The sequence below is a fragment of the Pseudomonas sp. genome, assembly GCF_049590575.1.
Classification (GTDB): Bacteria; Pseudomonadota; Gammaproteobacteria; order Pseudomonadales; family Pseudomonadaceae; genus Aquipseudomonas.
This window is the reverse complement of record NZ_JBAWDE010000212.1, coordinates 1-45,489: the sequence shown is the minus strand read 5'-3', so window position 1 is coordinate 45,489 and position 45,489 is coordinate 1. Positions and strand designations below refer to the sequence as shown.

Here is a 45,489-nt window from a genome sequence, read left to right as displayed (position 1 = left end):
CCTCAAGGCCGACCCGCGGGATGCGCCGGCGCACACCGCCGCGATCATTCGCGACCTGCCGGCGCTGGTGGAAGGCTCGCGCGGCACGCTGGTGCTGTTCTCGTCGCGCAAGCAGATGCAGGACGTGTTTGATGGCCTCGACCGCGATTGGCGCAAGCAAGTGTTTATCCAGGGCAACCTGTCCAAGCAGGAAACCCTCAACAAGCACAAGGCGCGGGTCGATGGGGGAGACTCCAGCGTGCTGTTCGGCCTGGCGAGTTTCGCCGAGGGCGTGGACTTGCCCGGCGCCTACTGCGAGCACGTGGTGATTGCCAAGATCCCGTTCTCGGTGCCGGATGACCCGGTCGAGGCGGCGCTGGCCGAATGGATTGAAGCGCGGGGCGGTAATCCGTTCATGGAAATCTCGGTACCGGATGCTTCCTTGAAGCTGGTCCAGGCCTGCGGGCGCTTGCTGCGCACCGAGCAAGACCGCGGCACCATCACCTTGCTCGACCGCCGTTTGGTCACGCAGCGCTACGGCAAAGCTATCCTGAATGCCTTGCCGCCTTTCAGGCGCGAAATTTCTTAAGCCACTGTGGGCGAATTCGCCCACTGCGTGGTCTATCTGACTGCCAACGCTCTATGTCATCAGGCCATTTACCGGCCGTTTGGGAGAACCTTGTTCGTATGATTCGCACGCTGCCCGCCGTTTTTGCCCTGTTGTTTGCTGCGCCGTTGATGGCCGCGCCTGCGGGGCAACAGACCCTGTTCAACTTCGTCCGGCCTGCCGATGTGGTCAAGGTGGCGACTCAGGATGCCAGCCTGCCGCAATACAACGCCGAACAGACCCCCGAAGGCGAGGTGCTGCGCCGCATCATCTTTAACCCCGCCGCGGCGCCGAGCCTGGTGCTCAGCCCGCAGACCGGCACCTGGGACTGGTCGCAGTCCGGCGCCATGAGCCTGCGCATCCAGAGCGCTATGGACTGGGCGCTGACCCTCTACGTCAAAGTGCAAAGCACTGATGGCAAGACCCTGGTCAGCCGCATCGACCTGCCGGCCGGGCCGGCCCAGACCCTGCTGGTACCGTTGCAAGCCAACTCGCCGTTGAGCCAAGGCATGAAGGCCGGCCCACCGATGCCGATCACCGTGGATGGCCAGCGCGTACTGCTGGCCAGCAGCGCCGGGGAGATCGACCGCAGCCAGGTGGCCTCGGTTACTGTGTCGATGATCAAACCCAACGCCGCCCAAAGCATCCTGCTCGAGCGCTTTGGCGTGCAGGACAGCGAGCCGGTGTTGAAGGCCGCCTACAGCGAACTGGTGGATGCCTACGGGCAGTCGACCCGCGCGCGCTGGCCGGAAAAAGTCAGCAGCGACGAGCAACTCAAGGCCGCCGCCGCCAAGGAGCAACTGCAGCTCAAGGGCTGGCTGGCCGAGCGCGAAAAGTCGGCCCTGGACCCATACGGCGGCTGGAACAAAGGCCCGGCGTTTGACGCCAGTGGCTTTTTCCGCACCGAAAAACGCGACGGTCGCTGGTACCTGGTGACGCCGGAAGGCCATCCGTTTTATTCCCTGGGCGTGAACACCGTTGCGCCGGACAACAACCAGACCTACGTGGCCGGGCGTGAGTGGATGTTTGCCGCCTTGCCCAAGTCCGGCGAACCGTTCGACAAATATTATGGCCGTGGCGATAACCGTGGCGGCAACGGCGCGGACCAGGGGCGTGGATTCAACGTGGGCCGTTGGTATGACTTCTATGGTGCCAACCTGCAACGTGCTTATGGCGGCGAAGGCTTCGACCAGAAGCGTTGGGTGAGCCATACCCTCGACCGCCTGCAGGCCTGGGGTTTCAACACGGTGGGCAACTGGAGCGACGAGGATCTGGCCCGGGCCGACCGCGTGCCTTACACCTTGCCGCTGTCGATTGTCGGCGACTACGCCAGCATCAGCACGGGCACCGACTGGTGGGGCGGCATGCCCGACCCGTTCGACCCGCGCTTTGCCATGGCCACCGAACGCGCCGTGGCCATTGCCGCCCGCGATCATCGCGATGACCCATGGCTGATCGGCTTCTTTGCCGACAATGAGCTGGCCTGGGCCGGCCCCGGTGATGACCCGAAATCGCGTTACGCGCTGGCCTACGGCACCTTGCGCATGACCACCGACGTACCGGCCAAGCGCGCGTTTCTCAAGCAATTGCGCGACAAGTACCGCAACGAAGCGGGTTTGTCGAAAGCCTGGGGCATTCAACTGGCGGGCTGGGAGCTGATGGAAGACCCGGGTTTCGAGCCGCCGATGCCGAGCCCTGAGCACCCGGAAATCGAAGCCGACTTCAAATACTTCCAGAAGACCTTCGCCGACGCCTACTTCAAGACCATCTCCGACTCGCTCAAATGGCACGCGCCCAACCAGCTGCTGCTGGGCGGCCGCTATGCCGTGAGCACGCCGGAAGCCGTGGCGTCCTGCGCGCAGTATTGCGACGTGCTGAGCTTCAACATGTACACCCTCAAACCCCAGGACTGCTACGACTTCGCCGCCCTGCGCGCCCTGGACAAGCCGGTACTGATCACCGAATTCAACTTCGGCTCGGCGGACCGTGGCCCGTTCTGGGGCGGCGTGACGCAATTGGCCAAGGAAGAAGACCGCGGCGTGGCGTACGGCAACTTCCTCAAACAGGCCATGGCCGAGCCGTCGATTGTCGGCGTGCATTGGTTCCAGTACCTGGACCAGCCAGTCACCGGCCGTTTGCTGGATGGCGAAAATGGCCACTTCGGCCTGGTCGGCATCACCGATGTGCCGTACCAGGGGTTTGTCGAGAGTGTGCGTAAAAGCAACCTGGCGGCGATCGACCAACTCGGCAAGGAAGCGCAGAAGGCCAAAGCCGCCAACGCCGGGCGTGAAAGCGAAGGTGGCCGGGCCGGGCAAGCAGGCAAAGGTCCGGGGCAGGGCGCCGGACATGCCGGTGGGCATTCCGGAAATGGTCATTGATTGAGTGCTGACGGGTTCACAAAAGCCCTGAGGGCTGGAACAATGCCGGCCACTTCTTACAGCGTTTTCCGAGGGCGTGCAGGTGCAGATTCAGGGTCATTACGAACTCCAGTTCGAAGCCGTACGCGAAGCATTCGCCGCATTGTTCGATGACCCGCAGGAGCGCGGCGCCGGGCTCTGCATCCAGATCGGCGGCGAAACCGTGGTCGACCTGTGGGCCGGCACCGCCGACAAGGATGGCGCCGAGGCGTGGCACAGCGACACCCTCGTCAACCTGTTTTCTTGCACCAAAACCTTCACCGCCGTCACGGCGTTGCAGCTGGTGGCCGAAGGCAAGCTGCAACTGGACGCGCCGGTCGCCAACTACTGGCCTGAGTTCGCCGCAGCCGGTAAAGAGGCGATTACCCTGCGCCAGTTGCTCTGCCACCAGGCCGGGTTGCCGGCGATCCGCGAAATGCTGCCCACCGAAGCGCTGTACGACTGGCAATTGATGGTCGACACCCTCGCGGCCGAAGCACCGTGGTGGACGCCGGGCCAGGGCCATGGCTACGAGGCCATCACGTATGGCTGGTTGGTCGGGGAACTGCTGCGCCGCGCCGACGGGCGTGGGCCGGGCGAGTCCATTGTGGCGCGGGTAGCGCGGCCACTGGGTCTGGACTTTCATGTGGGGCTGGCCGATGAAGAGTTTTATCGTGTCGCCCATATAGCCCGCAGTAAAGGCAATATGGGCGATGAAGCCGCACAACGTTTACTGCAAGTAATGATGCGTGAACCGGCGGCCATGACTACCCGTGCATTTGCCAATCCCCCGTCTATTCTGACCAGCACTAATAAACCGGAATGGCGGCGCATGCAGCAGCCGGCGGCAAATGGTCACGGTAATGCGCGCAGCCTGGCGGGTTTTTATAGCGGTTTGTTGGACGGTAGTTTGCTGGAAGCCGACATGCTCGAACAATTGACCCGCGAACACAGTATCGGGCCGGATAAAACATTATTGACGCAAACCCGTTTTGGCCTGGGCTGCATGTTGGATCAACCGCAACTGCCCAACGCCACCTTCGGCCTTGGCCCGCGTGCTTTCGGGCATCCCGGTGCCGGCGGCTCGGTAGGTTTTGCCGACCCTGAACATGATGTAGCGTTTGGTTTCGTGACTAATACACTCGGGCCTTACGTACTTATGGACCCACGGGCACAGAAGTTGGTCGGAATATTGGCCGGTTGTCTGTAAACCCCTTGCTGTTTCACGTTTTTTTGTTACAAAGGCAACTATAAGAAAGACGCTGTAGGAAAAGATGTAACTTTGCTCTTCTGTAAGCGTCTGTTTACCGGGTCATCCAGGCCCCCGTTTCTTTTCTCATTTTGTGGATATCTCATGTTATCGAACAAGTCCTTGGCACTGGCGCTTTGCCTCACTATTACCGGTTGCGCACAAACTCCACAAAATGATGCCGAGGGCGGGCATTGGTGGTCATTTGGATCGGATAAAGCCGCTACCAAGGACGCCGTCGCTCAAACCGATGCCAAGCCGGATGCCAAACCCGCTGCTGGCGCCAAGCCTGCCGCCCCCGTATCCGCTGCTGCTGCACCTGCCGCCTCTGCTGCACCCGCCCCGGTTGCCAAGGCTGACACCGGCTTCAACTGGTGGCCGTTCGCCTCCAAGGGCGCCGACGAAAAGGCTGCTGAAGCCAAGGCCGACTTGAAGGCCGACCTCAAGGCTGCGGAACCCGCGCCTTCGGTGGCCAAGACCGACACCGAAACCCACTGGTGGTGGCCATTCGAAAGCAAACCCAAGCCATTGGCCAAGGTCGATGTGACCAACGTGCCGATGCCTGACCCGAAAATCACCCAGGCCTGGCTGGACGACTATGAGCCGCGCCTGCGCGCCGCCATCAAGGACAGCAACCTGCAACTGGAGCGTCGCGATAACGTTCTGGTCGTGATTGCGCCGGTAGACGGTTCCTACAACCCGAAGCGTCCGTCGATGCTGTTGCCGGTCACCCTGGGCCCGTTCACCCGCGTTGCCAAGGCGGTTGAATCCGATCCCAAGACCGCCGTCCTGGTGCTGGGTCATGTGGATGCCACCGGTACCGCCCCGGCCAGTCAGGCGCTGACCAAGGAACGCGCGCAATCCATCGCGTCGATCTTCAGCCTCAGCGGCCTGAAGCAGGACCGCCTGATGCTGCGTGGCATGGGCGACCTTATGCCGCGCGCCGCCAACGACAGCACCCAGGGCCGTGCGCTGAACCGTCGCATGGAAATCATGTTCACTCAGCGTACAACTATGTTGGCCCTGCTCAGCAAATACCAGTCGGGCAAGACCCCGCCTGCGGCTGAGATGGTGGCGGTGCAGGATGTTCCAGCACCGGCACCTGCTGCCAAAGCCCCGGCGAAAAAGGCGCCTGTCGCCAAGAAAGCCGCTGCCAAGCCAGCCGCCAAGAAAGCCCCGGCCAAACCTGCTGCCAAGAAGCCGGTTCCAGCCAAAGCCAAGGCCGCTGCACCGGCTGCCAACGACCAGGCGAAAAACTGATCCGTTGAACCAGAAGGATAAAGCTGCATGACCCAGGCACTGGCCGATATGCGCCGTGACTACACGCGGGACGGTTTGAACGAGGCCCAGGCTCCGAGTGAACCGTTTGCGTTGTTCCACCAATGGTTCGGCGATGCGGTGAAGACCGAGCAGGCACCGGTGGAAGCCAATGCCATGACCTTGGCCACGGTCGACCAGGACGGTCGACCGCATTGCCGCATCCTGTTGCTCAAGGGCCTGGATGCACAGGGTTTTACCTTCTTCACCAACTATCAGAGCGCCAAGGGCGAACAGCTCGCGGCGCGACCATTTGCGGCCATGACATTTTTCTGGCCGACCCTGGAGCGCCAAGTGCGCATCGAAGGTCGGGTGGTCAAGGTCACGCCTGAGGAATCGGACGCTTACTACCAGGTCCGCCCGCTGGGCAGCCGCCTGGGGGCCTGGGCGTCACCGCAGAGCCAGGTCATCCGTGACCGCGAGGAATTGCAGGAACTGCTCAAGGCCACTGAACAGCGTTTCAGCGACACCCAGCCCGATTGCCCCGAGCATTGGGGCGGTTATCGCCTGCTGCCCGAGCGCATCGAGTTCTGGCAGGGCCGCGCCAGCCGCCTGCATGATCGCCTCAACTATCGCCTGCAGGCGGGCGAATGGACGCGCGAGCGTCTTGCGCCCTGAGCTGCACCTTTCGTCATCTCGCCTGAATCCTGTCGGCCACACTGAAGTCTCTATTCAAGAGGCTTCGAGCTTGGGCGCGGCTACACGCGTGGATGTCTCCAAGATATTTTTTGGAACAAGTTCAGTGCTACCGTTCGTCATGTTTTCTGATGCTGGCAGTCTGTACTCAGGCTGAATGAAAGCAATTTTCCTACGGTGCCTGTCGTGACAGACGCCACGTTGCAGCGTTTAATGAATACCTGTCCTTTGGAGTTGATGCTATGCGTAAGTCCGTTTTACTAGTTGCCTGCTTTACCACCCTGTCGTTGCTGCTGGGTGGCTGCGCCTCGAGTCTGACCGGCGACTCGTACTCTCGTGACGAGGCGCGTCGTGTACAGACTGTTCGCATGGGCACCATCGAATCCCTGCGTCCAGTGAAAATCGAAGGCACCAAGACCCCAATCGGCGGCGCTGCGGGCGCGGTCATCGGCGGCGTTGGCGGCAGCGCTATCGGCGGCGGCCGTGGCAGCATCGTGACCGCCGTGATCGGTGCAGTCGCTGGCGGCTTGCTGGGCTCGGCCACCGAAGAAGGCCTGACCCGCACCCAGGGCGTGGAAATCACCGTTCGCGAAGACGACGGCAGCATGCGCGCCTACGTGCAGGCCGTGCAGGAAAATGAAATCTTCCGCATCGGCGACCGCGTGCGCATCATGACCGTTGATGGCACCAGCCGCGTTACTCGCTAAGCGCTGAGCAGCCGGCCATAAAAACCCCCAACCGGGTTAACCGGTTGGGGGTTTTTCATGGGCGGCGTTTGGGTCAGCTCAGGCCTTTTTGCGACTTGCCATCGCCGTCACTGCATAGCCGATGCACGCGGCCAAAATCGACCCCGTCAGAATCCCCATCCGATCCTCCCCGGCAAACTCGCTGGCCCCCGGCACAAACGCCAGCGAGCCGACAAACAAGCTCATGGTAAAACCGATCCCACACAGAATCGCCACGCCAAACACCTGGCCCCAGTTGGCACCGCTGGGCAATGCGGCAAGCCCGGTCTTGATCGCCAGCCAGGTAAGGCCAAACACGCCAACGGTCTTGCCGATCAACAGGCCGGCGGCGATGCCCATCGGTACGTGGTGAGTGAAGCTTTCCAGGCTGACACCGGTCAGGGACACGCCCGCGTTGGCAAAGGCGAACAGCGGCAGGATGCCGTAGGCCACCCACGGATGCAGCGCATGCTCCAGTGTCATCAATGGCGACGGTTCGGCATTTTTGGTCCGCATCGGGATGCAGAACGCCAGGGTCACACCGGCCAGCGTGGCGTGGACCCCGCTCTTGAGCACGCACACCCATAGAATCAAGCCAATGATCAGGTATGGCCCGAGCTTGATCACCCCCAGGCGATTCATCGCGATCAAGGCAATCAGGCATGCGCCCGCACCCGCCAGCGCCGCGCCGGACAGGTCGGCGGAATAGAACACGGCGATGACAATGATCGCGCCCAAGTCATCAATGATCGCCAGGGTCATCAGGAACAGTTTCAGCGACACCGGCACCCGCTTGCCCAGCAACGCCAGGACGCCCAGCGCGAAGGCAATGTCGGTGGCCATCGGGATCGCCCAGCCTGACAGCGCGGCGGGGTAGTCCTTGTTGATCGCCCAGTAGATCAGCGCCGGCACGACCATGCCGCCGATGGCTGCTGCCCCCGGCAACACCACTTGCGATGGCTTGGACAGGTGGCCGTCGAGCAACTCGCGCTTGACCTCCAGCCCGATCAGCAGGAAGAACAGGGCCATCAGGCCATCGTTGATCCACAGCAAGGCCGGTTTGGCGATGTTCAGCGCGCCGATCTGCGCCACCACCGGCACGTCGAGAAACGCGTTGTACAGGTGCGACAAGGGTGAGTTGTTGATGATCAGCGCGAGGGCGGCGGCGGCGATCAATAGCAGACCGCTGGCGGCTTCCAGCTGGAAAAAACGGGTGAAAGTGCTACGCAGAGGCAAGGGATGCTCTCCAATCCAGGTTCAATAGGTGGGTACCCTAACCCGTACCGTTAGTTGTTAAAACAAAAGTTATATTCTTATTTGTTATAAGCAGGAGTCCGGGAAGGCGTTGCGCTTCAGCCTGGCAATTGTGTGTCCAATTGAGTCGTCACTGTATCTGTGTGACCTGTAGGAAACCCCCTAAAATCAAGGCTGAAACCCCTTAGAGAAGCCCTCCATGAGCGACCACCGTCCCTGGGCCCGCGAAGCCATTCGTATCATTGAAGCAGACTTCCAGCGCAGCGCCGACACGCACCTGATTCCCTTGCCGTTGCCGGGGTTGCCGGGTATCGAGTTGTACTTCAAGGACGAGTCCAGCCACCCCACCGGTAGCTTGAAACATCGGCTGGCCCGCTCCCTGTTCCTGTACGCACTGTGCAATGGCTGGCTCAAGCCCGGCGCACCGGTGATCGAAGCGTCCAGCGGCTCGACGGCGATTTCCGAAGCCTATTTTGCGCGCTTGCTTGGCTTGCCGTTTATCGCAGTGATGCCGGCCACCACCTCCCAGGAAAAGATCGCGCAGATTGCTTTCTATGGCGGCAAGAGCCATCTGGTGCAGGATCCGACGCAGATCTACGCTGAATCCAAGCGCCTGGCAAAGGAAAGCGGTGGGCACTTCATGGACCAGTTCACCTATGCCGAGCGTGCCACCGATTGGCGAGCCAACAACAATATCGCCGAGTCGATCTTCCAGCAAATGCGCTTCGAGCAGCATCCCGAGCCGAGCTGGTTGATTTCCAGCCCCGGCACCGGCGGCACCACGGCCACCCTCGGTCGTTACGTGCGCTACCGCCAGCACTGCACCCGCGTGCTGTGCGCGGATGCCGAGCGCTCGGTGTTTTTCGATTTTTACCAGAGCGGCGACGCCAGCCTGCGCCTGGACTGCGGCTCACGCATCGAAGGTATTGGCCGGCCGCGGGTCGAGGCGTCGTTTCTGCCCAAGGTCATTGACGCGATGGTCAAGGTGCCGGATGCGCTATCGCTGGCGGCCATGCATTACCTGGCGCAGCGGCTGGGGCGGCGGGTCGGGGGTTCCAGCGGGACTAACCTGGTTGGCGCACTGGTAGCAGCGCAGCAGATGAAAGCGGCGGGGGAGTCGGGGTCGATCGTGGCGATTTTGTGTGATGGCGGCGAGCGCTATGCCACGACCTATTACGATCAGGCGTGGCTGGCGGGGCAGGGCTTTGCGCTGGACCGCCTGATTGCGGCCGTGGCGGCCAGTGTCGAGCGCGGCGAGCCGGTGCCGGACAGCATCCTGCGCGCAAACATCTGACCCAACACACAACCCAATGTGGGATTTTCAGCGTTTGTATCAGGCCTCAAGGCCCAGCATATCCCGCGCCAACGCCTCGGCAATCCGAATCCCGTCAACCCCCGCAGACAGAATCCCGCCCGCGTAACCGGCGCCTTCACCGGCCGGGAACAGGCCTTTGACGTTCAGGCTTTGCATCGATTCGTCACGGGTAATCCGCAGCGGCGACGACGTACGTGTCTCGATGCCGGTCAACACCGCGTCGTGCAGCGAGTAGCCCTTGATCTGCTTCTCGAACGCCGGCAGTGCTTCACGGATCGCTTCGATGGCGAAGTCCGGCAAGGCCAGGGCCAGGTCACCCAGGGACACACCCGGTTTGTAGGACGGTTCCACGCTGCCAATGGCGGTGGACGGCTTGCCGGCGATAAAGTCGCCCACCAGTTGCGCCGGGGCCTCGTAGTTGCTGCCGCCGAGGATGTAGGCGTGGGACTCCAGGCGCTCCTGCAATTCGATACCGGCCAGCGGGCCACCCGGGTAATCGACCTCAGGGGTGATGCCGACCACAATGCCGGAGTTGGCATTGCGCTCGTTACGCGAGTATTGGCTCATGCCGTTGGTGACCACGCGGTTCGGCTCGGAGGTCGCCGCTACCACGGTGCCGCCTGGGCACATGCAGAAACTGTAGACCGAGCGGCCGTTCTTGGCGTGGTGCACCAGTTTGTAGTCGGCGGCGCCGAGCTTTGGGTGCCCGGCGTATTTGCCCAGGCGCGCGGCGTCGATCAGCGATTGCGGGTGTTCGATGCGGAAGCCCACCGAGAACGGCTTGGCTTCCATGTACACGCCACGGCCGTGGAGCATGCGGAAGGTGTCGCGGGCACTGTGGCCGAGGGCCATGATCACGTGCCTGGAGAGGATCTGCTCGCCGCCGTCGATGACCACGCCATTCAACTGGCCGTCTTCGATCAGCACGTCTGTGACCCGTTGCTCGAAACGCACTTCACCGCCGAGGGCGATGATCTGCTGGCGCATGTTTTCCACCACGCCGGTCAGGCGGAAGGTGCCGATGTGCGGTTTGCTGACGTAGAGGATTTCTTCCGGCGCGCCGGCCTTGACGAACTCGTGCAGGACTTTGCGGCCGTGGAATTTCGGGTCCTTGATCTGGCTGTACAGCTTGCCGTCGGAGAAGGTCCCGGCGCCGCCTTCGCCAAACTGCACGTTGGACTCGGGGTTGAGCACGCTTTTGCGCCACAGGCCCCAGGTGTCCTTGGTGCGCTGGCGCACTTCCTTGCCACGTTCGAGGATGATCGGCTTGAAGCCCATCTGCGCAAGCAGCAGCCCGGCGAAGATCCCGCAGGGGCCGAAGCCGACCACGATTGGCCGCTCGAGCAGCCCTTCGGGTGCCTGGCCGACTACCTTGTAGCTCACGTCAGGTGCCGGGTTGATGTTGCGATCATCGGCGAACTTGAGCAGCAAGGCGGCTTCGCCCCTCACGTTCAGGTCGACGGTGTAGATGAAGCACAGCTCCGAGGATTTCTTGCGGGCGTCGTAGCTGCGTTTGAACAGGGTGAAATCGAGCAAGTCATCACTGGCCACGCCCAGGCGCTGCACGATGGCGGGCCGCAGGTCTTCTTCGGGATGGTCGATGGGCAGCTTGAGTTCGGTGATTCGTAACATGACAGGATCCGGTAGGCGGCGGGCAAAGAAGCCGGCTGTTTTGCAAACCGGCGATTATAAGCCTCAAAGGCGGTTTTCCGTCAGGTTAAAACCAATCAATCGTCGCGCGAACCGCCGAACGACGCGCAACCGCGCTGTACCTGGCCGTTGACGCGCAGCTCGGCGGTCATGTGCTGCAGGCTGCCGCTGGCACTGTCGATGCAGCGCTGCGGGGCTACCCACAGTTCGATGTGCTGGTTGTTGGCTTCGGTCATCAGGTTGAAGCGGCCGTCGCCCATCTGTTCTTCCACATACGGCACCGCCAATGGCGGCTGGCCTTCGCGCTCCAGCACCATGCCTTTGGCGGTGACGTTCATGACCCAGGTCGGCTTGTGGCCATTGGCGCGCAGGATCATGCGCTTGAAGTCCGGGTCTTCGCAGGCCGCGGTCGCACGTTCGACGCGGTACAGCTGTTGCACCTCGACGCTGCCCTGGGTGCCGCTGGCGACGCCGGAAAACTTGCCACGCAGGTCGGCAAACAATGCACCTTGCTGGCCGGCCAGGGAGGCGGCTTCCTGCAGGATGCTGGTGCCAGCGGTGTCGTTGACCACGTAGTTGCGTTTATCGTTGCACGGTTGGAACAGCAGCTTGCCACCCACCGCCGTGAGTTCGCCTTGCATGCGGGTCAGGCCGGCAAGGGAAGGCTTGGCCGGCTCGCTTTCGAACATCTGGCAGGCGGCGAACAGGGGAAGCAAGGCAAACAGAGCAAGGGTACGGGCGGCACGCATTATCGGGTCTCCAGACAAGTGCCGACACGTTACGCAGGCTGGCGCGTCATCACAAGTGGGGGACACAGGTTGAACCGTCTGTTGGCAAAACTATAGGAAATGGGGCGTTGGTGATTTAGATGTTTCTTACAGCGACGGTAGAGAAAGCGTGAGAGTGTCGGCGTTTTTGGAGCGGGCATAGCGATGAGCGTCAAATGGGCTCTCTGCGTTCTTCTGCTTTGCGCAAGTGCAGCCTTTTCAGATGAACCGGCCCGGCTTGTCTTCTCGTCAGCCACCGATTTCGCCGAAATCTCGGTGACTCTGAAGAGCGCCGATAACCCCGGCCAGGATAGGGTTGAGGTGAATGTCAGGTTGAGTCCCGAAGCCCAAGCGAGGACCCAATCCACGACGCTGCTGGCTTACCAGAAGGACCTGACGCTCTATGTGGACGGCTATCGGTTGAATACCGCCCGTGTTCAGGGCCAGTTGGGCGGGCAATTCCAAATGTTTGCCCCCCGCGCGCTGGTGATTGAATGGATGTCTCAGTTCTCCCGTGAAGCGGTTGCCACTCAACCGACGATGTAGGTCTGGCCGGTCTGTAGGCCTTCCACGCTTTTAGCGTAGGCCAGCGCCACATCGGCCCCCGTAGCCGGCTTGAAGCCACGGAAGTACGGCGCATAGCTGTCCATGGCCTCCAGCAGTACGGTCGGGCTCACCGAGTTGACGCGCAGGCCACGCGGCAATTCGATCGCCGCCGCTTTGACGAACGCATCCAGCGCACCATTGACCAGTGCCGCCGAGGCGCCGGTACGGATCGGGTCGCGGTTCAGAATGCCGCTGGTAAAGGTGAACGAAGCGCCGTCGTTGGCGTATTCACGGCCAATCAGCAGCAGGTTGACCTGGCCCATCAGCTTGTCGCGTAAGCCCAACTCAAAATCACCTTCGCTCATGTCGCCCAGCGCCACGAAGTTCACGCTGCCCGCCGCGCAGACCAGGGCATCGAATTTGCCGGTTTGTTCGAACAGTTTACGGATCGAAGCGCTGTCGCTGATATCCACCTGGAAATCGCCGCTGCTGCGCCCGATGCTGATCACCTCGTGACGTTGCGCCAGTTCTGCCTTGACCGCAGAGCCGACGGTGCCGCTGGCGCCAATCAACAGGATTTTCATGGTGCTGTTCCTCCAGGGGTAAGTGAGAGGTCAGTCTAGTATGGCTTTTTGAATGGATAAACGCGCTAATAGGCAACCTTTGGTTTTCAATTGGAAACAGTCCATGAGCGAAATGGATGACCTGGCAGCCTTTGCCGTATTGATCGAAGCGGGCAGTTTTACCGTGGCCGCCGCGCAATTGGGCTGCAGCAAGGGCCAGTTGTCCAAGCGCATCAGCCAGTTGGAGGCACAGTATTCGGTGGTGCTGCTGCACCGCACCACCCGCAAGCTCAGCCTGACCGCCGCCGGTGCAGCGTTGTTGCCGCAGGCCCAGGCGTTGGTGGTACAGGTGGATCGCGCCCGTCAGGCATTGGCCCGGCTCAAGGATGACCTGGCCGGGCCGGTGCGTATGACGGTTCCGGTTTCCTTGGGCGAAACCTTCTTTGACGGGCTGTTGCTGGAGTTCTCCAAGCAGTACCCGCACGTACAGATCGAGTTGGAGCTGAACAACAGCTACCGCGACCTGGCGCGCGATGGCTTTGACCTGGGGGTGCGTTCGGGGTCGATTGAACAGGAGCGCCTGGTGGCCAAGCCCTTGTTGGCCTGGCACGAAATGACCTGCGCAAGCCCGGCCTACCTGGAGCAATACGGCGAGCCGCAGACCCCGGCAGAGCTGGCCGCACACCGTTGCCTGCTCAACAGTCACTACAGCGGTCGTGAAGAATGGCTCTACCACCAGCAGCACGAACTGCTGCGGGTGCGGGTCAGCGGCACCTTTGCCTCCAACCATTACAACTTGCTGAAAAAGGCGGCCCTGGTCGGCGCCGGCATTGCCCGTCTGCCGTCCTACATTTTATCCACGGAACTGGCGGACGGCCGGTTGCGCTGGCTCCTGCGTGATTATCAGACGCGGAGCATGCCGATGTACCTGGTGCACCCTTACCAGGGTGGGCTGCCACGGCGTACGCAAGTATTGGCCGACTATCTGGTGGACTGGTTCAAGCGCAGCGGTGAAGCGCTGGATCGTCTTTAACGGTAACGGCGTGCGATCAGCTCATCGATGGACAGGCATCCCGGGCCTCTGGCGACTAATAGCAGCAACAAGGCCACCCAAGTGCCGTGGGTCGGGTAGGCGTCGGGGTACACAAACAGTTGAATCACCAGGGTCATGCCGATCAGGGCCAAGGCCGAGAAGCGCGTGGCGAACCCCACCAGGATCAGCACCGGGAAAAAGTGCTCGGCAAACGCCGCCAGGTGCGCCGCCACTTCCGGTGACAACAACGGCACGTGATACTCGCTACGAAACAGTGGCAGCGTCGACGCGGCCAGTCTCGGCTCGCCGAGCTGGAAGGTCCCGCTGATCAGGTCAATGGCAAAACCTTCGACCTTGGTTTGCCCGGACTTCCAGAACACCGCCGCTATGGAGAAGCGTGCGAGCAAGGCGATCAGGCTGTAGGGGATTTTCTCGAAACGCGCGATGACGCGTTTAACCAGGCACGACGGGGAGGTGTTCATGGCGAGGCCTTCGGTTGTGTGGGCAAATGAGTGATGGCGTCGTGGCTGATCAACACGCTCAAGCAGTGATTGAGGTCGAATTCGGCCGATGCTTCCAATGCGCGAGTGACCGCTACTTCCAGTGCCATGCCTTGGTTCAGGCTGTGGACGAACGCGACTGAGCCACTGTCGATGGCAAACACCTTGACCGCCAGGCCATGGCGCAGCACCAGCGCGCATTGGGCGGGCCAGGGATTGAATGGGGGCAATTCGCCGCCCGCCTGGTGCGCGGCCCACACATCCACCACTGCATAAGCACTATTCAACGTGGCCAGCGAGGGATGCAACGGCAGGCGCAGTCGCCCTGCGTTTGTTGGGTTTTGCAGCGCATCGATCAGCGCTTGCCGGGCCTGCGGCGCGGTGTCCGCAGCGTGGTAGGCGCACACGCGCAGGCGCTCCAGCCGGGCGACATCGGCCAGGTACGGCACGCCGGCCGCGGGTTCGAAAGCCTGGATGAAGTCGGCAAAGGTGCTGCCGTATTCACTGATCAGCGGGCTGGTAGGCGGGGACGCTTGCACATACAGGCCTGCCATCGCGCGAAAGAATTCGTCGCCCACCAGGCGCAGCGTCACCGGGTAAGCCGCTGCCAAGGCGCTGATCAGCGAACTGTGCACATTGTTGCGGTACACCGCAAAACGGCTGGCCGGGTCGGCACCGTTGCTGCTGAACACCCCCTCGGGGCAGGCCTGGTCGGGCGCCAGCAGGGCAGTGGCGAATGCGCGTTGATCGTTCATCGGCGCACCTGCGACAGCTGCCGTTCGGCATGCTCGGCTTCGGCCAGCAGCACACTGAAGGCCGGCACCTGGTTATCCCGCTCGATCAGCGTCGGCATTGGGCCGACGCGCGCCAGTAATTGTTCGTACAGTTGCCACACGGCGTTATCGATGGGCGCGCCGTGATCATCGATCAGCAGGCGGTCACCCAGGCTGTCAGTGTCTTCGGCAAAACCCGCCAGATGAATCTCACCCACGGCGTGCAGCGGCAGGGCGTCGATGTAGGCCTGCGGGTCGCGCTGGTGGTTGATGCACGTCACGTAGACGTTGTTCACGTCCAGCAGCAAGCCGCAGCCGGTACGCCGGATGACCTCGCTGATAAAGTCGGTTTCGCCCAGGGTCGAGCGCTGGAACTGCAGGTAAGTCGACGGGTTCTCCAGCAGCATCGGCCGCTTGAGGGTGCTCTGTACCTGGTCGACGTGTTCGCACACCCGCTCCAGGGTGGCGGCATCGTACGCCAGGGGCAGCAGTTCATTGAGAAACACCGGGCCGTGGCTGGACCAGGCCAGGTGTTCGGAAAAGGATTGAGGTTGATAGCGCTCGATCAGCCCTGCCAGGCGCGCCAGATGCTCACGGTTCAGCGGGCTCTCGCCGCCGATGGACAGGCCCACGCCATGCAACGACAGCGGGTATTGCGCGCGGATCAGCCCCAAATAGTGATGAAACGGGCCGCCGGCGACCATGTAGTTTTCGGCGTGTACTTCAAAAAAACCGATGGCGGGGGAAGTCTCGAGCACTTCGATGAAGTGCTCGTGCTTCAGCCCCAGCCCGGCCCGAAGGGGAAGGGCCTGAGCCGGTGAAGGCGTTTGCAGGGATGAAAGCGTCATCATCGGGACTCAGGCCGGGCCGCGCTTCAGGACTTGGCGGTGAAGGCCGCTTCCTGGCCGAAACCGGTCGGCGAGGTGGAGCTTGGGGTTTTGGCGCAAGTACCGGCCGGCACCAGTTTCCAGGCGTTGGCCTGGTCTTTGACTTTCGAGGTGCCGGCGCAGGAAGTGCCGGCGCCAGCGGCGCAATCGTTCTTGCCGGCTTCAGCCACGCCGAAGCATTTCTGCATGTCGTCGGCAGCGTGGGCGGTGGTGCTCAGGGCGGATAGGCTCAAGGCTGAACCAAAGGCGAGGATAAGGGCGGCGGCGGACAGTTTGGTGGTCATGGTGTAACTCCTGCAGTGGGTTGAGGCGGCGGGCCTGATTGCCCGCTTACACCACTAGAGGCAGTAGGACGAATGACGTTACACACCCGTCGAAAAATAATCACAAACAACCCAAAACAAATGTGGGAGGGGACTTGCCCCCGATGGCGGTGCGTCAGTCAGCTCATACGCAACTGATACACCGCGATCGGGGGCAAGCCTCCTCCCACATTTTTATCCGGTTCATCCAGCAACCGTGTTTAACCGCCCAGGTAGGCCTCGCGCACTTTAGGATCGGTCAGCAATTGCTCGCCGGTGCCTTGCATCACCACTCGGCCGTTCTCCAGCACGTAGGCGCGGTCGGCGATCTTCAGCGCCTGGTTGGCGTTCTGTTCCACCAGGAACACCGTCACACCGTCCTTGCGCAGCTGTTCGATGATGTCGAAGATCTGCTGGATGATGATCGGTGCCAGGCCCAATGAAGGTTCGTCCAGCAGCAACAGCTTGGGCTTGCTCATCAGCGCCCGGCCGATGGCGAGCATCTGCTGCTCGCCGCCGGACATGGTGCCGCCGCGCTGGCTGAAGCGCTCCTTGAGCCGCGGGAACAGGGCCAGCACCTTGTCCATCTGCTCCTGGTAGTCGCCCTTGTCGGTGAAGAATCCGCCCATGGCCAGGTTCTCTTCCACGGTCAGGCGTGAGAACACGCGACGGCCTTCAGGCACCACCGCAATGCTCTTGCGCATGATCTGCGACGACTGCTGGCCCACCAGCTCTTCACCCATGTAGCGGATGCTGCCGCTATGGGCCTGCGGCGAACCGCACAGAGTCATCAGCAAGGTCGACTTGCCGGCGCCGTTGGCACCGATCAGCGTGACGATTTCACCTTGGCGCACTTCCACGTTGACGCTGTGCAGCGCCTGGATCTTGCCGTAGAAAGTGGAAACGTTTTCGAATTGCAGCATTTTACGCTTCCCCCAAATAGGCTTTGATCACTTCAGGATTGTCGCGGATCTGCTCCGGGGTCCCGTCGGCCAGCGGCGTGCCCTGGTTGATCACCACGATGTGGTCGGAAATGCTCATGACCAGTTTCATGTCGTGTTCGATCAACAGCACCGTGGCGTTGTTTTCTTCACGCAACACGCTGATCAGCGCCTTGAGGTCTTCGGTTTCCTTGGGATTCAGGCCGGCGGCCGGTTCGTCGAGCATCAGGATCCGCGGGCGGGTCATCATGCAACGGGCGATTTCCAGGCGACGTTGCTGACCATAGGCCAGGGTGCCGGCCGGGCGGTTGGCGAACTCGGTCAGGTTGACCTTGTCCAGCCAATACTCCGCGTATTCCATGGCCTCGCGCTCGCTCTTGCGGAACGCCGGGGTCTTGAACAGGCCTGCAAAGAAGTTGGTGTTCAGGTGGCGGTGCTGGGCAATCAGCAGGTTCTCGACCGCCGTCATGTCCTTGAACAAGCGCACGTTCTGGAAGGTCCGCACCACGCCCTTGCGGGCGATTTCGTGGCCGGCCAGGCCCTGGATCGGCTGGCCGTCCAGCAGGATGCTGCCGCCACTCGGCTTGTAGAAACCGGTGAGGCAGTTGAACACCGTGGTCTTGCCGGCGCCGTTCGGGCCGATCAGTGCCACAACCTGTTTCTCTTTCACGGTCAGGGCCACGCCGTTGACCGCGAGCAAGCCGCCGAAGCGCATGCTCAAGTTTTCGACTTTCAGGATCTCGCGGCTCATTTGCGCAGCTCCATGTGTGGACGTTGCATGGGCAGCAGGCCTTGAGGGCGCCAGATCATCATCAGCACCATCATGGCGCCGAACATCAACATGCGGTATTCGCTGAATTCACGCATCATTTCCGGCAGCAGGATCATCACGATGGCCGCCAGGATCACGCCCAGCTGCGAGCCCATGCCGCCCAATACGACGATGGCGAGGATGATCGCCGACTCGATAAAGGTGAAGGACTCCGGGGTCACCAGGCCTTGGCGCGCGGCGAAGAAGCTGCCGGCAAAACCGGCGAACGCGGCGCCCAGGGTGAACGCGGAAAGTTTGATGATGGTCGGGTTCAGGCCCAGGGCACGGCAGGCGATTTCATCTTCGCGCAGCGCTTCCCAGGCGCGGCCGATCGGCATGCGCAGCAGGCGGTTGATCACGAACAGTGCCGCCAGCGCCAGCAGCAGCGCCACCAGGTACAGGAACACCACTTTGCTCACCGGGTTGTAGTCGATCCCGAAGTATTCGTGGAACGTCTGCATGCCTTCGGCAGCGGAGCGGTCGAACGACAACCCGAAGAACGTCGGCTTGGGGATGCTGCTGATGCCGTTGGGGCCGCCGGTGATATCGGTGAGGTTACGCAGGAACAGACGGATGATTTCACCGAAGCCCAGGGTCACGATCGCCAAATAGTCACCGCGCAGGCGCAGCACCGGGAAGCCCAGCAGGAAGCCGAACGTCGCCGCCGCCATACCGGCCAGCGGCAGGCAGATCCAGAAACCCCAGCCCAGGTAATGCGAGAGCAACGCGTAGGTGTAGGCACCCACGGCGTAGAAGCCCACATAACCCAGGTCGAGCAGGCCGGCGAGGCCCACCACGATGTTCAGGCCCAGGCCCAGTAACACGTAGATCAGGATCAACGTAGCGATGTCGACTGCACCGCGCGAGCCGAAAAACGGCCAGATCAGCGCGGCCACGATCAGGCCGATGATGATGTAGCGCTGGGTGCGCGGCAGGGTCAGGAATTGGCTGACCTTGGGCGACACCAATGGCGCACGGTTACCTTTGAACAAGGCACCGACCTGTTGGGTGAACAGCACGCGCAGGAACATCAGCACCGAGCACAGGGCGATGATGGTCAGGGTCACGGGACCGGTGCCATGCACTTCCAGGTTGATGCCGACAATGCTCAGCTTGAGACCCAGCACCGGAAAGGCCACGGCCCACACCAGCAAGGCGCTGAAAAACGCCGATTTAAGATATCTGCTCATACTTTCTCAACCTCCGGACGGCCCAGGATGCCGGTCGGACGGAACAACAGCACCAGAACCAACAGGCCGAACGCGACGACGTCCTTGTATTGGTCGCCAAAAATATCGGCACCAAAGGCCTCGGCCACACCCAGCACCAGCCCGCCAAGCATGGCGCCCGGGATGCTGCCGATGCCGCCCAATACCGCCGCGGTAAAGGCCTTGAGGCCTACCAGGAAACCGGCGTTGGGGTTGATCACGCCGTACTGCATGCTCAGCAGCACCGCCGCAACGGCTGCCAGCGCGGCACCGATTACGAAGGTCAGGGCAATGATGTTGTTGGTGTTGATGCCCAGCAGGTTGGCCATCTTGATGTCTTCGGCGCAGGCCCGGCAGGCGCGCCCCAGACGGGAGCGGGAGATGAACAGGGTCAGGCCCAGCATCGCCACCAGGGTGACGACGAAGACCAGGATCTGCATGTAGGAAATCAGCACTTCTTGTGCGCCGCCTGGGCCGAAGGAGATGCTCCCCGGGATCAGGTTGGGAATGGATTTGTCCTTGGAATCCTGGGACAGCAATACGGTGTTTTGCAGGAAAATCGACATGCCGATAGCGGAAATCAGCGGGATCAGACGGTTGCTGCCACGCAAAGGGCGGTAGGCAACGCGCTCGATACTGTAGCCATAGGCACTGGTCACGACGATCGATGCAAGGAACGCAGCGGTCATCAACAGCGGCAGGGAGTGGATACCCATCATGGCCAGCCCGGCAAGGGCGATAAAGGCCACGTAGGAACCAATCATGTATACCTCGCCATGGGCGAAGTTGATCATTCCAATGATGCCGTAAACCATTGTGTAGCCAATGGCTATCAAGGCATAGGTGCTGCCAATGGTCAGGCCATTAACCAGCTGTTGGAAAAAATGATAGATCTCAGGCATTACAGCGCTCCTAAAAACCCGATACGCATTTCACTGGTGGAGTCATATTCCGGCCCTGCGCTGTGTTCTGTGAGCACATTTGCACAAAGCGTTTGCCAGCGAACCGCTGGTGACGGTTTTAAGATTTTCAGGTGAGCCAGCGCCCGGATCGCGGGTGACAGGCCCATAAACCTCGTAAAACAAAGCCCACTGCTCTCACAGTGGGCTTGTTGACCAGTAACGCCTGGCTTACTGAGGGGAAACTTCGGTTTTTGGTTTGCCGAAGTGCCATTCGTAGACCACGAATTTGAAGTCCTTCAGGTCGCCCTTGGCGTCGAAGCTCAGCTCGCCGGTAGGGGTCTTGAAAGTGCCCGCGTGGATGGCGGCTGCCACTTTAGCGGTGTCTTCGCTCTTCGCGGCAGCGATACCGCCAGCGATCACTTCAACTGCCGAGTAGGCCGGGAACACGAACGGGCCGGTTGGGTCCTGCTTGTTCTTGGCGAACTCTTCAACGATGGCTTTGTTGGCCGGGTCAGTGTCGAAGGATTTTGGCAGGGTGACCAGCAGTCCTTCGGAAGCACCTTGGGCGATCTGCGAGATGGAGTCGTTACCGACGCCTTCAGGGCCCATGAACTTGGCATTCAGACCTTTTTCCTGGGCTTGACGCAGGATCAGGCCCAGCTCTGGGTGGTAGCCACCGTAGTAAACGAAGTCGACGTTGGCTTGCTTGAGCTTCTGGATGATCGAGGAGAAGTCCTTGTCGCCAGCGTTCAGGCCTTCGAAGACGGCTACTTTCACGCCTTTCTTCTCAAGAGTCTGTTTAACGGCAGTGGCGATGCCTTCACCGTATTGCTGCTTGTCGTGCAGTACGGCAACGACTTTAGGCTTGACGTGGTCGGCGATGTAGTTGCCGGCCGCTGGGCCTTGAGCGCTGTCCAGGCCGATGGTGCGGAACACCAGCTTGTAACCACGCGCGGTGATTTCCGGGCTGGTGGCCGCTGGGGTGATCATGATCACGCCTTCGTCTTCGTAGATATCGGTTGCTGGCTGAGTGGAGCTGGAGCAGAGGTGACCGACCACGAACTTGACGCCGTCGTTGACCACTTTGTTGGCAACGGCAACGGCTTGTTTTGGATCGCAAGCGTCGTCGTATTCCTTGGCTTCAAGCATTTTGCCGTCTACGCCGCCCTTGGCGTTGATGTCGGCGATAGCTTGCTTGGCACCCATGAATTGCATGTCGCCGTATTGCGTCACCGGGCCGGTTTTAGGGCCAGCGATGCCGATCTTGATGGTGTCGGCTGCGAACGAATGGCCGGCAACCCCAGCCAGAACCATAGCGGCAAACAGTTTGGAAATCTGCTTAGTAGCCTTATTCATAGTGCTCCACTCTTACTGTTGTATTTTTTATAGTTCTAGCGGCCTTGTGAGCTGCAGAACCGGATCAGATATCGTGGATATCCCCCCGGCAGTGCTCTGGCAACTGTACCGGTACAGTGTAGAGCGCCAGTTGATCGCTTGAAAAGCTGGCTGCCGGGGGCAAAACCCGTGTATGTCGCTTAAATGAAAGAAAAAGACAGAATTGCGGCGGGGTGATGCCAGAGTTTCGGGCAATCCTTGGCTTTTCTGACACGTTCTTTCGGTAACTCATTTGCAACTGGGTTTTTCTGCCTGACGCGTGACGCTATGATTGCGCCGATTTTTTCTTCAGGTGAACTCCCATGACGCAAGAACCTAGCACCCTCTATGCCAAGCTGCTCGGTGAAACCGCCGAAATTTCCTGGAAGGAGCTTGAGCCGTTCTTCGCCAAGGGTGCCCTATTGTGGGTCGACGCCGGCTTGGATCTGATCGAGGCTGCCGAAGCAATGGCCGAGGATAACCGCGATAAAGTCGCTGCCTGGCTGGCCTCGGGGAGTCTTGGCGAGGTGTCTGCGACGCGGGCATTGGACCTGGTTGAGCGTGATCCGGGTTTGTGGGCGGTGGTGGTTTCGCCGTGGATTCTGATCCAGGAAAGGGCAGCGTAAGAAGGGCTCGCACTGAAAAAGTGCGCGTTTACAGCTGTCGCAAGTGTGTAGCGGAGTAACCGCTGCCGCCGTGATGGCATCTTGCCGTAGAGAAAGGTCACAGCCGAGGGTGACGTAAACGTCACGGGAACAGTTTTATGCGGGGCTACAGGCCTGGGGAATTGTTTCAGCGTGTGGCGAACTTGTAGAGGTGCGTTGACTGATAGATCGCTTTCGCGAGCAAGCCCGCGCCCACAGGTTGACCGCGTTCTTACAGAAAATACGCGGTACAAATGTGGGAGCGGGCTTGCTGGCGAAGGGGCCACCTCGGTCTACGCGGTCTTCCCGGTATGGTTATTCAACGAAATAACCTTGGTCTTGCCAATCCGATGACGGTAAATCTCACGCAGATACTTGATCGCTTTCTTCACACAGTCCCGTGACAAGCGAATGTCATTGATCGATACGAACTTCTCTTTGTCGTTGATCAACTCGCGATACTTCTTCTCGTACATCGGCTTGATCGCATACCAATTGGTATCGAGGATCTTCGCCGGGTTCTCGAACTCGTTGAGCAACTCATCAATCCGCTCTTCGTCAAACTCTTCATGGATGATGAAGTCCAGGATCGAGTTGTCCAGCGTGTCGTCAAACCGGTACGGGTTACGCGCAAAGCAGCGTTTGATAAAGGCCACGATCAGCGTGAGGAAGTCATCCGACAGGCACGGACTTTTCGCGATCAGGGTGGTCAGCGACAAGTTGGCCGAAGCGCCGATCACCAGTGCGTAACGCTTGAGCGTGGTGTTGGGGAACAGGCTGTTGAGGTGGGTCTTGAGCCGGTTAAGGTCCATGTAGGACAGCTTGTAGTCCTTGGGCAAGGAGACAATCGACACCACCGACGAGCAATTCTTGAAGAAGTGCAGGTCATGCAGCGCCGCCGCGTCGTAGCCGGAGTTCTTGTACTGCTCCAGCGACGCCTTGTAGCGCTTGGATTCGATCGGCAGCAGGCTGATGCCCTCGATGGCCTGGGTGACCTTGTTGAAATGTGGCAGGTCGATGGAGCGGAAGAACAGGTCATCAATGTTCAAGCGCTGCGGCTCTTTCTCGAATACCTTGAATTTATCGTGGGTCGGCGCCGGGGTTTCCGGCACCACGGATTCCGCGTAGGCAATCGCCACCGGGCCGGCCAGGCTCATGAACAGGTCGTTGGCGTCGAGGCGGATGGTTTCGCCGATGTCGATACCAGCGCGACGGAAGTAGTTCTGGTCGTAGTCGGTCGTAACCGCCTGGGCCGTCAGAATGTTGAAGATCTGCTGGGAGATGTACTGGTTGGCGTGCTTTTCCATGGCATTGACGTCGATGTTCTGGATATTGCCGTCATCGCTCTCTTCGGCATACCGCATGATGTCGTTGGAGATCAGCATCATCGCGTTCCATGGTCGGATACGGCCTTTCACGCTGGCTTCGCTGCTGTCTTCATTGTCGAAGTTGTACGAGAAATCCCATTCTTCCGACAGGTACTTGCACAGCAGCCGTCCGGCGTTGATGTGCAGCGCCTCGGACATTTCGCTGCGGTGATCGGAAATATTCGGCAGTACGCAGATACCGCTGGTGAAGATCGGCTCGAACACAAACGCATGGCCGCTCTTGCTGTCGTGCTCGTCGGCCGGCTTGGTGTCGAACGTCTTGTTCATGTACGAGTGCTGCTGGGCCAGGCCGAATTCCGAGGCCATGCCCGAACCGGTGCCGCCGCCGGCGCTGAAGATCGAGAAGTACAGGCGCGACTGGTTGGCTTTGATACCGCAGGAGTCGATCAGGTACGAGTGGATCATCTTCCAGTCGGGGCTGGAAAAACGCTGGGTGTCTTTGTTGAGGATGATCTTGGCCAGGTACTGGCCGAGGATCGGCGCGTTACCGGCGCCGCCGGCATGGACTTCCGACAGGTCCATGATTTTCATCTTGCTGTAGTCGCGCAGGAAGCCGCTTTTTTCGCCCTTGCGCGAGAAACGGATACGCCCGGCGATGTCCTTGTCCAGGTCGCCCAGCATCACCAGTGGTTCCACCAGGAACACCGGTTTGCTGGCCTTGCCGCTGCCCAGGCGCAGGTTGTTGCGGATCCACTGGGCCGGGCTGTAGCCCTTGTCCGATGCCTTGTCTTGCGTGCTGAATTCGTTCAGGTAGAACTTGCGCGCGTTGTAGACCAGCTCCGCCACGTCCAGCGCGATGTTCGAGCCGCAGCGGCCCAGGCCGATCAGGCACACCGAGGGAAATTCCTGCTCGCCGCGCTGTTCGCCGTCGCCTTCCAGGTGCGGTGGGCGCGGGAACACCATGTCGCGCAGGCCGTCGAGGTTGTCGAGGATGCGGTCGGTATTGGTTTCGGTGAAGTACAGGTATTGCTGGGTGGCCAGCGGGCGCGGGGTGCTCAATGACTTTGAACCTGAGGGCTTGTCCGCAGGAGCTGGGAGCAACACGTCGGATACCACGGTGGCAGAGTTATTTTTAGAAGTCATGGTGCGCCATGTGCCTGGGCGGATGGCTGAAAAGTACAAAGGGCCATCACGGAATGGGAGTTCGCGACTTTACAGTGCGTCCTTGTCCGGGATGATCGGGTTTGAACCTGGTGTGCTCAGGCAAAACCTGGCCGGACTCTGATGAATCGGCCGTTCGTCGGGGTTCTTTAGGTAAATGATGGCAAAATGCCAAATATTCGGCGTCAGCGAATTGGCCTGACCACGGAAGTCGCACCGGGGAGTTTGGGAGAGGGTTCTTTGTTCGGGGTTTTTTCCTGGGCGCCGGCCACGCTGAACGGGTAAAGCGGGTTGCGCGACTCGATGCCCTGCATCACGCCGATGATGGCGCTGGCCGGCACCGCCGGGCTCAACAGGTAACCCTGCACGAAATCACAACCGTGCTTGAGCAGCAGTTCGAATTGGGCCTGGGTCTCCACGCCTTCAGTCACCACCTGCAGGTGCAGGGTATGGGCCATGCCGATAATCGCCTGGACGATTTCGATATCGGCAGTGGACTTCGGAATGTCCTGGATAAACGAGCGATCGATCTTCAACGTATTGAGCGGCAGGCGCTTGAGGTAGGCGAGGGAGGAATAGCCGGTGCCAAAGTCGTCGATGGCCAGCGATACACCCAGCGCACGGATTTGCCGCAGCAGCGCCAGGGTGCTGCTGATATTGCCCATCAGGGCATTTTCGGTGACTTCGAGTTCCAGGCGGTTGGCGGCGATACCGCTGAAGCGCAGCGCGTCTTCGATCTCGTCCGCCAACTCATCACGGGCCAGGTTCAAGGCCGAGCAGTTCACCGACATGGTCAGTTCGGTGTAGCCGCTGTCGGACAACAGGCTCAGGTCATGACAGGCTTGGCGCAGAACCCAGTGGTCCAATTCGGCGATCAACCCGTTGCTTTCTGCAATACCAATAAAGCGATCAGGGGTCAGCAGTCCATGCTGCGGGTGTTGCCAGCGCACCAGGGCTTCCAGGCGGGTGACCTTGCCGAGCGTCATGTCAAAGATCGGTTGGTAGAACAGCACCAGTTGGTTACCGACGCGCAGTGCACCGCGCAGTTCTTCTTCCAATTGGAGCTCGAGAAAGGCACGGGTTTTCAGGTTGGAACTGAAGAAATTGAGGCTGTTACGCCCTGTGTCCTTGGACTGGTACAGCGCCAGGTCGGCGGTTTTAAGCAGCTCTTCGCAGGTCAGGCCGTCTTCGGGAAACAGGCTGATGCCGATGCTGGTGGTCATCACCATGCGCCGGCCGGCGAGTTCGATGGGTTCTTTCATCTTTTGCATGATGCGCTGGGCCAGGTGCCGCGCCTCGTCGCGATGGTGGATGCTGATGAGGATGCAGAATTCGTCGCCGCCGAAGCGTGCTACCACATCGGCATGGCTGCGCACCGAGCCTTTGATATGCCCGGCCAGCACGCTGAGCAACTGGTCGCCGGCGTCATGCCCAAGGCTGTCATTGATGCGTTTAAAATGGTCGATATCGAGGAAAATCACCGCCATCATGCCGTGGGCTGCGGTTTTTTCGACGATTTTCTCTGCGAAAATCTGGTTGAAGCCGCGGCGATTGAGCAGGCTGGTCAAGGCATCGTAATGCGCGACCTGTTGCAAGGAGGCGCGCGCCTGGTCGAGTTCGCTGAGCAGTGCGTTGACGCGGCGCAAATCGCGCTCCTTGTGTTGCAGCTTCTTGTCCGCGAGGGCGGCGCTGATGCTGCTGCCAATCACCAGCAGGGTGATGACGGCGACGGACAGGCCGAGTTGGATGGGGTTGTTGTCCAGAGGCAGCGACAGGTCCGCGCCGTTGGGCACGATCAGGCGCATGGCCGCCATGCCGGTGAAGTGCATGCTGATGATCCCGGCGCCCAACACCAGGCTGGCGGCATACTTGAGCAACTGATGGAACACGCCGGTGCCGTTGCGCAGGTAACTCGACAGCAGCAACGCCGCCAGGCTGGCGCCGATGGCAATCGCGATCGACGCCGTGAACAGCCCCGATTCGAAATACGCCTGGGCCTGGGAGCGCATGGCTGACATGCCGACGTAGTGCATCAAGGCAATACCCAGCCCCATCCACACCGATGCCAGCAGGTATTGATGAAAGCGCAGGTGGGCGTGGCTGAGGGTCTGCATGGCGAACAACGAGGCAATCAGCGCGATCAGCAACGACGCGAAGGTCATGATCAGTTCGTAATGAATGGCAATCGGGGCCTGGAAGGCCAGCATGCTGATGAAGTGGGTCGACCAGATGCCACCCGCCAGGCACCCCACGCCGAGCCAGCGCCAGTGGCGCCTGGCCCTTGGATCTTCGACGTGGCCAACGCGCTCGGCCATGTCCAGCGTGCCGAATCCCGCCGCGCAGGCGACCAGGTAGGCCAGCAAGACCAGGAACGGGTTATGACTGCAATTGAGTAATAAGTGCCCGCTCTCTGGAAGGTCGGTAAAAAAATACATACCCAGCCATTCCATAGCTTTTTCCCGTCATAGCGTCATTGTCACTGCCTACGGCAATAACCTATGCAGTCCAGTATAGAAGCCTCGCGGGATCTGCCAGCGGTAATGGCATTTTGCTCGCAACCATTTTGGTATGCCGTACATAGCGTTTGATGCTAAGCGCTGATGGGCAATTCCAGTTCGAACGGCGCTTGCAGGGGCGGCAAGCCAAAGGCGGCGCGGGCGGCATCGCAGTCGACGTTTTGCTCACCCTGGCTCCAGGAGGAATCGAACTCGCGGCACACACTGGAGCGCTGTGCATAAATATTGCAGCTGGTGCCCTTGCCGACTTCACCCTCAAGGCTGCAGCAACGCGCGGGTTTCTGGTCGGTACCGATCATCGCCACACGGGTGTGGTTGATCTGCACCACCAGGTCATCAGGCACCGTGCCCCCCGATGAGGCGCACTCACCCCAGAAGAAAGACACACGAAAGTGTGAACAGCAGGCACCGCAACTCAGACACGGACTGGCTTCGGACATGGGCGTCATCGATAAGAAAAGTAGGATGGGGTGTGACGGGAAGGCTCGCCATTCTATCCGCGCCATGGCCGTTGGGAAGAGGGGCCAGCACTTATATTTTGCGTAGGCAAAGTCCCATTGTGACGGGTGAAATCATGCCCTATCAGCTTTACGAATCATTACAGACAACCGGCCCCCGCCTGACTATGTTGCAGGGACCTGAGCAGGATGCATCGGGCATCGCAGCTCGCATAACAATAAAAGAGACGGACCCATGCAGAACTCGACCCAAGCGGCGAATGCCTGGCGCATTCTGTTCCTGCTGTTCCTCGCCAACCTGTTCAACTTCTTCGATCGCACTATCCCCGCGATCATCATCGAGCCCATTCGCATGGAATGGCACCTGAGCGACTTCCAGCTCGGGATCATCGGCACGGCCTTTACCATCGTCTACGCCATTGCCGGCCTGCCGCTCGGGCGCCTGGCCGACACCGGTTCACGCAGCAAACTGATGGGCTGGGGCCTGTTCGCCTGGAGTGGGCTGACGGCGGTCAACGGCCTGGTCGGCAGTTTCTGGACCTTCCTGCTGGTGCGCATGGGCATCGGCATTGGTGAGGCCAGCTATGCGCCGGCCGCCAATTCGCTGATTGGCGACCTGTTCCCGGCACACCGTCGTGCACGGGCCATGGGGATTTTCATGCTGGGCCTGCCACTGGGGCTGCTGCTGGCGTTCTTTACCATTGGCTGGATGGTCAAGGCGTTCGACAGCTGGCGCGCACCGTTCTTTATCGCCGCCGTACCGGGCATGATCCTGGCGGTGTTCATGTTCTACATCAAGGAGCCCAAGCGCGGTGCGGCCGAGACCGTGCAGGTGTCCCAGGAGCGCGTCGATCGCCCGCTCCGTCGCGTGCTGGCAGTGCCGACCTTCTTGTGGCTGGTGCTGGCCGGGCTGTGCTTCAACTTCGCCACCTATGCGTGCAACTCGTTCCTGGTGCCGATGCTGCAGCGTTACTTCCTGCTGCCATTGCAGGACGCGGCGGTGGCTACCGGGGTGATTGTCGGCCTCACCGGCCTGGTGGGCCTGACCCTGGGCGGCTGGGTTGCCGACAAGATCCATCAACGAGTCGCCAATGGTCGGCTGCTGTTTGCCGCTGGCAGCCTGATCATCTCCACCGTCACCACCGCCTGGGCGTTGCATGCCGGGCGCATTGAGATTGGCGTGTTTGTGGCGCTGTTCAGTGTCGGTTGGTTGTTTGCCTATAACTTCTACACCTGCGTGTACACGGCGATCCAGGATGTGGTAGAGCCGCGCCTGCGGGCCACGGCGATGGCGCTGTTCTTTGCCGGCTTGTATCTGCTCGGGGGCGGCATGGGGCCAATTGTGGTGGGTGGGCTGTCTGATTACTTCGCCCATTCGGCGATGTATGCCGCCGGCGCGGAGCAAATGACCGAGGCGTACAAGGCGGTCGGCTTGCACGACGCCATGTACCTGATCCCGGTGGCGCTGTTTTTGACCATGCTGTTTCTGTTCCAGGCCTCGCGCAGCTTTGTGCGGGATGCCAAGCGGATGAAGGATGGGTTGGGGGCGGTGGAGGTGCCGGCTCAGGCGGTTACTGCTTGAGACTGAGGTGACTCCATCGGGGGCTTGGCCACCGATGAGGCCCCGAAGACCAATAAAAAAGGCCCGCATTGCGCGGGCCTTTTTTTGCCTCAACTGCTGATCAACCCGCCACCAACACCCGGATCGCTTCCAGTCGCAGCGCCGCCTTGTCGAGCATGGCCAGGCCTTGCTCGCGTTGGGTGCGCAGGGCAACCAGTTCGCTGTCGCGTACGGTCGGGTTCACCGCTTGCAACGCGGTCAGGCGTGCCAGCTCTTCGTCGGTGTCCGCTGCCAGGCGGCGCTTGGCCTCGGCTACACGCTCGGCGTGGCGCGGAGTGATCTTCTCTTCGCCGGCATTGATGCGTGGCGTGAGCTGATCGCGCTGGGCCTGGATGAACTTGTTGGCGCTGGCGCGTGGCACGCTTTCGAGCTGATCGTTCAGGGTTTCGAACGACACACGGCCGGACAGGTCATTGCCATTCGCATCCAGCAGGCAGCGCAATGCGGCCGGTGGCAGGTAGCGGCCCAGTTGCAGCGAGCGCGGGGCGACCACTTCACTGACGTAGAGCAGTTCAAGCAACACGGTGCCCGGCTTGAGCGCCTTGTTCTTGATCAGCGCCACGGCGGTGTTGCCCATGGAGCCGGACAGCACCAGGTCCATGCCGCCCTGCACCATCGGATGTTCCCAGGTGATGAACTGCATGTCTTCGCGCGACAGCGCCTGGTTACGGTCGTAGGTGATGGTCACACCTTCGTCGTCGCCGAGGGGGAAGCTGGCGTCGAGCATTTTTTCGCTGGGCTTGAGGATCAGCGCGTTTTCCGAATGGTCTTCGCTGTCGATGCCAAACGCGTCGAACAGGGTTTCCATGTAGATCGGCAGCGCGAACTGGTCGTCTTGCTCCAGGATGTCTTCCACCAGCGCATCGCCTTCGCCGGCGCCGCCGGAGTTGAGCTCCAGCAGGCGGTCACGGCCGGTGTGCAGTTCCTGCTCCAGGCGCTCGCGCTCGGCGCGGGCTTCGTCGATCAGCTCCTGCCATTCGCCGTCGTCGGCGTTTTCCAACAGCGGCAGCAGGCGTGGGCCGAACTGATGCTGCAAGGCGTTGCCGGTCGGGCAGGTATTGAGGAAGGCGTTGAGCGCTTCGTGGTACCACTGGAACAAGCGCTCTTGCGGGCTGGTTTCCAGGTAAGGCACGTGCAGTTCGATCACATGTTTCTGGCCGATCCGGTCCAGACGGCCGATCCGCTGTTCCAGCAGGTCGGGGTGGGACGGCAGGTCGAACAGCACCAGGTGGTGAGAGAACTGGAAGTTACGGCCTTCGGAACCGATTTCCGAGCAGATCAGCACCTGGGCGCCGAACTCTTCATCGGCGAAATAAGCCGCCGCGCGGTCACGCTCGAGGATGTTCATGCCCTCGTGGAACACCGTGGCCGGGATGCCGGAACGCACGCGCAAGGCGTCTTCCAGGTCCATCGCGGTTTCGGCGTGGGCGCAAATCACCAGGACCTTGGTGCGCTTGAGCATTTTCAGCTGGTCGATCAGCCACTCGACACGCGGGTCGAAGCGCCACCAGCGGTTTTCTTCCTCGACGTCCGGCTGCGACTGGAAGCTGACTTCCGGGTACAGCTCGGCGTGTTCGCCCAACGGCAACTCGAGGTATTCATCCGGGTTCGGCAGCGGGTAGGCGTGCAGCTTGCGCTCGGGGAAGCCCTGCACGGCGGCGCGGGTGTTGCGGAACAGCACGCGGCCGGTGCCATGGCGGTCGAGCAACTCACGCACCAGGCGCGCGCTGGCTTCGGTGTCGCCATCGTTGACGGCGGTGAGCAGTGCTTCGCCTTCGTTACCCAGGAAACCCTGGATGGTCGTGTGTGCAGCCGGTGACAGGCGGCCCTTGTCGAGCAACTCCTGCACGGCTTCGGCCACCGGGCGATAGTTCTCGCTCTCGGCGCGGAAGGCGTGCAGGTCGTGGAAGCGGTTCGGGTCAAGCAGGCGCAGGCGCGCGAAGTGGCTGTCCTGGCCCAGTTGTTCCGGGGTGGCGGTCAGCAGCAGCACGCCAGGGATGACTTCGGCGAGTTGCTCGACCAGCGAATATTCAGGGCTGGCTTTGTCTTCATGCCAGACCAGGTGGTGGGCTTCGTCGACCACCAGCAGGTCCCAGCCGGCGGCGAACAGCGCGTCCTGGGCCTTTTCGTCGTCCACCAGCCACTCCAGGGCCACCAGTGCGAGCTGGGTGTCTTCGAACGGGTTGGTGGCATCGCTTTCGATAAAGCGTTCTTCGTCGAACAGCGCCACTTGCAGGTTGAAGCGGCGGCGCATTTCCACCAGCCATTGGTGCTGCAGGTTTTCCGGGACCAGGATCAGCACGCGGTTGGCGCGCCCCGACAGCAACTGACGATGGATCACCAGGCCGGCTTCGATGGTCTTGCCCAGGCCCACTTCGTCCGCCAGCAATACCCGCGGCGCGATACGGTCAGCGACTTCACGGGCGATGTGCAATTGGTGGGCAATCGGTTGCGCACGCACGCCACCCAGGCCCCACAGCGAGGATTGCAGCTGGCGGCTGGTGTGTTCGAGGGTGTGGTAACGCAGCGAGAACCAGGCCAGCGGGTCGATCTGCCCGGCGAACAGGCGGTCGCTGGCCAGGCGGAACTGGATGAAGTTCGACAGCTGGGTTTCCGGCAGGGTGACCTGCTCGTTCTGCCCATTGAGGCCGTGGTAGACCAGCAGGCCATCGACGTCGTCGACTTCCTGTACGGTCATTTTCCAGCCTTCGAAATGAGTGATGCTGTCACCCGGCGAAAACCTCACACGCGTGAGGGGCGCATTCCGTAGCGCATACTGGCGAGTGTCGCCAGTGGCCGGATAGAGCACGGTCAACAAGCGTCCGTCCTGTGCCAGAACGGTGCCTAACCCCAGCTCTGCTTCGCTGTCACTAATCCAGCGTTGCCCCGGTTGATACTGCTGCGCCATGCTGCCTGACTCCCGCCGTGAAAAAGCCGACTATCTTAACGGAACAAGGTCCCACGCCCAAGGACTCTGAGAAAAACTACTCGGTTTGCGTGGCACGTCGAACGCCGAATCGACGGGTGGCGGGCACTTGCGAGTGTCGACTGGGTCACAGGTTGGCGAGCCCGCGCTCAAGTCGCGGTGTAGGCCGCCGACAGCCTGATGATCAGGAGAATAACTATTATGTTTCCACCTACGCTGCCCGTGAGTGTCGTGCCGGTCACGTCACAACTCGATCCGGTGCGCCAGAAGCCGGATATCCCGCCCGTGGTGCCGGTACAGCCGAGCTCCAACGAAAGTACCATCGACATGAAAAAGGGCGATGCCGAGCAGTCGACGTTCCTGTTGCGCGAAGAGCAGCGCCGCCAGCAGGAGCAGCAAAAACGCCGCCGCGAAGCCGAGGAAGACCCGGAAGTTCACTTGGCGATCCCCGGCGACGTACTGAATGCCGACAACACCGTGCCGGTGGTGCCGTTGATCGAAGACTCGCCGCGCCAGGGTTTGTGGGTGGACGTCGAGGTTTAATCGCGCAACGCCCGCAAGGCGGCCATCAGTCGCTCCACATCGTCATCGGTGTTGAGGGGGCTGACGGAAATTCGCGCGATGCTGGCCAGGCCGCGTGCCTGCATGTCCAGCGGGGTGTAGGCCACGCCGTTGGCGCCGATATTGATGCGCTGCAATCCCAGGCGTCGCTTGAGTTCAAAAGCGTCCCAGCCGGCCAGGTTGAAGGCGATCAAGCCTGACTGCGCAACACCCAAATCATGCAGCGTAATGCCCGGCGTCTGACGCAACGCTTCGCGGATTCGCGCGCTGGTCTGCGACACCCGTTCCCACGTCCGCGCCACCCCCAGGCGATTGGCCTCCTGCAACGCATTGCCCAACCCTGCCAATAAGGCGTAAGACACTTCGCTGGTTTCAAAGCGCCGGGCATCGCTGCGCAGGTCGAAGCCTTCGGCGCTCCACGGCGCTGAAAACACATCGCGCTGGGCCGGGTTCAAGTGCTCGAGAAAGTCCGCGCGCACATACAGCAGCGCCGTGCCTCGTGGCCCGCGCAGGTGCTTGCGACCGGCCGACTTGAGCACATCGCAGCCCAGCGCCTGCACGTCCACCGGCACCTGGCCGACGGCTTGGCCGGCGTCGATAAAGTAGGCAATGCCATGGCGCCGGGCTACCTCGCCGATGGCCTGGGCTGGGTTGATCAGGCCGCCGTTGGCCGGGAGCCAGGTCAGGTCGATCAGCTTTACGTTGCCATCGATCATCGCCTCCAGCGCCAGCGGGCAGACCGCCCCGGATTCATCGCAGGGAATGACCTCCACGCGGGCGCCCGCCTGTACTGCCAACTGCATGCTCGCCAGGTTGCCACCCCATTCATGGCGGCCGACCAGGATGCGGTCGCCGGGCTGCCACGCGCCCAGCGCCTGGAATGCCAGGCTCCAGGCGGTCGAGCCGCTGCTGGTAAACGCAATCGAGGCGGCTGGCGCGTTGAGCAACTGCGCAGCCGCACGCCGGGCTTTCTCTACCAGCACGGCGCCATGCTCGCCGGCTTCCATCGGGCCGTCGCGGGCTTCGCGTTGCAGCTGGTCGATGATCGCGTCCAAGGTCGCCTGGCTTGGCAGGGACGCGCCAGCGTGGTTGAAGTGCACGATGCCGGACTGGCAGCCCGGGGTGCAGTCCCTTAGTTGCTGGACCTTAAACGGGCTCATGGCAGTAACTCGAAGATGGCATCAACCTCCACCGCCACACCGGCCGGCAAGCTGGAAACCCCCACGGCGGTGCGCACATGTCGGCCCTTGTCGCCAAGCGCGTTGACCAGCAGGTTCGATGCACCGTTGGCCACCACACTCTGGTGCTGGAAATCGCCGCTGCTGGCGATGAACACGCCCAGGCGCAGGATGCGCACCACGCGCGACAGGTCATCCCCCACGGCATCGCTTAATTGCCCCAGCAGGCCCAGCGCTGCCAACTCCGCCGCCTCGGCGCCTGCTTCATCGCTGAGGGATTCGCCCACTCGGCCAACGTAGGCGGGTTTACCCTCGGCCATCGGAATTTGCCCGGAGATAAACAGCTGGTTTTGGCTGACAACATAGTTGATGTAGTTGGCGGCCGGTTGGGCCGGGGTAGGCAGCGTCAGCCCGAGGGCTTGTACGCGTTGGCGGATGGAGTCGCTCATGTTGAGTCCTCAAGGGTCAGGGGACTGCAGCATGTTGGGTGAGGCGAGGGGCGACAAACGGATAGATCTCACCCGATGTATCGAAATCACTCACGTATCGCTGCAGGCTTGCTTCAGCCATTCGCTGAAACATGCGGCGGCTTCACTGGCGGGGCCTTGAGGGGTGATCAACCAATAACCGATATCGCTGTGATACGGCGGCCAGTCGAAGGCTTGCACCAGGCTGCCGTCCTGCAGCCTGCGCTCGATCAAACGGTGCCGGCCCATGGCGATACCCTGGCCGGCGACGGCGGCTTCGACCACGATGTTGTAGTCGTGCAGCATCACACGCGGGTGACGGTCGAGGTCGACCTGGTGATGCGCGGACCAATCCGTCCATTCGAAGGGGCGGTGCGATGTGGCCATCAGCAACGGGCCGTTGTGCAACTGGCTGGCCTTGAAGGCCGGGCTGCACACCGGTGAGATGACCTCAGGCATCAGCCGGGTGGCTTGCACGTCGGGCCAGTCGCCCTTGCCGTAGCGAATCGCCAGGTCGACCTCGGCGGCGGCGACGTTGGCCAATTGAATCGCCGGCAACAGCTCGACCTGGATAGCCGGGTAGCGGTTGAGAAACTCGGCCAGGCGCGGGGCCAGCCACAAGGTGGCGAACGATGCCAACAGGCCGACGCGCAGTACGCTCGCCGTCGGCAGGGTTCGTTGGGCGCGGGTGGCTGCGGCAATGGCGTCGAGGGCAGGGCGGATTTCATCGTAGTAGCGTTGACCGTCAGCGGTCAGATCGATCGCGCGGGTGCGTCGGATAAACAGCGGTTTGCCCAGGTGCTGTTCGAGTTTCTGCACCTGATGGCTGAGGGCGCTTTGGGTCACCGACAACTCGCTCGCGGCCTTGATAAAACTCAAGTGCCGCGCGACGGCTTCAAAGGCGCGCAGGGCCAGCAGCGGGGGAAGGTCCTTGTGCAGTGCCACCTGAGTGCGCCTCCTGGGTCGAGTGGAAAGTGCCGATTTTGGGCGATGGCCTGCCTTTTGTCGCCGGCTGATTTGCCGTTGGGCGGGGGAGGCCGCATTATTGGGCTATTCCCGCCACGTGTAAGCCATGCCATGAGTGATGACGACAAGCTGATAGACCTGAATGCCGAACGTGCCAAGCGTGTGCATGACCTCAATGACAAGCGCCTGAATGAAGTACGCCAGGCATTTGAGCAGGCCATGCCGCTGGGCAATGTTAAGAAAAAGTCGAAGAACAAACCTAAAAAGCGTTGAAATGGCCTGCATCTGTTGATGCAGGTCAGTTATTACCCTTCTTTACGCTCCGTTGCGGGCGACATTGATCCTCGTCAATTTTCCCATCCGCCTTCTGCATTAACTTAGCCCTATCGCAACAGGGCAAGTGCAGGAGGCCGGTCATGTTTATCGATAATGTGGTATTTGCCGGGGTGCTGACTGTCAGCCTCATGGTGCTGTTTTTTGTAGGGTTTGGGATTTTTATCTGGAAGGACGCTAATAAGCGCAAAGAACCGTAAGTTCTTCTGGGTTATATGAGCACGCAAGGCATTTTGGGCGACTTCGGTCGCCCTTTTTTTTGGGTGTTTTTTGGGGGTATATCCATTTCTGCGGTAACGGCCGCTTAGGGTTCCGCCATCACCCCAATAACGGATATGCCCCCAATCACCCGCCATAAAAAAAGGCGCGACCCCCATCAGAGATCGCGCCTTCTTTTCCAGCCGCAGCCTATCAGCTACCCAACGCCTTGGACGCCAACCAGAACAACCCGGCCGATAGCCCCACGGTCGCCGGCAAGGTCAGCACCCAGGCCATCAGGATGGTCTTCACGGTGCCGCCCTGCAGCCCACTCTTGTTGGCCACCATGGTCCCGGCCACACCCGACGACAACACGTGGGTCGTCGAAACCGGCAGGCTGAAGATGTTGGCCAGGCCAATCATGCTCGCCGTGGTGATCTGCGCCGACATGCCCTGGGCGTAGGTCATGCCCTGCTTGCCGATCTTCTCGCCGATGGTCAGGACCACGCGCTTCCAGCCCACCATGGTGCCCAGGCCCAGGGCGAGGGCGACCGCCAGGATCACCCAGAACGGGGCGTATTCGGTGGTGGCGGTCAGGTCTTTGCGCAGCTTGTCCAGATCGGACTTCTCACGCGCGTCCAGGCCAGGCAGCTTGCCGACTTTCTTCGCGGTGTCATCCAGGCAGAGCAGGTAGCGACGGACTTCAATGCGCTGGTCAGACGTCAGCGAGTGATAGTCGGACACGCCTTTGAGGGTGTCGACCAGCGCGTTGATGGTCGGCTCGGTCTGCTGCGGGTTGCACTGGAACTTGCCCGGCAAATCGTCCTTCACGCTTTTTCCCAGGGCCAGGAACTCGCCCAAAGTGGCATTGTTACGCTGGTAGAACTGGCTCAAGTGCACGGTAGCGTCGCGGGTGCGTTCGATCTGGTACGTGGTGCTGCCCAGGTCGAGTACAAACTGCGCCGGCACGATGCCGATCAGCACCAGCATGATCAGGCCGATACCTTTCTGGCCATCGTTGGAACCGTGCACGAAGCTTACGGCCATGGCAGAAATCACCAGTACCAGGCGGTTCCAGAACGGCGGGTGCTTCTTGTCGTCGAGCTTGCGGCGCTGGTCCGGGGTCTTGTGCATCTTCGACAGCGGACGCCACCATTTCAGGCCCAGCAGCACCAGGGCAGCGACCGCGAAACCGGCCATCGGCGAGAACACCAGGGAAGCCCCGATATCGATCGCTTTCTGCCAGTTCACACCGTCAGCCAGGGGAATGTCGTTAATCAGGGCATTGGCCAGGCCGACACCGAGGATCGAGCCGATCAGGGTGTGGGAGCTGGAGGCGGGGATACCGAAGTACCAGGTGCCCAGGTTCCAGGTGATCGCCGCTGCCAATAAAGAGAAGACCATCGCCAGACCATGGCCGGTGTTCACATTGATCAGCAGCTCAACCGGCAGCAAGTGCACGATGGCGTAGGCGACACCCACACCACCGAGCAACACGCCGAGGAAGTTGAACACCCCGGAGAAGAACACGGCCAGGTGTGGCGGCATGGCTTTGGTATAGATGACTGTGGCCACCGCGTTAGCGGTGTCATGAAAGCCATTGATGAACTCGAAGGCGAGGACAAAGGCCAGGGCGAGCAACAGGCTCACGAGAACCCAAGCATCCAGTCCGCTGAATAAATCGATCATGAAGGTTTTCTGACCCGGTCGTAAGGGGGCGCGATTATGCCAGAAAACCTCAGTAATCGATGCACTAGCTGCTCATCGGTAACAATCTTCTAGAAGAAATTATGTGGGAAAGGCGCGCATCCCAGGGTTTTCGGGGCTTTGGCAAGTCTTTGATTTATAAAGCAGAGGACGCGCTGGGAGGGGTTTTATCGCTAAAATGGCGCATCTGAAACATTTGTATGAAATTTCGTTGAGGGCAGTCAGCTGCAAGGCTGCCGACTGCTAGCCATGTGCCAGTAGTCGAGGCGGATCCTGAGGCTCGGACCGAAGTGCTTATGGCTCTTCGGCTTTGAGTTCCTGCTCAATCTTTTGGATTTCCTGGGCAAATGCCTGGTCGAGCAAGCTGGCTCGCTTGCGCCATGGTTTGCGTTCAGGTTCAGGTTGGGCGGCGTAGGTGGTGACTTCCCCGCCGTAAACGTCCTTGTAACGTTGCTCCTGGCGCTCAAGTTCCGCGCGCAGTTCATCTTTTGTCACATCGTTACCTAAATGAGTTGAGTGTTGTTAATTGGCAGTGCTAAGCCTGAATGCCGCCCTCGGGCTGTTCCAAACAGAACCATTAAAGCGTTCAAGTTTGAACGTCGCACGCGGACATTGTTAGTGCACACATCTGAGGCAGGTAGTTAAGCATCGACAAGGCACGGCAGGTGTATCACCCGGAGGCTTTGAGGTGCCGAAGCAGAACCTTGCTGGCTTTTGCACAGCTGCATTATAGCGAGGCATTCAAATAACACTATCAGCATACAATTAAAAAGCGTCAATGGTGTGTGAGGGTTTTGTTACACGGCAACGTCAGACTGTGTGGGAATTCTGGCGTCATTAGTTCCACACAACTTGCACCTGATAAATACCGTTGTATCCCTGGCCGTTTTGTCCACAGGCGACGCCGGCCGCCGGTTTGCGATAATCGAATGACCGTCCGATAATCGCCCAATGTTCTCGGCCCTGCCTTGTACAATCCGGCCGACGCGGCTTGTAATAGCCGCCAAACCTCCCCTGTGGTTGACAATAAGAGAAAGGATCCCGACATGAACGATCAATTGCGCAACTCTTTCGCGTCAGTCGCGCCGCCGATCGTTGCCTCACCGGCCAAGCGCATCCAGGCGTTTACCGGCGATCCGGACTTCATGACCTCCCTGGCCCGTGGCCTGGCCGTGGTGCAGGCCTTCCAGGAGCGCAAGCGTCACCTGACCATCGCCCAGATCAGCCACCGCACCGAAATCCCTCGCGCCGCCGTGCGCCGTTGCCTGCACACCCTGATCAAGCTGGGTTACGCCACCACCGACGGTCGCACCTATTCGCTGTTGCCCAAAGTGCTGACCCTGGGCCATGCCTATTTGTCGTCCACGCCACTGGCGGTCTCGGCCCAGCCTTACCTGGACCGCATGAGCGAGCAACTTCACGAGGCCTGCAACATGGCCACCCTCGAAGGCGATGACATTCTGTATATCGCGCGCTCGGCCACCACCCAACGCCTGATTTCCGTCGACCTGTCGGTGGGCGGGCGCTTGCCGGCGTATTGCACCTCCATGGGCCGTATCCTGCTGGCGGCGCTGGACGACGCCTCGCTGCAGGATTACCTCGACCACGCTGAGCTGCACACCAAGACCAGCCGCACGCTGACTACCCCCGAAGCCTTGTTCGAATGCCTGCAACAAGTGCGTCAACAGGGTTGGTGCATCGTCGATCAAGAGTTGGAACAAGGCCTGCGCTCCATCGCCGTGCCGGTGTACGACGCGTCCGGCCAGGTATTGGCTGCGCTGAACGTCAGCACCCACGCCGGCCGGGTCAGCCGCAGCGAGCTGGAGCAGCGCTTCCTGCCGAGCATGCTCAGCGCCAGCCGTGAGCTGAGTGCGCAGCTGTTCGCCTAAGTGTTCGCTGATCGCACAGATCCCGGTTGGATGAATTGACGATGTTTCCCCCGGCTTATTACTGTGCGCCAGCGCCTTGGCGCCCAATAATAACGACGACCCCAGGCCGTCAGCCCGCCCTCGGTGTGGAATAAAAATAATGAATCAGCCTTCTGTCGGTACTCCGCTGGACGTCCAGTCCTTTATCAACGCCCAGCCGCTGTCACGCTATCAATGGCGCGTGGTGATCCTGTGTTTCCTGATTGTCTTTCTCGATGGCCTCGACACCGCGGCCATGGGCTTTATCGCACCTGCGCTGTCCCAGGATTGGGGCATCGACCGCGCCAGCCTCGGCCCGGTGATGAGCGCTGCGTTGATCGGTATGGTCTTCGGCGCCCTGGGTTCCGGGCCATTGGCGGATCGGTTCGGGCGCAAAGTGGTGCTGGTCGGCGCGGTACTGGTGTTTGGCGCGTTCAGCCTGGCATCGGCCTACAGCAGCAATGTCGACCAGTTGCTGGTGCTGCGCTTCCTTACCGGGCTGGGCCTGGGCGCCGGCATGCCGAACGCCACGACGTTGCTCTCCGAATACACCCCCGAACGCCACAAGTCATTGCTGGTGACCAGCATGTTCTGCGGGTTCAACCTGGGCATGGCGGGTGGCGGTTTTATCTCCGCCAAGCTGATCCCGGCGTTCGGCTGGCATAGCTTGCTGATGATCGGCGGCATCCTGCCATTGATCCTCGCGCTGGTGCTGTTGGTGTGGCTGCCGGAATCGGCGCGGTTCCTGGTGGTGCGCAATCGCGGCACCGACAAGGTGCGTAAAACCCTGTCACCGATTGAGCCTACGATCGTCGCCCATGCCAGCGGTTTCAGTGTGCCGGAGCAAAAAACCGTCAAGGCGCGCAATGTGTTCGCGGTGATCTTTTCCGGCACCTACAGCGCCGGCACCTTGCTGCTGTGGCTCACCTATTTCATGGGCCTGGTGATTGTGTACCTGCTGACCAGCTGGCTGCCGACCCTGATGCGTGACAGCGGCGCGAGCATGGAGCAGGCGGCGTTTATCGGTGCGTTGTTCCAGTTTGGCGGCGTATTGAGCGCCGTCGGCGTGGGTTGGGCGATGGACCGGTTCAACCCCCACAAGGTCATCGGCACGTTCTACCTGCTGGCCGGGGTGTTTGCCTACGCGGTAGGGCAGAGCCTGGGCAATATCACATTGCTGGCGACCTTGGTGCTGATCGCCGGGATGTGCGTCAACGGCGCGCAATCGGCGATGCCGTCTCTGGCGGCACGCTTCTACCCGACCCAGGGGCGCGCCACCGGCGTGTCGTGGATGCTTGGCATTGGCCGCTTCGGCGCGATCCTCGGCGCGTGGATGGGCGCCACCTTGCTCGGCCTGGGCTGGAACTTCGAGCAGGTGCTGACGGCGCTGGTGATCCCTGCCGCCCTCGCCACGGCTGCTGTCGTCATCAAAGGCATGGTCAGCCACGCCGACGCGACTTGAGGCAAATCGATAGCCTGCCAACAATGCGTTCGATAATCGAACACTGTGTCGATTATCGGATTGTTTGGCGCAATTCCCCGGCTTAATCTTCAAGCACTTCGGCGCCACCTCAGCGCCTTTTTCGATCCACACCGGGAGCCCAACCCCATGGCTGAAATTCTTGCGCTGCGTGACGCGGTGAAGCAATTCGTGAACGACGGCGATACCGTCGCACTGGAAGGCTTCACCCACCTGATCCCTACCGCAGCGGGTCATGAAATCATTCGTCAGGGCAAGAAAGACCTGACGCTGGTGCGTATGACGCCTGACCTGATCTACGACCAATTGATCGGTGCCGGTTGCGCCCGCAAGTTGATTTTCTCCTGGGGCGGCAACCCGGGTGTGGGCTCCCTGCACCGCCTGCGCGACGCGGTCGAGAAACAATGGCCGCAGCCGCTGGAAATCGAAGAGCACAGTCACGCCGACCTGGCCAATGCCTACGTCGCCGGTGCCTCCGGCCTGCCGTTCGCGGTACTGCGCGCCTACGCCGGTTCCGACCTGCCCAAGGTCAACCCGCTGATCAAGACCGTGACCTGCCCATTCACCGGCGAGGTGTTGGCGGCGGTGCCGTCGGTACGCCCGGACATCACTGTAATCCACGCGCAAAAGGCCGACCGCAAGGGCAATGTGTTGCTCTGGGGCATTCTCGGTGTGCAGAAGGAAGCGGCGCTGGCTGCCAAACGCTGCATCGTCACCGTCGAAGAAATCGTCGATGACTTGAATGCGCCGATGAACAGCTGTGTGCTGCCGACCTGGGCCCTGACCGCGGTGTGTCACGTACCCGGTGGCGCGCATCCGTCCTACGCACACGGCTATAACGAGCGTGATAACCGCTTCTATCAGGCGTGGGACCCGATTGCCCGCGACCGTGGGACCTTTACCGCCTGGATCGACGAATACATCCATGGCACTGCCGACTTCAGTGAATTCCAGGCCAAGCTGGCCACCGCGCAGGGGGCCAAGTAATGACCTACTCGACCAATGAAATGATGACCGTCGCCGCCGCGCGCCGCCTCAAGAACGGCTCGGTGTGTTTTGTCGGCATCGGCTTGCCCTCCAAGGCCGCCAACCTGGCGCGCCTGACCTCGTCGCCGGATGTGGTGCTGATCTACGAATCCGGCCCGATTGGCGCCAAGCCGTCGGTGTTGCCGCTGTCCATCGGTGACGGCGAACTGGCGGAAACCGCTGATACCGTAGTCCCGACCGGTGAGATTTTTCGCTATTGGCTGCAAGGCGGGCGCATCGACGTGGGCTTCCTCGGCGCTGCCCAGGTCGACCGCTTCGGCAATATCAACACCACCGTGGTCGGTGATTACCATCAGCCTAAAGTGCGTTTGCCGGGTGCCGGTGGCGCGCCGGAAATTGCCGGTTCGGCCAAGAGCGTGCTGATCATCCTCAAGCAGTCGTCGCGTTCGTTTGTCGACAAGCTGGACTTCATCACCTCGGTCGGCCATGGCGAAGGCGGCGACTCGCGCAAACGCCTGGGCCTGCCGGGCGCCGGGCCTGTAGGGATAATTACCGACCTGTGCATCATGGAGCCGGAAGAGGGCACCCATGAGTTTGTGGTCACTGCGCTGCACCCTGGCGTGACCCGCGAGCAAGTGGTCGCGGCCACCGGTTGGGCGATTCGTTTTGCCGACCAAGTGGCGACCACCGCCGAGCCGACGGACGTGGAGCTGACCGCCCTGCGTGACCTCGAAGCCCGCACCGCCGCCGCCCACGGCCAAGCACCCGGAGAAGCCTGATGCGCGACGTATTTATCTGTGACGCCATCCGCACCCCCATCGGCCGCTTCGGTGGTGGTTTGTCCACGGTACGCGCCGATGACTTGGCCGCACTGCCGATCAAGGCATTGATTGAGCGTAACCCTTCGGTGGACTGGAGCGCGGTCGACGAAGTGTTCCTCGGCTGCGCCAACCAGGCCGGTGAAGACAACCGCAACGTGGCACGCATGGCGCTGCTGCTGGCGGGCCTGCCGGAAAGCATTCCCGGCGTGACCCTCAACCGTTTGTGCGCCTCGGGCATGGACGCGATCGGCACCGCATTCCGTGCGATTGCCAGTGGCGAGATGGAGTTGACGATTGCCGGCGGCGTCGAGTCGATGTCCCGCGCGCCCTTTGTGATGGGCAAGGCCGACGCGGCGTTTTCGCGCAACATGCAGCTGGAAGACACCACCATCGGCTGGCGGTTTATCAACCCGTTAATGAAAGCCCAATACGGCGTGGATGCGATGCCGCAGACTGCCGATAACGTCGCCGACGATTACAACGTGTCCCGCGCCGACCAGGACGCATTCGCCCTGCGCAGCCAGCAACGCACCGCTGCCGCCCAGGCTGCCGGGTATTTCGCTGAAGAGATCGTGCCGGTGCGCGTCGCGCATAAAAAAGGCGAAACCCTGGTCGAGCACGACGAGCATCCACGGGACACCAGCCTGGAAGCCCTGGCCAAACTCAAGCCGGTCAACGGCCCGGATAAAACCGTCACCGCCGGCAATGCATCGGGCGTGAACGACGGCGCGGCGGCGCTGATCCTGGCCTCTGCCGACGCCGTGAAGAAACACGGCCTGACCGCCCGCGCCCGCGTCCTGGGCATGGCCAGCGCCGGTGTCGCACCGCGCGTGATGGGCATCGGCCCGGTGCCGGCGGTGCGCAAACTGGTGGAGCGCCTGGGCCTGGCAGTCACTGATTTTGATGTAATCGAACTCAATGAAGCCTTCGCCAGCCAGGGTTTGGCGGTGTTGCGCGAGTTGGGCATTGCCGACGATGCGCCGCAGGTCAACCCGAACGGCGGCGCCATCGCCCTTGGCCACCCGTTGGGCATGAGCGGCGCGCGGCTGGTATTGACGGCATTGCATCAACTGGAAAAAACCGGCGGCCGCAAAGGCCTGGCGACCATGTGTGTGGGCGTCGGCCAAGGCCTGGCCCTGGCGATTGAACGCGTCTAATAAGAGAGGATTGCTCCATGAGTGACAAGCCCGGTTACCGGCGCCCGCAAGCGGGCACTCAACCTGATTACCTGCACCCGGCCTATCAGTCGACGAACCTGCGTTCGCCGTCCAAGCCGTTGGTGTTTCTGCCGCATTCCTTGTCGGAAATCACCGGTCCGACTATCGGCGCCGAGCGCGTCAACGAGAAGGACAACGACCTGACCGCTCAGCATGACGGCGAGCCCCAGGGCGAACGCATCATCATTCACGGGCGTGTGCTGGATGAAAACGGCCTGCCGGTGCCGGGCATTCTGGTGGAGATCTGGCAGGCCAACGCCGCCGGCCGCTACAACCACAAGCGCGACCTACACGACGCGCCGCTGGACCCGAATTTCACCGGCACCGGCCGCACCGTCACCGACGCCGATGGCTGGTACCAGTTCCAGACCATCAAGCCCGGCGCCTACCCGTGGGGCAACCACCACAACGCGTGGCGCCCGGCGCACATCCACTTCTCGCTGTTCGGCCCGAGCGTGCTGACGCGCCTGGTCACGCAGATGTATTTTCCGGGCGACCCGCTGCTGGAGTACGACCCGATCTACAACTGCGTGCCGGACACCTCGGCCAAGCAGCGCCTGATCGCCAGTTTCGACCTGGAAAAAACCATCCCTTCCTACGCCCTCGGCTACCGCTGGGACATCGTCCTGCGCGGCCGCGACGCCACGCCGATGGAGAAATGAGATGACACTCTATGCGACCACGTCCCACACCGTCGGGCCGTATTACCACATCGGCCTGACCTGGCTGAACCGCGAAGACCTGACCGTGCCCGCTACCCTCGGCGAGCGCGTGGCGATCAGCGGGCAAGTGGTGGATGGCAACGGTGATGTCGTCAACGACGCCATGCTGGAAGTCTGGCAGGCGAACGCCGCCGGCAAGTACGACCATCCTGAGGATGAACAGGCCAAGGCGGTCGACCCGAATTTCGAAGGCTTTGGCCGCGTGCCGGTGGATGCCGAGGGGCGGTTCCGGTTTACCACGATCAAGCCGGGTGCCGTCCCGGGCCTGAAGGGCACGACCCAGGCGCCGCACCTGGTGGTGCTGGTGTTTGCCCGTGGGTTGGTGAAGCACTTGCTCACGCGGATTTATTTCGAGGGCGAGGCGCTGAATGGGGATGACCCGTTGCTGGCGTGTGTGCCGGCAGAGCGGCGCGGCACATTGATTGCCAAGCCGGATGCGGCGGGTGTGCATCAGTGGAATGTGATTTTGCAGGGGACGGAAGAAGAGACGGTGTTCTTCGATTATTGAGTCGCTTTTCAGGGCCCCATCGGGGGCAAGCCCCCTCCCACATTTGAT

General features: G+C 61.2%; 43 protein-coding genes. 21 read left to right on the top strand and 22 right to left on the bottom strand.

The window, feature by feature from the left end:
* From WBR57_RS14075 to WBR57_RS14050, 6 genes are all read left to right on the top strand, one after another.
* Positions 1 to 568: helicase C-terminal domain-containing protein (locus tag WBR57_RS14075; protein WP_424084329.1), on the top strand; the 568-nt coding region annotated here is incomplete at its 5' end.
* 98 nt (positions 569 to 666) lie between these two features.
* Entirely contained in the window at positions 667 to 2,964 is a 2,298-nt protein-coding gene (locus WBR57_RS14070; RefSeq protein ID WP_424084328.1) for a beta-galactosidase, read from the top strand.
* Positions 2,965 to 3,046: 82 nt separating this feature from the next.
* A complete protein-coding gene (locus WBR57_RS14065) occupies positions 3,047 to 4,192 on the top strand; it encodes a serine hydrolase domain-containing protein (RefSeq protein ID WP_424084327.1) in 1,146 nt (381 codons plus the stop codon).
* A gap of 144 nt (positions 4,193 to 4,336) precedes the next feature.
* On the top strand, positions 4,337 to 5,491 hold the full coding sequence (locus WBR57_RS14060; protein ID WP_424084326.1) for an OmpA family protein: 1,155 nt from the start codon (positions 4,337 to 4,339) through the stop codon (positions 5,489 to 5,491).
* Positions 5,492 to 5,518: 27 nt separating this feature from the next.
* The gene (gene pdxH / locus WBR57_RS14055; RefSeq protein WP_424084325.1) at positions 5,519 to 6,166 is read left to right on the top strand and encodes a pyridoxamine 5'-phosphate oxidase; all 648 of its coding nucleotides are present in this window, start codon (positions 5,519 to 5,521) and stop codon (positions 6,164 to 6,166) included.
* 260 nt (positions 6,167 to 6,426) lie between these two features.
* A complete protein-coding gene (locus WBR57_RS14050; RefSeq protein ID WP_003189251.1) occupies positions 6,427 to 6,891 on the top strand; it encodes a glycine zipper 2TM domain-containing protein in 465 nt (154 codons plus the stop codon).
* A 78-nt stretch (positions 6,892 to 6,969) separates the two neighbouring features.
* Here the strand turns inward: WBR57_RS14050 and nhaA are convergent, their stop codons facing one another.
* A complete protein-coding gene (nhaA, locus tag WBR57_RS14045; protein ID WP_424084324.1) occupies positions 6,970 to 8,145 on the bottom strand; it encodes a Na+/H+ antiporter NhaA in 1,176 nt (391 codons plus the stop codon).
* A 217-nt stretch (positions 8,146 to 8,362) separates the two neighbouring features.
* Between nhaA and WBR57_RS14040 the strand changes: the two genes are divergently transcribed.
* Positions 8,363 to 9,457 (top strand): PLP-dependent cysteine synthase family protein, encoded by a 1,095-nt coding sequence (locus WBR57_RS14040; RefSeq protein WP_424084323.1) that lies wholly within the window; start codon positions 8,363 to 8,365, stop codon positions 9,455 to 9,457.
* 39 nt (positions 9,458 to 9,496) lie between these two features.
* Here the strand turns inward: WBR57_RS14040 and WBR57_RS14035 are convergent, their stop codons facing one another.
* Both WBR57_RS14035 and WBR57_RS14030 read right to left on the bottom strand, forming a co-directional pair.
* Positions 9,497 to 11,110 carry an NAD(P)/FAD-dependent oxidoreductase gene (locus tag WBR57_RS14035; RefSeq protein ID WP_424084322.1) on the bottom strand — a complete coding sequence of 538 codons (1,614 nt, stop codon included), beginning with the start codon at positions 11,108 to 11,110 and terminating at the stop codon, positions 9,497 to 9,499.
* Positions 11,111 to 11,205: 95 nt separating this feature from the next.
* Positions 11,206 to 11,877 (bottom strand): COG3650 family protein, encoded by a 672-nt coding sequence (locus tag WBR57_RS14030; protein ID WP_424084321.1) that lies wholly within the window; start codon positions 11,875 to 11,877, stop codon positions 11,206 to 11,208.
* Positions 11,878 to 12,060: 183 nt separating this feature from the next.
* Here WBR57_RS14030 and WBR57_RS14025 point away from each other — a divergent pair, with 183 nt between their 5' ends.
* On the top strand, positions 12,061 to 12,441 hold the full coding sequence (locus WBR57_RS14025; protein WP_424084320.1) for a hypothetical protein: 381 nt from the start codon (positions 12,061 to 12,063) through the stop codon (positions 12,439 to 12,441).
* Here the strand turns inward: WBR57_RS14025 and WBR57_RS14020 are convergent.
* Positions 12,426 to 13,025 carry a short chain dehydrogenase gene (locus WBR57_RS14020; protein ID WP_424084319.1) on the bottom strand — a complete coding sequence of 200 codons (600 nt, stop codon included), beginning with the start codon at positions 13,023 to 13,025 and terminating at the stop codon, positions 12,426 to 12,428. The two genes, WBR57_RS14025 and WBR57_RS14020, sit on opposite strands and share 16 nt — an antisense overlap.
* A 103-nt stretch (positions 13,026 to 13,128) precedes the next feature.
* On the opposite strand from WBR57_RS14020, the gene WBR57_RS14015 reads away from it, so the two are divergent.
* A complete protein-coding gene (locus tag WBR57_RS14015) occupies positions 13,129 to 14,037 on the top strand; it encodes a LysR family transcriptional regulator (RefSeq protein ID WP_424084318.1) in 909 nt (302 codons plus the stop codon).
* Here WBR57_RS14015 and WBR57_RS14010 read toward each other — a convergent pair.
* From WBR57_RS14010 to WBR57_RS13970, 9 genes are all read right to left on the bottom strand, one after another.
* Positions 14,034 to 14,519 carry a DoxX family protein gene (locus WBR57_RS14010; protein WP_424084317.1) on the bottom strand — a complete coding sequence of 162 codons (486 nt, stop codon included), beginning with the start codon at positions 14,517 to 14,519 and terminating at the stop codon, positions 14,034 to 14,036. The two genes, WBR57_RS14015 and WBR57_RS14010, sit on opposite strands and share 4 nt — an antisense overlap.
* Positions 14,516 to 15,292, bottom strand: coding sequence for a DNA-binding domain-containing protein (locus WBR57_RS14005; protein ID WP_424084316.1), 777 nt, complete (start codon positions 15,290 to 15,292; stop codon positions 14,516 to 14,518). Before WBR57_RS14005 ends, WBR57_RS14010 begins: the two co-directional genes overlap by 4 nt.
* Complete coding sequence (locus tag WBR57_RS14000; RefSeq protein ID WP_424084315.1) at positions 15,289 to 16,161, bottom strand: DUF692 domain-containing protein; 873 nt, start codon at positions 16,159 to 16,161, stop codon at positions 15,289 to 15,291. Before WBR57_RS14000 ends, WBR57_RS14005 begins: the two co-directional genes overlap by 4 nt.
* Before the next feature lie 23 nt (positions 16,162 to 16,184).
* Entirely contained in the window at positions 16,185 to 16,481 is a 297-nt protein-coding gene (locus WBR57_RS13995; RefSeq protein WP_424084314.1) for a DUF2282 domain-containing protein, read from the bottom strand.
* Between the two features lie 239 nt (positions 16,482 to 16,720).
* Positions 16,721 to 17,422 (bottom strand): ABC transporter ATP-binding protein, encoded by a 702-nt coding sequence (locus tag WBR57_RS13990; RefSeq protein ID WP_424084313.1) that lies wholly within the window; start codon positions 17,420 to 17,422, stop codon positions 16,721 to 16,723.
* A 1-nt stretch (position 17,423) separates the two neighbouring features.
* Positions 17,424 to 18,191, bottom strand: a complete 768-nt coding sequence (gene livG, locus WBR57_RS13985; protein WP_016975067.1) for a high-affinity branched-chain amino acid ABC transporter ATP-binding protein LivG — start codon at positions 18,189 to 18,191, stop codon at positions 17,424 to 17,426.
* On the bottom strand, positions 18,188 to 19,441 hold the full coding sequence (locus WBR57_RS13980; RefSeq protein ID WP_424084312.1) for a high-affinity branched-chain amino acid ABC transporter permease LivM: 1,254 nt from the start codon (positions 19,439 to 19,441) through the stop codon (positions 18,188 to 18,190). Before WBR57_RS13980 ends, livG begins: the two co-directional genes overlap by 4 nt.
* Positions 19,438 to 20,361: a high-affinity branched-chain amino acid ABC transporter permease LivH gene (gene livH / locus WBR57_RS13975; RefSeq protein WP_028619257.1), complete on the bottom strand. Its 924-nt coding sequence runs from the start codon at positions 20,359 to 20,361 to the stop codon at positions 19,438 to 19,440. The genes WBR57_RS13980 and livH overlap by 4 nt, the downstream gene beginning before the upstream one ends.
* Positions 20,362 to 20,589: 228 nt before the next feature.
* Positions 20,590 to 21,717: a branched-chain amino acid ABC transporter substrate-binding protein gene (locus WBR57_RS13970; RefSeq protein WP_424084311.1), complete on the bottom strand. Its 1,128-nt coding sequence runs from the start codon at positions 21,715 to 21,717 to the stop codon at positions 20,590 to 20,592.
* A 341-nt stretch (positions 21,718 to 22,058) separates the two neighbouring features.
* Between WBR57_RS13970 and WBR57_RS13965 the strand changes: the two genes are divergently transcribed.
* Complete coding sequence (locus WBR57_RS13965; RefSeq protein ID WP_424084310.1) at positions 22,059 to 22,361, top strand: DUF2288 domain-containing protein; 303 nt, start codon at positions 22,059 to 22,061, stop codon at positions 22,359 to 22,361.
* 311 nt (positions 22,362 to 22,672) lie between these two features.
* On the opposite strand, the gene WBR57_RS13960 is transcribed toward WBR57_RS13965, so the two are convergent.
* From WBR57_RS13960 to WBR57_RS13950, 3 genes are all read right to left on the bottom strand, one after another.
* Positions 22,673 to 24,850, bottom strand: a complete 2,178-nt coding sequence (locus WBR57_RS13960) for a hypothetical protein (protein WP_424084309.1) — start codon at positions 24,848 to 24,850, stop codon at positions 22,673 to 22,675.
* 203 nt (positions 24,851 to 25,053) lie between these two features.
* Positions 25,054 to 27,318 carry a putative bifunctional diguanylate cyclase/phosphodiesterase gene (locus tag WBR57_RS13955; RefSeq protein ID WP_424084308.1) on the bottom strand — a complete coding sequence of 755 codons (2,265 nt, stop codon included), beginning with the start codon at positions 27,316 to 27,318 and terminating at the stop codon, positions 25,054 to 25,056.
* Positions 27,319 to 27,458: 140 nt separating this feature from the next.
* Positions 27,459 to 27,824 (bottom strand): YkgJ family cysteine cluster protein, encoded by a 366-nt coding sequence (locus WBR57_RS13950; RefSeq protein WP_424084307.1) that lies wholly within the window; start codon positions 27,822 to 27,824, stop codon positions 27,459 to 27,461.
* A gap of 253 nt (positions 27,825 to 28,077) precedes the next feature.
* Here WBR57_RS13950 and WBR57_RS13945 point away from each other — a divergent pair, with 253 nt between their 5' ends.
* A complete protein-coding gene (locus WBR57_RS13945) occupies positions 28,078 to 29,424 on the top strand; it encodes a spinster family MFS transporter (RefSeq protein ID WP_424084306.1) in 1,347 nt (448 codons plus the stop codon).
* Between the two features lie 100 nt (positions 29,425 to 29,524).
* Here WBR57_RS13945 and rapA read toward each other — a convergent pair whose 3' ends face one another.
* The gene (rapA, locus tag WBR57_RS13940; protein WP_424084305.1) at positions 29,525 to 32,371 is read right to left on the bottom strand and encodes an RNA polymerase-associated protein RapA; all 2,847 of its coding nucleotides are present in this window, start codon (positions 32,369 to 32,371) and stop codon (positions 29,525 to 29,527) included.
* Between the two features lie 219 nt (positions 32,372 to 32,590).
* Between rapA and WBR57_RS13935 the strand changes: the two genes are divergently transcribed.
* Positions 32,591 to 32,932: an aspartate-semialdehyde dehydrogenase gene (locus WBR57_RS13935; protein ID WP_424084304.1), complete on the top strand. Its 342-nt coding sequence runs from the start codon at positions 32,591 to 32,593 to the stop codon at positions 32,930 to 32,932.
* Here the strand turns inward: WBR57_RS13935 and WBR57_RS13930 are convergent.
* The 3 genes from WBR57_RS13930 to WBR57_RS13920 form a co-directional block, all read right to left on the bottom strand.
* Positions 32,929 to 34,110 (bottom strand): aminotransferase class V-fold PLP-dependent enzyme, encoded by a 1,182-nt coding sequence (locus WBR57_RS13930; protein WP_424084303.1) that lies wholly within the window; start codon positions 34,108 to 34,110, stop codon positions 32,929 to 32,931. The two genes, WBR57_RS13935 and WBR57_RS13930, sit on opposite strands and share 4 nt — an antisense overlap.
* A complete protein-coding gene (locus tag WBR57_RS13925; protein WP_424084302.1) occupies positions 34,107 to 34,577 on the bottom strand; it encodes a RidA family protein in 471 nt (156 codons plus the stop codon). The genes WBR57_RS13930 and WBR57_RS13925 overlap by 4 nt, the downstream gene beginning before the upstream one ends.
* A 90-nt stretch (positions 34,578 to 34,667) precedes the next feature.
* Entirely contained in the window at positions 34,668 to 35,540 is an 873-nt protein-coding gene (locus WBR57_RS13920; protein WP_424084301.1) for a LysR substrate-binding domain-containing protein, read from the bottom strand.
* A 132-nt stretch (positions 35,541 to 35,672) separates the two neighbouring features.
* On the opposite strand from WBR57_RS13920, the gene WBR57_RS13915 reads away from it, so the two are divergent.
* Both WBR57_RS13915 and ccoM read left to right on the top strand, forming a co-directional pair.
* On the top strand, positions 35,673 to 35,834 hold the full coding sequence (locus WBR57_RS13915) for a hypothetical protein (RefSeq protein WP_424084300.1): 162 nt from the start codon (positions 35,673 to 35,675) through the stop codon (positions 35,832 to 35,834).
* Between the two features lie 143 nt (positions 35,835 to 35,977).
* A complete protein-coding gene (gene ccoM / locus WBR57_RS13910; protein WP_276145525.1) occupies positions 35,978 to 36,094 on the top strand; it encodes a cytochrome c oxidase subunit CcoM in 117 nt (38 codons plus the stop codon).
* 211 nt (positions 36,095 to 36,305) lie between these two features.
* On the opposite strand, the gene WBR57_RS13905 is transcribed toward ccoM, so the two are convergent.
* Positions 36,306 to 37,781 (bottom strand): inorganic phosphate transporter, encoded by a 1,476-nt coding sequence (locus tag WBR57_RS13905; protein WP_424084299.1) that lies wholly within the window; start codon positions 37,779 to 37,781, stop codon positions 36,306 to 36,308.
* A 312-nt stretch (positions 37,782 to 38,093) separates the two neighbouring features.
* Positions 38,094 to 38,294 carry a hypothetical protein gene (locus WBR57_RS13900; RefSeq protein WP_003172389.1) on the bottom strand — a complete coding sequence of 67 codons (201 nt, stop codon included), beginning with the start codon at positions 38,292 to 38,294 and terminating at the stop codon, positions 38,094 to 38,096.
* A gap of 551 nt (positions 38,295 to 38,845) precedes the next feature.
* On the opposite strand from WBR57_RS13900, the gene pcaR reads away from it, so the two are divergent.
* The 7 genes from pcaR (at position 38,846) to pcaG (ending at position 45,441) form a co-directional block, all read left to right on the top strand.
* Entirely contained in the window at positions 38,846 to 39,688 is an 843-nt protein-coding gene (gene pcaR / locus WBR57_RS13895; RefSeq protein WP_128586809.1) for a pca regulon transcriptional regulator PcaR, read from the top strand.
* Between the two features lie 139 nt (positions 39,689 to 39,827).
* Positions 39,828 to 41,168, top strand: a complete 1,341-nt coding sequence (locus WBR57_RS13890; RefSeq protein ID WP_424084298.1) for an MFS transporter — start codon at positions 39,828 to 39,830, stop codon at positions 41,166 to 41,168.
* Between the two features lie 147 nt (positions 41,169 to 41,315).
* On the top strand, positions 41,316 to 42,173 hold the full coding sequence (locus tag WBR57_RS13885) for a CoA transferase subunit A (protein WP_424084297.1): 858 nt from the start codon (positions 41,316 to 41,318) through the stop codon (positions 42,171 to 42,173).
* A complete protein-coding gene (locus WBR57_RS13880) occupies positions 42,173 to 42,952 on the top strand; it encodes a CoA-transferase subunit beta (protein WP_424084296.1) in 780 nt (259 codons plus the stop codon). Before WBR57_RS13885 ends, WBR57_RS13880 begins: the two co-directional genes overlap by 1 nt.
* Complete coding sequence (pcaF, locus tag WBR57_RS13875; RefSeq protein WP_424084330.1) at positions 42,949 to 44,151, top strand: 3-oxoadipyl-CoA thiolase; 1,203 nt, start codon at positions 42,949 to 42,951, stop codon at positions 44,149 to 44,151. Before WBR57_RS13880 ends, pcaF begins: the two co-directional genes overlap by 4 nt.
* A gap of 17 nt (positions 44,152 to 44,168) precedes the next feature.
* Entirely contained in the window at positions 44,169 to 44,873 is a 705-nt protein-coding gene (pcaH, locus tag WBR57_RS13870) for a protocatechuate 3,4-dioxygenase subunit beta (RefSeq protein ID WP_101267416.1), read from the top strand.
* A gap of 1 nt (position 44,874) precedes the next feature.
* Positions 44,875 to 45,441, top strand: a complete 567-nt coding sequence (gene pcaG, locus WBR57_RS13865) for a protocatechuate 3,4-dioxygenase subunit alpha (RefSeq protein WP_424084295.1) — start codon at positions 44,875 to 44,877, stop codon at positions 45,439 to 45,441.
* Positions 45,442 to 45,489: the final 48 nt, after the last annotated feature.

Coding starts and splice junctions, on each gene's coding strand:
- WBR57_RS14005 (WP_424084316.1), bottom strand. CDS start 15,292: ATGAACGATCAACGCGCATTCGCCACTGCCCTGCTGGCGCCCGACCAG.
- pdxH (WP_424084325.1), top strand. CDS start 5,519: ATGACCCAGGCACTGGCCGATATGCGCCGTGACTACACGCGGGACGGT.
- WBR57_RS13955 (WP_424084308.1), bottom strand. CDS start 27,318: ATGGAATGGCTGGGTATGTATTTTTTTACCGACCTTCCAGAGAGCGGG.
- ccoM (WP_276145525.1), top strand. CDS start 35,978: ATGTTTATCGATAATGTGGTATTTGCCGGGGTGCTGACTGTCAGCCTC.
- rapA (WP_424084305.1), bottom strand. CDS start 32,371: ATGGCGCAGCAGTATCAACCGGGGCAACGCTGGATTAGTGACAGCGAA.
- WBR57_RS13970 (WP_424084311.1), bottom strand. CDS start 21,717: ATGAATAAGGCTACTAAGCAGATTTCCAAACTGTTTGCCGCTATGGTT.
- pcaR (WP_128586809.1), top strand. CDS start 38,846: ATGAACGATCAATTGCGCAACTCTTTCGCGTCAGTCGCGCCGCCGATC.
- WBR57_RS14020 (WP_424084319.1), bottom strand. CDS start 13,025: ATGAAAATCCTGTTGATTGGCGCCAGCGGCACCGTCGGCTCTGCGGTC.
- WBR57_RS13965 (WP_424084310.1), top strand. CDS start 22,059: ATGACGCAAGAACCTAGCACCCTCTATGCCAAGCTGCTCGGTGAAACC.
- WBR57_RS14040 (WP_424084323.1), top strand. CDS start 8,363: ATGAGCGACCACCGTCCCTGGGCCCGCGAAGCCATTCGTATCATTGAA.
- WBR57_RS13880 (WP_424084296.1), top strand. CDS start 42,173: ATGACCTACTCGACCAATGAAATGATGACCGTCGCCGCCGCGCGCCGC.
- WBR57_RS13935 (WP_424084304.1), top strand. CDS start 32,591: ATGTTTCCACCTACGCTGCCCGTGAGTGTCGTGCCGGTCACGTCACAA.
- pcaH (WP_101267416.1), top strand. CDS start 44,169: ATGAGTGACAAGCCCGGTTACCGGCGCCCGCAAGCGGGCACTCAACCT.
- WBR57_RS13960 (WP_424084309.1), bottom strand. CDS start 24,850: ATGACTTCTAAAAATAACTCTGCCACCGTGGTATCCGACGTGTTGCTC.
- WBR57_RS13925 (WP_424084302.1), bottom strand. CDS start 34,577: ATGAGCGACTCCATCCGCCAACGCGTACAAGCCCTCGGGCTGACGCTG.
- pcaG (WP_424084295.1), top strand. CDS start 44,875: ATGACACTCTATGCGACCACGTCCCACACCGTCGGGCCGTATTACCAC.
- WBR57_RS14025 (WP_424084320.1), top strand. CDS start 12,061: ATGAGCGTCAAATGGGCTCTCTGCGTTCTTCTGCTTTGCGCAAGTGCA.
- WBR57_RS14035 (WP_424084322.1), bottom strand. CDS start 11,110: ATGTTACGAATCACCGAACTCAAGCTGCCCATCGACCATCCCGAAGAA.
- WBR57_RS13915 (WP_424084300.1), top strand. CDS start 35,673: ATGAGTGATGACGACAAGCTGATAGACCTGAATGCCGAACGTGCCAAG.
- WBR57_RS13930 (WP_424084303.1), bottom strand. CDS start 34,110: ATGAGCCCGTTTAAGGTCCAGCAACTAAGGGACTGCACCCCGGGCTGC.
- WBR57_RS13945 (WP_424084306.1), top strand. CDS start 28,078: ATGCAGAACTCGACCCAAGCGGCGAATGCCTGGCGCATTCTGTTCCTG.
- WBR57_RS14070 (WP_424084328.1), top strand. CDS start 667: ATGATTCGCACGCTGCCCGCCGTTTTTGCCCTGTTGTTTGCTGCGCCG.
- WBR57_RS13995 (WP_424084314.1), bottom strand. CDS start 16,481: ATGACCACCAAACTGTCCGCCGCCGCCCTTATCCTCGCCTTTGGTTCA.
- WBR57_RS14015 (WP_424084318.1), top strand. CDS start 13,129: ATGAGCGAAATGGATGACCTGGCAGCCTTTGCCGTATTGATCGAAGCG.
- WBR57_RS13890 (WP_424084298.1), top strand. CDS start 39,828: ATGAATCAGCCTTCTGTCGGTACTCCGCTGGACGTCCAGTCCTTTATC.
- WBR57_RS13980 (WP_424084312.1), bottom strand. CDS start 19,441: ATGAGCAGATATCTTAAATCGGCGTTTTTCAGCGCCTTGCTGGTGTGG.
- WBR57_RS13905 (WP_424084299.1), bottom strand. CDS start 37,781: ATGATCGATTTATTCAGCGGACTGGATGCTTGGGTTCTCGTGAGCCTG.
- livH (WP_028619257.1), bottom strand. CDS start 20,361: ATGCCTGAGATCTATCATTTTTTCCAACAGCTGGTTAATGGCCTGACC.
- WBR57_RS14030 (WP_424084321.1), bottom strand. CDS start 11,877: ATGCGTGCCGCCCGTACCCTTGCTCTGTTTGCCTTGCTTCCCCTGTTC.
- WBR57_RS14050 (WP_003189251.1), top strand. CDS start 6,427: ATGCGTAAGTCCGTTTTACTAGTTGCCTGCTTTACCACCCTGTCGTTG.
- WBR57_RS14010 (WP_424084317.1), bottom strand. CDS start 14,519: ATGAACACCTCCCCGTCGTGCCTGGTTAAACGCGTCATCGCGCGTTTC.
- livG (WP_016975067.1), bottom strand. CDS start 18,191: ATGAGCCGCGAGATCCTGAAAGTCGAAAACTTGAGCATGCGCTTCGGC.
- WBR57_RS13990 (WP_424084313.1), bottom strand. CDS start 17,422: ATGCTGCAATTCGAAAACGTTTCCACTTTCTACGGCAAGATCCAGGCG.
- WBR57_RS14060 (WP_424084326.1), top strand. CDS start 4,337: ATGTTATCGAACAAGTCCTTGGCACTGGCGCTTTGCCTCACTATTACC.
- WBR57_RS13950 (WP_424084307.1), bottom strand. CDS start 27,824: ATGTCCGAAGCCAGTCCGTGTCTGAGTTGCGGTGCCTGCTGTTCACAC.
- WBR57_RS13885 (WP_424084297.1), top strand. CDS start 41,316: ATGGCTGAAATTCTTGCGCTGCGTGACGCGGTGAAGCAATTCGTGAAC.
- WBR57_RS14000 (WP_424084315.1), bottom strand. CDS start 16,161: ATGATGACGCTTTCATCCCTGCAAACGCCTTCACCGGCTCAGGCCCTT.